This is a genomic window from Ruminococcus sp. RTP21484sp1_RTP21277st1_D2_RTP21277_210401 (genome assembly GCF_040924225.1).
In the GTDB taxonomy this organism is placed as follows: domain Bacteria; phylum Bacillota; class Clostridia; order Lachnospirales; family Lachnospiraceae; genus Blautia_A; species Blautia_A faecis.
Map to the genome: position 1 here is coordinate 1 of NZ_JBCOMJ010000024.1, position 57671 is coordinate 57671.

Annotated in this window: 59 protein-coding genes and 1 pseudogene (1 of these 60 running past the window's edge); 10 read left to right on the forward strand and 50 right to left on the reverse strand. The window is 43.9% G+C overall.

Going from position 1 to position 57671, the window contains the following annotated elements:
• Positions 1-11: 11 nt before the first annotated feature.
• From AB5706_RS15320 to infC, 10 genes are all read right to left on the reverse strand, one after another.
• Positions 12-242 carry a hypothetical protein gene (locus tag AB5706_RS15320; RefSeq protein WP_368366183.1) on the reverse strand — a complete coding sequence of 77 codons (231 nt, stop codon included), beginning with the start codon at positions 240-242 and terminating at the stop codon, positions 12-14.
• A gap of 53 nt (positions 243-295) precedes the next feature.
• A complete protein-coding gene (locus AB5706_RS15325; RefSeq protein ID WP_237925662.1) occupies positions 296-916 on the reverse strand; it encodes a cytidylate kinase-like family protein in 621 nt (206 codons plus the stop codon).
• Between the two features lie 218 nt (positions 917-1134).
• The gene (locus AB5706_RS15330) at positions 1135-1845 is read right to left on the reverse strand and encodes an ABC transporter ATP-binding protein (RefSeq protein ID WP_118578210.1); all 711 of its coding nucleotides are present in this window, start codon (positions 1843-1845) and stop codon (positions 1135-1137) included.
• 13 nt (positions 1846-1858) lie between these two features.
• Positions 1859-2617, reverse strand: a complete 759-nt coding sequence (locus AB5706_RS15335) for an ABC transporter ATP-binding protein (RefSeq protein ID WP_118578209.1) — start codon at positions 2615-2617, stop codon at positions 1859-1861.
• 2 nt (positions 2618-2619) lie between these two features.
• Positions 2620-3693, reverse strand: coding sequence for a branched-chain amino acid ABC transporter permease (locus AB5706_RS15340; protein ID WP_118578244.1), 1074 nt, complete (start codon positions 3691-3693; stop codon positions 2620-2622).
• A 10-nt stretch (positions 3694-3703) separates the two neighbouring features.
• Positions 3704-4588 (reverse strand): branched-chain amino acid ABC transporter permease, encoded by an 885-nt coding sequence (locus AB5706_RS15345; RefSeq protein WP_118578208.1) that lies wholly within the window; start codon positions 4586-4588, stop codon positions 3704-3706.
• A 391-nt stretch (positions 4589-4979) separates the two neighbouring features.
• Complete coding sequence (locus AB5706_RS15350) at positions 4980-6140, reverse strand: ABC transporter substrate-binding protein (RefSeq protein ID WP_118578207.1); 1161 nt, start codon at positions 6138-6140, stop codon at positions 4980-4982.
• 529 nt (positions 6141-6669) lie between these two features.
• Positions 6670-7026: a 50S ribosomal protein L20 gene (gene rplT, locus AB5706_RS15355; protein ID WP_117850812.1), complete on the reverse strand. Its 357-nt coding sequence runs from the start codon at positions 7024-7026 to the stop codon at positions 6670-6672.
• A 40-nt stretch (positions 7027-7066) separates the two neighbouring features.
• Complete coding sequence (gene rpmI / locus AB5706_RS15360) at positions 7067-7264, reverse strand: 50S ribosomal protein L35 (protein ID WP_117850817.1); 198 nt, start codon at positions 7262-7264, stop codon at positions 7067-7069.
• An 88-nt stretch (positions 7265-7352) separates the two neighbouring features.
• Complete coding sequence (gene infC, locus AB5706_RS15365) at positions 7353-7847, reverse strand: translation initiation factor IF-3 (protein ID WP_118578206.1); 495 nt, start codon at positions 7845-7847, stop codon at positions 7353-7355.
• Positions 7848-8306: 459 nt separating this feature from the next.
• Here infC and AB5706_RS15370 point away from each other — a divergent pair, with 459 nt between their 5' ends.
• Positions 8307-8627, forward strand: coding sequence for a DUF1540 domain-containing protein (locus AB5706_RS15370; RefSeq protein WP_173734852.1), 321 nt, complete (start codon positions 8307-8309; stop codon positions 8625-8627).
• A gap of 114 nt (positions 8628-8741) precedes the next feature.
• On the opposite strand, the gene ftsZ is transcribed toward AB5706_RS15370, so the two are convergent.
• The 5 genes from ftsZ to AB5706_RS15395 all read right to left on the reverse strand — a co-directional run bounded on the left by ftsZ (position 8742) and on the right by AB5706_RS15395 (position 13836).
• Positions 8742-9905: a cell division protein FtsZ gene (ftsZ, locus tag AB5706_RS15375; protein WP_330382736.1), complete on the reverse strand. Its 1164-nt coding sequence runs from the start codon at positions 9903-9905 to the stop codon at positions 8742-8744.
• Between the two features lie 229 nt (positions 9906-10134).
• Positions 10135-11241 (reverse strand): cell division protein FtsQ/DivIB, encoded by a 1107-nt coding sequence (locus AB5706_RS15380; protein ID WP_368366184.1) that lies wholly within the window; start codon positions 11239-11241, stop codon positions 10135-10137.
• A gap of 6 nt (positions 11242-11247) precedes the next feature.
• The gene (gene murA, locus AB5706_RS15385; protein ID WP_179962525.1) at positions 11248-12507 is read right to left on the reverse strand and encodes a UDP-N-acetylglucosamine 1-carboxyvinyltransferase; all 1260 of its coding nucleotides are present in this window, start codon (positions 12505-12507) and stop codon (positions 11248-11250) included.
• 67 nt (positions 12508-12574) lie between these two features.
• The gene (locus AB5706_RS15390) at positions 12575-13657 is read right to left on the reverse strand and encodes an FtsW/RodA/SpoVE family cell cycle protein (RefSeq protein WP_118578202.1); all 1083 of its coding nucleotides are present in this window, start codon (positions 13655-13657) and stop codon (positions 12575-12577) included.
• Positions 13654-13836: a DUF6783 domain-containing protein gene (locus tag AB5706_RS15395; protein WP_368356764.1), complete on the reverse strand. Its 183-nt coding sequence runs from the start codon at positions 13834-13836 to the stop codon at positions 13654-13656. Before AB5706_RS15395 ends, AB5706_RS15390 begins: the two co-directional genes overlap by 4 nt.
• On the opposite strand from AB5706_RS15395, the gene AB5706_RS15400 reads away from it, so the two are divergent.
• Positions 13753-13986, forward strand: a complete 234-nt coding sequence (locus AB5706_RS15400; protein WP_347708922.1) for a DUF6783 domain-containing protein — start codon at positions 13753-13755, stop codon at positions 13984-13986. The genes AB5706_RS15395 and AB5706_RS15400 overlap by 84 nt on opposite strands.
• Here AB5706_RS15400 and murD read toward each other — a convergent pair.
• The 3 genes and pseudogenes from murD to AB5706_RS15415 all read right to left on the reverse strand — a co-directional run.
• Positions 13900-15255, reverse strand: coding sequence for a UDP-N-acetylmuramoyl-L-alanine--D-glutamate ligase (gene murD / locus AB5706_RS15405; RefSeq protein ID WP_173770967.1), 1356 nt, complete (start codon positions 15253-15255; stop codon positions 13900-13902). The genes AB5706_RS15400 and murD overlap by 87 nt on opposite strands.
• 63 nt (positions 15256-15318) lie before the next feature.
• Positions 15319-16275 carry a phospho-N-acetylmuramoyl-pentapeptide-transferase gene (mraY, locus tag AB5706_RS15410; RefSeq protein WP_148461137.1) on the reverse strand — a complete coding sequence of 319 codons (957 nt, stop codon included), beginning with the start codon at positions 16273-16275 and terminating at the stop codon, positions 15319-15321.
• Positions 16276-16483: 208 nt separating this feature from the next.
• Positions 16484-16663: pseudogene (locus AB5706_RS15415) on the reverse strand (DUF6783 domain-containing protein); the annotation flags it as partial.
• On the opposite strand from AB5706_RS15415, the gene AB5706_RS15420 reads away from it, so the two are divergent.
• Entirely contained in the window at positions 16601-16786 is a 186-nt protein-coding gene (locus AB5706_RS15420; protein WP_313719214.1) for a DUF6783 domain-containing protein, read from the forward strand. The pseudogene AB5706_RS15415 and the gene AB5706_RS15420 overlap by 63 nt on opposite strands.
• Here the strand turns inward: AB5706_RS15420 and AB5706_RS15425 are convergent.
• From AB5706_RS15425 to AB5706_RS15520, 20 genes are all read right to left on the reverse strand, one after another.
• Positions 16720-18432, reverse strand: coding sequence for a peptidoglycan D,D-transpeptidase FtsI family protein (locus AB5706_RS15425; RefSeq protein ID WP_173770968.1), 1713 nt, complete (start codon positions 18430-18432; stop codon positions 16720-16722). The genes AB5706_RS15420 and AB5706_RS15425 overlap by 67 nt on opposite strands.
• A 128-nt stretch (positions 18433-18560) precedes the next feature.
• Positions 18561-20696, reverse strand: a complete 2136-nt coding sequence (locus AB5706_RS15430) for a peptidoglycan D,D-transpeptidase FtsI family protein (protein WP_243881924.1) — start codon at positions 20694-20696, stop codon at positions 18561-18563.
• Between the two features lie 137 nt (positions 20697-20833).
• A complete protein-coding gene (locus AB5706_RS15435; RefSeq protein WP_118578198.1) occupies positions 20834-21394 on the reverse strand; it encodes a septum formation initiator family protein in 561 nt (186 codons plus the stop codon).
• Positions 21395-21408: 14 nt separating this feature from the next.
• A complete protein-coding gene (rsmH, locus tag AB5706_RS15440; protein ID WP_148461134.1) occupies positions 21409-22344 on the reverse strand; it encodes a 16S rRNA (cytosine(1402)-N(4))-methyltransferase RsmH in 936 nt (311 codons plus the stop codon).
• Positions 22345-22380: 36 nt separating this feature from the next.
• Positions 22381-22812, reverse strand: coding sequence for a division/cell wall cluster transcriptional repressor MraZ (gene mraZ, locus AB5706_RS15445; protein WP_118578197.1), 432 nt, complete (start codon positions 22810-22812; stop codon positions 22381-22383).
• Between the two features lie 393 nt (positions 22813-23205).
• Positions 23206-24564 (reverse strand): prolipoprotein diacylglyceryl transferase, encoded by a 1359-nt coding sequence (gene lgt / locus AB5706_RS15450; RefSeq protein WP_173770970.1) that lies wholly within the window; start codon positions 24562-24564, stop codon positions 23206-23208.
• A 29-nt stretch (positions 24565-24593) separates the two neighbouring features.
• A complete protein-coding gene (gene ychF / locus AB5706_RS15455; protein WP_021926448.1) occupies positions 24594-25691 on the reverse strand; it encodes a redox-regulated ATPase YchF in 1098 nt (365 codons plus the stop codon).
• Between the two features lie 247 nt (positions 25692-25938).
• Positions 25939-26616, reverse strand: a complete 678-nt coding sequence (locus AB5706_RS15460; RefSeq protein ID WP_148461132.1) for a thiamine diphosphokinase — start codon at positions 26614-26616, stop codon at positions 25939-25941.
• A gap of 8 nt (positions 26617-26624) precedes the next feature.
• The gene (gene rpe / locus AB5706_RS15465) at positions 26625-27296 is read right to left on the reverse strand and encodes a ribulose-phosphate 3-epimerase (RefSeq protein WP_118578194.1); all 672 of its coding nucleotides are present in this window, start codon (positions 27294-27296) and stop codon (positions 26625-26627) included.
• 4 nt (positions 27297-27300) lie between these two features.
• Positions 27301-28179, reverse strand: coding sequence for a ribosome small subunit-dependent GTPase A (gene rsgA, locus AB5706_RS15470; RefSeq protein ID WP_173770971.1), 879 nt, complete (start codon positions 28177-28179; stop codon positions 27301-27303).
• A 3-nt stretch (positions 28180-28182) separates the two neighbouring features.
• Positions 28183-30426, reverse strand: coding sequence for a Stk1 family PASTA domain-containing Ser/Thr kinase (gene pknB / locus AB5706_RS15475; protein ID WP_173770972.1), 2244 nt, complete (start codon positions 30424-30426; stop codon positions 28183-28185).
• Positions 30420-31166: a Stp1/IreP family PP2C-type Ser/Thr phosphatase gene (locus tag AB5706_RS15480; RefSeq protein WP_118578191.1), complete on the reverse strand. Its 747-nt coding sequence runs from the start codon at positions 31164-31166 to the stop codon at positions 30420-30422. Before AB5706_RS15480 ends, pknB begins: the two co-directional genes overlap by 7 nt.
• A 61-nt stretch (positions 31167-31227) precedes the next feature.
• Positions 31228-32268 carry a dual-specificity RNA methyltransferase RlmN gene (rlmN, locus tag AB5706_RS15485; protein WP_173770973.1) on the reverse strand — a complete coding sequence of 347 codons (1041 nt, stop codon included), beginning with the start codon at positions 32266-32268 and terminating at the stop codon, positions 31228-31230.
• A 10-nt stretch (positions 32269-32278) separates the two neighbouring features.
• Positions 32279-33628 carry a 16S rRNA (cytosine(967)-C(5))-methyltransferase RsmB gene (gene rsmB / locus AB5706_RS15490; RefSeq protein ID WP_173770974.1) on the reverse strand — a complete coding sequence of 450 codons (1350 nt, stop codon included), beginning with the start codon at positions 33626-33628 and terminating at the stop codon, positions 32279-32281.
• Entirely contained in the window at positions 33621-34334 is a 714-nt protein-coding gene (locus AB5706_RS15495; protein ID WP_148461127.1) for a zinc metallopeptidase, read from the reverse strand. Before AB5706_RS15495 ends, rsmB begins: the two co-directional genes overlap by 8 nt.
• A 4-nt stretch (positions 34335-34338) precedes the next feature.
• Positions 34339-35295, reverse strand: coding sequence for a methionyl-tRNA formyltransferase (gene fmt, locus AB5706_RS15500; protein WP_148461126.1), 957 nt, complete (start codon positions 35293-35295; stop codon positions 34339-34341).
• Positions 35296-35778 (reverse strand): peptide deformylase, encoded by a 483-nt coding sequence (def, locus tag AB5706_RS15505; protein ID WP_118578240.1) that lies wholly within the window; start codon positions 35776-35778, stop codon positions 35296-35298. It lies immediately after the preceding gene.
• 93 nt (positions 35779-35871) lie between these two features.
• Positions 35872-38100 (reverse strand): replication restart helicase PriA, encoded by a 2229-nt coding sequence (gene priA, locus AB5706_RS15510; protein ID WP_173716053.1) that lies wholly within the window; start codon positions 38098-38100, stop codon positions 35872-35874.
• Between the two features lie 3 nt (positions 38101-38103).
• A complete protein-coding gene (locus AB5706_RS15515) occupies positions 38104-39561 on the reverse strand; it encodes a UDP-N-acetylmuramoyl-L-alanyl-D-glutamate--2,6-diaminopimelate ligase (protein ID WP_148461124.1) in 1458 nt (485 codons plus the stop codon).
• A gap of 239 nt (positions 39562-39800) precedes the next feature.
• Entirely contained in the window at positions 39801-41462 is a 1662-nt protein-coding gene (locus tag AB5706_RS15520; protein ID WP_148461123.1) for a DUF7507 domain-containing protein, read from the reverse strand.
• 691 nt (positions 41463-42153) lie between these two features.
• Between AB5706_RS15520 and arcC the strand changes: the two genes are divergently transcribed.
• Both arcC and AB5706_RS15535 read left to right on the forward strand, forming a co-directional pair.
• Entirely contained in the window at positions 42154-43086 is a 933-nt protein-coding gene (gene arcC / locus AB5706_RS15525; protein ID WP_148461122.1) for a carbamate kinase, read from the forward strand.
• Positions 43055-43348 carry a DUF6783 domain-containing protein gene (locus AB5706_RS15535; RefSeq protein ID WP_472515488.1) on the forward strand — a complete coding sequence of 98 codons (294 nt, stop codon included), beginning with the start codon at positions 43055-43057 and terminating at the stop codon, positions 43346-43348. The genes arcC and AB5706_RS15535 overlap by 32 nt, the downstream gene beginning before the upstream one ends.
• Here the strand turns inward: AB5706_RS15535 and AB5706_RS15540 are convergent.
• On the reverse strand, positions 43335-44231 hold the full coding sequence (locus AB5706_RS15540; protein ID WP_173734846.1) for a hypothetical protein: 897 nt from the start codon (positions 44229-44231) through the stop codon (positions 43335-43337). The genes AB5706_RS15535 and AB5706_RS15540 overlap by 14 nt on opposite strands.
• Positions 44232-44487: 256 nt before the next feature.
• Between AB5706_RS15540 and asnA the strand changes: the two genes are divergently transcribed.
• Together asnA and AB5706_RS15550 are read left to right on the forward strand one after the other, a co-directional pair.
• Positions 44488-45495, forward strand: coding sequence for an aspartate--ammonia ligase (gene asnA / locus AB5706_RS15545; RefSeq protein WP_118578181.1), 1008 nt, complete (start codon positions 44488-44490; stop codon positions 45493-45495).
• Between the two features lie 20 nt (positions 45496-45515).
• Complete coding sequence (locus AB5706_RS15550) at positions 45516-45926, forward strand: CBS domain-containing protein (RefSeq protein ID WP_148461119.1); 411 nt, start codon at positions 45516-45518, stop codon at positions 45924-45926.
• An 86-nt stretch (positions 45927-46012) separates the two neighbouring features.
• Here AB5706_RS15550 and AB5706_RS15555 read toward each other — a convergent pair whose 3' ends face one another.
• The 3 genes from AB5706_RS15555 to AB5706_RS15565 form a co-directional block, all read right to left on the reverse strand.
• On the reverse strand, positions 46013-46735 hold the full coding sequence (locus AB5706_RS15555) for an amino acid ABC transporter ATP-binding protein (RefSeq protein ID WP_148461325.1): 723 nt from the start codon (positions 46733-46735) through the stop codon (positions 46013-46015).
• Between the two features lie 13 nt (positions 46736-46748).
• A complete protein-coding gene (locus AB5706_RS15560) occupies positions 46749-47441 on the reverse strand; it encodes an amino acid ABC transporter permease (protein ID WP_118578179.1) in 693 nt (230 codons plus the stop codon).
• Between the two features lie 241 nt (positions 47442-47682).
• The gene (locus AB5706_RS15565) at positions 47683-48462 is read right to left on the reverse strand and encodes a transporter substrate-binding domain-containing protein (protein ID WP_148461118.1); all 780 of its coding nucleotides are present in this window, start codon (positions 48460-48462) and stop codon (positions 47683-47685) included.
• 336 nt (positions 48463-48798) lie between these two features.
• On the opposite strand from AB5706_RS15565, the gene dapF reads away from it, so the two are divergent.
• Positions 48799-49653, forward strand: coding sequence for a diaminopimelate epimerase (dapF, locus tag AB5706_RS15570; RefSeq protein WP_368366185.1), 855 nt, complete (start codon positions 48799-48801; stop codon positions 49651-49653).
• 43 nt (positions 49654-49696) lie between these two features.
• Here dapF and AB5706_RS15575 read toward each other — a convergent pair whose 3' ends face one another.
• The 8 genes from AB5706_RS15575 to yedE form a co-directional block, all read right to left on the reverse strand.
• Entirely contained in the window at positions 49697-50014 is a 318-nt protein-coding gene (locus AB5706_RS15575) for an AzlD domain-containing protein (RefSeq protein WP_118578176.1), read from the reverse strand.
• A complete protein-coding gene (locus AB5706_RS15580) occupies positions 50004-50729 on the reverse strand; it encodes an AzlC family ABC transporter permease (RefSeq protein WP_173716050.1) in 726 nt (241 codons plus the stop codon). Before AB5706_RS15580 ends, AB5706_RS15575 begins: the two co-directional genes overlap by 11 nt.
• A 121-nt stretch (positions 50730-50850) precedes the next feature.
• Positions 50851-52872 (reverse strand): FtsX-like permease family protein, encoded by a 2022-nt coding sequence (locus tag AB5706_RS15585; protein WP_368366186.1) that lies wholly within the window; start codon positions 52870-52872, stop codon positions 50851-50853.
• Complete coding sequence (locus AB5706_RS15590) at positions 52865-53632, reverse strand: ABC transporter ATP-binding protein (RefSeq protein ID WP_173734844.1); 768 nt, start codon at positions 53630-53632, stop codon at positions 52865-52867. Before AB5706_RS15590 ends, AB5706_RS15585 begins: the two co-directional genes overlap by 8 nt.
• Positions 53633-53893: 261 nt before the next feature.
• The gene (locus AB5706_RS15595) at positions 53894-54532 is read right to left on the reverse strand and encodes a DUF3786 domain-containing protein (protein WP_148461114.1); all 639 of its coding nucleotides are present in this window, start codon (positions 54530-54532) and stop codon (positions 53894-53896) included.
• Between the two features lie 31 nt (positions 54533-54563).
• Positions 54564-54806 carry a putative Se/S carrier protein gene (locus tag AB5706_RS15600; protein ID WP_148461113.1) on the reverse strand — a complete coding sequence of 81 codons (243 nt, stop codon included), beginning with the start codon at positions 54804-54806 and terminating at the stop codon, positions 54564-54566.
• A complete protein-coding gene (locus AB5706_RS15605) occupies positions 54806-55012 on the reverse strand; it encodes a sulfurtransferase TusA family protein (RefSeq protein ID WP_148461112.1) in 207 nt (68 codons plus the stop codon). The genes AB5706_RS15600 and AB5706_RS15605 overlap by 1 nt, the downstream gene beginning before the upstream one ends.
• A 91-nt stretch (positions 55013-55103) precedes the next feature.
• Positions 55104-56183 carry a YedE family putative selenium transporter gene (gene yedE / locus AB5706_RS15610; RefSeq protein ID WP_368366187.1) on the reverse strand — a complete coding sequence of 360 codons (1080 nt, stop codon included), beginning with the start codon at positions 56181-56183 and terminating at the stop codon, positions 55104-55106.
• A gap of 169 nt (positions 56184-56352) precedes the next feature.
• On the opposite strand from yedE, the gene AB5706_RS15615 reads away from it, so the two are divergent.
• Both AB5706_RS15615 and AB5706_RS15620 read left to right on the forward strand, forming a co-directional pair.
• Positions 56353-57516, forward strand: a complete 1164-nt coding sequence (locus tag AB5706_RS15615) for an aminotransferase class V-fold PLP-dependent enzyme (RefSeq protein ID WP_118578169.1) — start codon at positions 56353-56355, stop codon at positions 57514-57516.
• 57 nt (positions 57517-57573) lie between these two features.
• Positions 57574-57671: the 5' portion of a selenium metabolism-associated LysR family transcriptional regulator gene (locus AB5706_RS15620; RefSeq protein WP_118578168.1), read on the forward strand. The gene runs 802 nt beyond the window's last position; the window shows 98 of its 900 coding nt (coding positions 1-98); its start codon is at positions 57574-57576; its stop codon lies beyond the right edge, outside the window.

Below are 57671 nucleotides of genomic sequence, written 5' to 3' on the forward strand. Positions count from 1 at the left end.
TCTGATATTTATTATATCAGAAAAGCGGTTCCAATAATAGCAAAACCCTGCAAAAGCAGGGCTTTGTCTACAGTCTGAAGAATCCTGCTTGCAGGATTCTCCGCCTGCGGCGGGTCGCCTCGAGCGACAACTACCTTTCCGCCGCAGTGCGATCCTGCCCGGTAGGGCTTTTTATGTAACAGGAAATTCCAACGGAATTTCCTGTTACATAAAAAAACACTGGCAATCTCTTTCAAAATCACCAGTGCTCTTCCTTTTTGTTTTCACATCATATGCTGCTATGTGTCACAGCCTGTTATTTTTTCAGCAGTTTCAGCTGATTTTCAATTTCTTCGATGCATTTCTCATATCCAAGCTTGCTGCTATCCAGACACAGGTCATACTGAGTGGCATCCTTCCATTCCTCACCTGTAAATCTGCGGTAATACTCATCCTTACGTTTGTCATCCTTCTGAAGGAATTTTTCGATCTCTTTCTGGCTCATGCTCAGCTTCTCGGCAGCCTTTTCCATTCGGAAATCCCAATCAGCGTGGATAAATACACGAAGCACATTTGGATAATCCTTCAAAATATAGTTGGAGCATCTTCCGATGATCACGCAGGATTCCTTCCCAGCCAGTTCACGGATGATCTTTGCCTGATAATTAAACAGGTTCTCATCAGAGGTGAAATCCTTACTCTGAGGCGAGATCAGCTCACCGCTGTAAATTCCATTCTTCCCGAAAAGCGGTTTTTTTGCGCTGGAATACTCATCTACTCTTCCAAAAAGAGTTTCATGAATTCCACTGTCCTCAGATGCCATGCGGATAATATCCTTGTCGTAATATCCAATCCCTAATTTCTTCGCAAGCATTTCACCAACGGTACGTCCACCGCTTCCGTACTGTCTTGCAATTGTAATTACGAAATTGTCCATTTCTCTCCTCCTTATTACACTGGCCAGCTTCCTAAAGCGTTGTTTTTTCCATTCTTTCCGACAACAACAAAAATCACCTGACCAGATTATTTTCCCAAAGACCTTACTGTTCACGACCTGTCCAGTAACCGCTTCGTGATGCACCAGATTCCCGAAAGTTCTGTGAACTTTGTTCACAAAACGGACATGTCGCCTATCAGCTGTCAGATCTACAAATTTTATTCACCCAGATAAGCCTTCTGTACCGCTTCATCGTTCAGCAGGTCGCTTGCATTTCCACTCATTGTGATCTTACCAGTCTCAAGAACGTATGCACGATCTGCGATAGAGAGGGCTTTCTTCGCATTCTGCTCTACAAGAAGTACCGTGGTACCGCTTTCACTTACCACACGGATAATATCGAAGATCTCATTTACAAAGATTGGGGAAAGTCCCATGGATGGCTCATCCATTACGATCAGTCTGGGTTTACTCATAAGGGCACGACCCATGGCAAGCATCTGCTGCTCACCACCAGAAAGTGTACCGGCACGCTGTCCTTTACGCTCTTCCAGACGCGGAAACCTTTTATAGACTCCTGCAAGGCTTTCCTGGATCTCAGCTTTATCTTTTCTCGTATAAGCACCCATGATCAGGTTCTCATATACACTTAAATCTGAAAAAACACGACGTCCCTCCGGAACATGTGCAATTCCCATTTCAACAATCTTATGGGCCGGAACCCTGGTAATATCTTTTCCTTCAAAAACAACGGAACCTTCTTTTGCTGAAAGAAGACCTGTAAGTGTCTGCAGTGTAGTGGTTTTTCCTGCACCATTGGCACCGATCAAAGCAATAACCTCGCCCTGGTTTACCTCAAAGGAGATTCCTTTTAATGCCTGGATTACACCATAATATACGTGTAAATCTTTTACTTCCAACATTGCCATTTCTTTTTCCTCCTTATTCGCCCAGATATGCAGTAACAACAGCAGGATCTTTCAGAACCTTTGCTGTCTCACCCTGACAAAGAACCTGTCCGAAGTTTAATACAGTCAGTTCCTCACAGATACCGCCAACCAGCTTCATATCGTGCTCAATCAGAAGGATCGTCATATTAAAATGATCTCTTACAAACCGAATGGTATCCATCAGCTCCTGTGTCTCATTTGGGTTCATACCGGCGGCCGGCTCATCCAGAAGAAGAAGCTTGGGATCTGTGGCAAGCGCTCTGGCAATTTCCAGCTTACGCTGTTTACCATAAGGAAGGTTTCCCGCAAGAAGACCAGCCTCCTGATCCAGATTAAACACCTTCAGGATCTCCATAGCACGCGCGTTCATCTCTTTTTCTACTTTAAAATACTTGGGAAGTCTTAAGATTCCGGTTAAAGTAGAATATTTATAATGATTATGCAGACCAGCCTTTACATTGTCCAGTACGGTCATATCTTTAAAGAGTCGAATATTCTGGAATGTTCGTGCGATTCCTGCTTTATTAATATCGATAATACTTTTTCCGGTGATATCCTGACCATCCAGCTTGATAATTCCCTCTGTTGGCTTATAAACACCTGTAAGAAGATTAAATACGGTTGTTTTTCCGGCACCGTTTGGTCCGATCAGACCATAAAGCTCGCCTTTTTCGATTTTCAGTTGAAAATTATCTACAGCATGAAGGCCGCCAAACTGTATGGAAAGATTATTTACCTCTAACATTGCCATAATTAAGCTGCCTCCTTTTCTTTCACGTGACCTTTGATTTTTTCAATAATACGGCTTCTGAAATCTCTAGCTGCAGGAGCCCAGTTGAAAAGCATCATTGTGATCATTACGATTGCATAAATCAGCATACGGTAGGTGGAGAATCCACGAAGCAGCTCGGGAAGTGCATAAAGCACAATCGTTGCCAGAATACTTCCGCGAAGATTTCCCATACCACCAAGAATTACATATACCAGAATGGTGATGGACATGTTGTAGTCAAAAATAGAAACCTTCAGCATGGAAAGGTTGTGGGCATAAAGTACACCTGCTACACCGGCAATTGCAGCGGAAATAGTAAATGCAAGCAGCTTATTCTTTGTTACGTTGATACCGATGGACTCAGCTGCAATACGGTTATCACGGGTAGATGTAATGGCACGTCCGCTTCTGGAGTTTACCAGATTCTGGATAATAAACAGAACGACCAGAACCAGAATCACACCGATCAGGAAGAAATAATCCTTAATATCTTTATATAAGGTTGCAGTACCGGAAACACCGAGAGCACCCTTGATGATCTGTTTTCCGCCTGGATCCAGTTTCAGGTTGGCTGCGCTTGTTGCAACGTGAAGCCCTTTATCATCCACACCAACATACAGAATATTGATCAGGTTCTTAATAATCTCACCAAATGCCAGGGTTACGATTGCCAGATAGTCTCCCCGAAGTCTCAGTACCGGGATACCGATCAGCACACCGAAGACAGCAGCCACGGCAGCACCTACCAGCAATGCAAGAATCAATCTTGGAACAGACGGAAGCACATCACTGGTAACATGGGAAAACAGAGCACTGGAATAGGCTCCAACGCACATAAATCCTGCGTGTCCAAGACTCAGCTCTCCGGAATAACCGACTACCAGATTCAGGGAAAGAGATGCGATAATGTACACACAGATGGGTACCAGAAGGCCGGTAAGCAGTCTGGACAGGTTTCCTGTAGAGGAAAGGATCTGTACCACAACGAAGATTGCGATTACCATGCCATATGTAATAAAATTGTTTTTTGTTGTTTTGTTCATATTTTTTTTCATATCGGCCACCTCATACTTTCTCCTGGATGTTCTTGCCGAACAGACCAGATGGTTTTACAAGCAGCACGATGATCAAAACTGCAAATACAATTGCATCTGCAACCTGAGAGGAAATATAGGCCTTACTGAAAATCTCAATAACACCAAGGAGAATTCCTCCAACCATTGCTCCTGGGATAGAACCTATTCCACCGAATACTGCCGCTACGAAAGCCTTGATACCAGGCATTGCGCCTGTATAAGGAGTCAGTGTAGGATATGCGGAGCAAAGAAGAAGTCCTGCAATTGCAGCAAGTCCGGAACCGATTGCAAAGGTAAGGGAAATGGTTGCATTTACGTTGACACCCATCAGCTGTGCGGCGTCACGGTCCTCGGAAACAGCCTGCATGGCACGCCCCGGTTTTGTTTTCTTTACAAAAAGCTGAAGACCAACCATAATCACAATACAGGCAAGGATTGTTACGATCGTAACACCTTTAATCGTAAGCTGTCCGCCAAACAGCTCCAGAGACGGAACATTGATAACCGGAACAAAGCTCTTTGCATCTGCGCCAAAAATTAAAAGCGCCAGGTTCTGAAGCAGATAGCTGACACCGATTGCAGTGATCAGAACTGCCAGATTCGATGAAGCCTTACGAAGAGGTCTGTATGCAACTGCCTCAATGACAACACCGGCAACAGTACAGATCACAACAGAAAGAATGATTGCCAGGATTGGTGACATACTGGCTTTGGTAACTGCGGTAAGAATTACAAATGCTCCAACCATGATAACATCACCATGTGCAAAGTTCAGCATTTTTGCAATACCATATACCATTGTATAGCCGAGAGCGATGATCGCATAAATACTGCCCAGGCTGATACCATCTTTTAAATAGGATATAAAACTCATAATGCACCTCTTAACTGGATTTATTACTGTAGATAGTAACTGATTTTTCTTTTTCACGAGCGTGTTTGAAAATTCATTCCCGGCTTTTCCCACTGTAAAGCTTCCTGTCACTTTCTGACACGAAAAAGCGGAAGTAAATTTTCAGACACGCTCCAGTTATTTACTATGAATGTCCCGGACGGCAGCTGACTTTCCTATATCATGATGTCGCCGACAGGCCACCTGTCCGTTTGTTGTCTCAGACTGAAACAACAATCATTTCTGTAATTGCAAAGAAGGAGACGGACCCACAGGTAACCGTCTCCCCCTTGCTAACGGCCATCCCCTGCGCAATCAGGGAAATGGTTAAAGCCTCTGCCGTATGACCGGCACAATGGCTCTATTCTTATAATTACTCCATAGAAGCGTAAACGCCATCTTTGATCACATAAGCCTTAGGTGCTTTATCGCACTCACCGTCTTCTGTCCATTTAGCTTCTCCTGTAAGACCATCAAGAGTAATATTCAGCATGGAAGCAGACATTGCTGCACTGATGTCTTCATTTGACATATCTGGTGTGATGCCAGCATCATTTGCTGCTGCCTGCATAGCGTAAAGTACATCATATGTATCTGCAGCAAACTGATTTGGTGTCTCACCATTGTTTGCATCGCCATATGCTTTAACAAATTTTACAGTTGCCTCATCATCGCCTGTAGCAGAGAATGGTGTCAGAAGCATAACGCCTTCTGCAAGAGATTTATCAAAGTTCTCAACATTCAGGATTCCATCCATACCATCAACACCAAAAATCTTCATGTCAAGACCAAGGTCATGAGCCTGCTGAAGAATCAGAGCGTTGTCAGAATAGTAGTTCGGAAGGAACAGGAGCTCAGCGCCACTGTCTTTGATCTTTCCAAGCTGTACGGAAAAGTCTGTGTTGTTATCTGTTGTGTATGCTTCATCAGCTACAACCTCAAGGCCGTAATCAGCGCAGGCTGCAACGAATGCATCATGTACACCTGAGTTGTAATCAGCCATGGAATCGTAGAGAGTAGCTACCTTCGTAGCAAGACCTTTCTCAGAAATATACTCAGCAGATTTCGTTCCCTGCATTGGGTCTGTAAAGCACATACGGAACTCATTGTCACCAGCGGTAATGCTGTCTACTGCTGTTGCAGACGGTGTGAAGAGGAATGTACTATCAGCTGCCTCTGCACCTACTGCGATACAAGCACCGGAGGTAACGGTACCGCAAAGCATCTGCATTCCTTTGTCAAGAAGGTCATTATAAGCGTTAACTGCTTTCTCCGGATCTCCCTGATCGTCGCCAGCGTCAAGGATCTCTACCTGATATCCATTGAATCCGCCGTTTGCATTGATCTCATCTGCTGCGATCTTAGCTGCATTATATACACCATTACCATACTGTGCATAATCTCCTGTCATAGGTCCGATGACACCAATCTTGAAGGTTTCCTCGCTCTCTGCAAATACAGATACAGGTGTTACTGTGGATACTGCCATTGCTGCGGCTGCAGTAATGCTGAGTACTTTTTTCAGATTTCTCATAATAAATCTCCTCCTTAATTTATGTAAGAGCTTCTGTCATCTCGCCTTTCATCGTGTCCAGGGCATGTCCGAAAAACATAGCATGCAGATTGCAGGAATGATTTTGAGAACAGGTTCTGCAACACTGGGATAGTATAAAAGCCCACTGGTGGTTTCCCAGCCGGCTTTGGCTTCCATAACTTCTTCTCTTTACTACTTTAATGTTATGATTATAGCATTCTGTTTTTTTGATTGCAATAGAAAATTTTATAGTTTTTTTAGAATTGCAAAAGAAATTTCCGTTACAATGACCAATTTTTTCTGTTTTTGTTATTTCTGCGACGTACAAACGTACGTTGCCTGGCATACTTTTATACTCATTTCATATTTTATATTATAGTCATATTGGAATGTGTTTGAAAAATCAATTCGGACAAAGCTTGCCGCAAAGTGAGGCGTTCAGATAGCAGGAATGATTTTTTTGCAGCTTTTAGGATAAAAAAAAGGAGATGGTCACCCATCTCCCGTTCAAATATCCTATTTATTTCAATTAAGCAATTGCTTTCTTAGCGATCTCAGCAAGTGCTGCGAATCCCTGAGCATCATTTACAGCCATCTCAGCAAGCATCTTTCTGTTAATGTCGATGTTTGCAACTTTAAGGCCGTGCATCATTTTGCTGTAGGATAATCCGTTCATTCTTGCAGCAGCGTTGATACGTGCGATCCAGAGCTGTCTGAACTGACGTTTCTTCTGCTTTCTTCCAGCGTAGGAGCTGGTAAGTGCACGCATAACAGACTGTTTTGCTACTCTATACTGTTTGGAACGAGCTCCTCTGTAGCCCTTTGCCAGTTTTAATACACGATTATGTTTCTTCTTTGCGTTTAATCCGCCTTTAATTCTTGCCATTTCTTATTTTCCTCCTGTTCGTCTTCTTCTATGCTATATCTTATAAATACGGTAATGCTTTCTTCATGCTCTTAACATTAGTAGAATCAACAACAGTAGCTTTTCTGAGATTTCTCTTTCTCTTCTGAGATTTCTTTGTTAAGATATGGCTCTTGTAAGCTTTATTTCTTACTAATTTTCCTGTTCCTGTTTTTTTGAAGCGCTTTGCTGCTGCTCTACAAGTTTTAATTTTTGGCATTGTAATTTCCTCCTTAATATCGTATCTATTTAATGTCCCTCATCCAGCCTGCCACCCTTAGGGTGTCTCTCCAAATGAATGCAACATCCTAGTGTTTCTGTGCTAAAAACATTGTCATGCTTCTGCCTTCTACCTTAGGTGCCTTCTCAACTACAGCAATGTCCTTCAGCATATCGGCAAAATCATCCAGAACGTGCTTGCTGCTTGACATGTGTGCCATCTCTCTTCCGCGGAAACGAAGAGTAACCTTCACTCTGTCGCCCTTGGTAAGGAATTTGCGCGCTGCCCCAGCCTTTGTGTTCAGGTCATTGGTATCAATATTTGGTGAAAGACGCACTTCTTTGACATCGATGGTCTTCTGCTTTTTCTTGGCTTCTTTCTCTTTTCTGGCAAGTTCGTAGCGATATTTACCATAATCAATGATCTTACATACCGGCGGCTTTGCCTGTGGGGCAATCTTTACTAAATCAAGCTCTGCCTCCTGAGCTTTGGCCATTGCTTCTCTTGCGGACATAATTCCAAGCTGCTCTCCGTCCGGTCCGATTAAGCGTACCTCTTTGTCTCTGATTTGTTCGTTAATCATTAAATTGCTAATTGTCGTGCACCTCCATACCTGATAGATGATCTGTTCTGATCCAGTTTCTAACTTCTGGACTCTCTTTCCCCTTCGCAGGAAGAAATTCCTGCCTTATACCTGACGCCGCAAATATAAAAAAAGTGCGGACAGAATCCACACTTCTCCTATTACACCCGCGAACTAAGTCACGCGCTGCTGTGCAATATGAACCCGAGCCGCATCTAAGTATGCGCTGAGGTGAGAGTGAACTCTGCTTTCTTTTCATCACGTACTGTCGTATGATATCATGCCTTATTATGAAAGTCAAGATGTTTTTTTATTTTTTCTTATAAATTTGTGCATATTTTTGCCGGCACAGGAGAAACTAAGACTGCTGCAGCAGTTTAGTGTCCTCATAAAATACGGTCTGCTGAACAACTGCAAATGTTTGCAAAATCAAGCATACAAAATCAGGAGGTAAAAAACATGACAATCTTAAAATGTTCCGCAACAACCTGTGCTTACAACGAAGATATGCTTTGTTCCAGAGGGGAAATCAACGTCATGGGTGACAGTGCAAAAAGTTCTGAAGAAACATCCTGCGGAAGCTTCCGGGAAAAAAGCCAGGGTGCCATGAACAGTGCCAAAAACAGCTGTGGATGTGAGACCATCCAGATTGACTGCAAAGCCCACAACTGTACCTATAACGAAAAGTGTAAATGTACCGCAGCTGCTATTGATGTAGCCGGAAGCGGTGCAAAAGTATGTTCTGAAACAAAATGCGATACCTTTGAATGCCAGTGCTAGAGCGTGTTTGAAAGAGGCTTTCTGCAAAAATTTTTCAAACAGGTTCCAGAAAATAGCCGCAAATTCAAAAACAGCCCCCGCACAAATGTGCGAGGGCCTTTTAATTTCCATTCATTATCTGTTTCTTAAGAAATCCGGGATCTGGATATCTTTCTTCTGAACCGTGCTGGATGGTGTCTTCGCTGTGAATGGTGTAGCATTCATAGTCGGCATGCTGAAAGACGGCATGTTCAGATTCACACCAGCAGACGCTGTAGTGGAAGCAGGTCTCTTATTGGCAAATACAGAGTTACTTGCCTTATTTCCAAATGGATTGGATGCCTGTGCATTATCAGAAAGGCCTGTAGCAATAACAGTGATTCTCGCATAATCAGCAACAGAGTCATCATACATAGCACCAAAGATGATATTTGCATCTTCACCTGTAAGCTCCTGTACATAGCTTGCAGCATCATTTGCGTCCATAAGGGAAATATCACCGGAAATGTTGATGATAACGTGTGTAGCACCCTTGATGGTAGTCTCAAGAAGCGGAGAGGATACAGCCTGCTGTACAGCCTCCATAGCCTTGTCATCGCCTCTTGCCTCACCGATACCAATGTGTGCAATACCTTTATCTGTCATAACAGTCTGAACATCAGCAAAGTCAAGGTTGATAAGAGCCGGCAGATTAATCAGATCTGTGATGCCCTGAACTGCCTGCTGCAGAACCTCGTCTGCTTTACGAAGTGCTTCCGGCATAGTTGTGCGGCGATCTACAATCTCCAGTAATTTGTCATTAGGAATTACAATTAATGTATCAACAGCCTTCTTCAGGTTCTCAATACCTGCAAGTGCGTTGTTCATACGTGTCTTAGCTTCAAAACGGAAAGGTTTGGTCACAACACCTACAGTGAGGATCCCCATTTCCTTAGCTGCTGCTGCGATAACCGGTGCAGCACCTGTACCAGTTCCACCGCCCATACCGCAGGTAACGAATACCATGTCAGCACCTTCGATGATCTGTTTTACTTCCTCAATGCTCTCTTCTGCTGCTTTCTGTCCAACCTCAGGCTGTGCTCCTGCACCAAGACCTTTGGTAATTTTCTCACCGATCTGAAGTACAGTTGGAGCTTTACACAGAGTCAGAGCCTGCTTATCTGTATTCACTCCTACAAACTCTACCCCGCCGATGGCTTCTTCAACCATTCTGTTAACTGCGTTATTTCCGGCGCCGCCTACTCCGATTACAATAATCTTAGCAGAGGATTCCGCCTCATTTGACATTATCTCTAACAATGTACTTCCTCCTTTATTTCTACCTTATATCCTTTATCTTTAATTTCAGCAAATATATATACCAAGCTGCATATAGCTATATCATATATTTTTTTTGTGAATTTATCAACCACTAATTTTGTTTTTTTATACTTTTTTCGCGAAATACGCGATATTTTCCTCAGAGTGTGTTTGAAAAAGACTTTCTGCAAAATGTGCATCACCTTTACAGGAGATTTTCAGACACTCTCTAATATTCTTCATCGTACCCGTCATAACCGCTGTCATTATAGTCTTCGCTGTAGTCCTCACTGTAATCTTCAAGCTCCTCTTCGCTTCCATCTTCACTGGTTTCATTGGGATTGGGGCCTACGTAATTTCCATCTTTATCCAGCTGCCCATAACCAGTATAGCTTCCATCTTCCATATATCCGCCAAGCCAGCTGCCATTTGCAGCAATACTCTCCTCAGTAGGTCTGGAGCCTACATAGTTTCCGTTCTGGTCATATTCCCCTTCACCGGTATAGTCACCCTCCAGGTCATATCCTCCATGCCAGTTAGCCACTGCATTCTCGTAAGCAGCCGCAGTATCCACATCCTCAATCACGCCATCCTCGCCCAGATCCTGCTCGAAGGTAATCGTCTTGGAATTGTCATTTACATTTTCCAGATGAAGGATTCCCTTTTTGCCGGAAAGCTTGGGCAAAATTGCGCTGACACGTGTCATCTTGTCCTCAAGATACTCGTCCTTTCCCAGCATCACCCGGATATCTCCATAAGTCAAGGTAATCTGATAACTAGTGTCAAATTCAATATGATCCGGTATGGCATCGTTCTTCTGGAAAATAGTTGACAGCGCCACCGCAGTGGTAAGCACCGAGCTTCCCTTAATTGGAAGCTTCTCCCCTTCGATCACATGACTTACTTCAATGCCGTCAAAAAAAGGCACCAGTTCATCCCTTGTATGGGAACTTTCAATAAAAATACCGTTTCTGTCAAAATAAATATAGCTGTCCAGATAAGGAATGCAGCCTACCGCCTTCTTTTCCCGGACACTGATGCAGATACTGTTATAAGAAAGCCTGGTAATATAAAAGCCTTCCACAAAAGGCACACCCTCTACGTCCACCCTGGAATGGAGCAAAACTGCAAGAACGGAATTATCCGTAAAAGCCCCCTGCAAAGCCATCTCCTTCACCTGTTCATCCGTGTAACGGGAGGTTCCCATTACCTCCACCTTTGTCACATGAAAATAGGAAAAGAAAAAGACAAGTCCTGCCAGCAGAACTGCCCCCAGGGTACCCAGAATCGCTTTCTTATGTTTTCTATAGATCAACTTCATTTTCAGTGATTTCATATATTGTTATTCCTGTATCCTTTTTACTGCTGCTCCCAGCGCATTAAGATCCTGGCAAATATGCTCATACCCCCGCTGTACAAAAGAATATCCTTCCAGTACGGTAACTCCCTTAGCCCCAAGTGCTGCCAGGATCAGGGACGCACCGCCTCTTAATTCCTGCGCCTGCACAGCTGCTCCATGTAAAGTCTTTACACCGCAGATTACAGCCTCATTTCCCTGTACGCGGATCCTGGCTCCCATTTTCCGCAACTGGTCAGCTGCTTTATAACGGTCTTCAAAAACCATTTCACGAATGCAGCTTTCCCCCTCTATGGTGGAAAGAACTGCCATTACGGGAGACTGCAGATCTGTTGGAAATCCTGGATAAACACCCGTTTCCAGCAGTTTAACAGGGCTTTGAACATTTTTTCCATTGACTAATAGTTTACCACTGTTACCTTTATATTGTCCACCCATTTTCCTATATACTTCCAGAAAGGCCTTCAGTTCTCCTTCCGGAGGGTTTTCCAGAACGATCTGGCTTCTGGTTATAGCTGCCGCACAGATATAGGTTCCTGACACAATGCGGTCTGGCGGCACCTGAATGCACCCGGCACTCAGGCTTTTAACTCCCTGGATTCTTATTTCAGAAGTTCCATCCCCCTGTATTTTTGCTCCCATGGAACGCATATACCTGCAAAGCCACTGTATTTCCGGCTCACAGGCACAATTTTCCAATACAGTCTCTCCCTCTGCAAGCACGGCTCCTAAAATGCCCTGCTGGGTAGCTCCCACACTTCTTTTTGAAAAAGAAACCAATGCCCCTTGCAGATGAGGTGCTTCTGCCATCAAAACTCCCTGTTCCTCTGTGACCACTGCGCCAAGCTTCCGAAGCACAAAAAGATGCATATCAATAGGTCTTTTCCCGATCACGCACCCACCTGGATAGCCAAGGCTTCCTTTCCCATTTCTTGCGAGAAGCGCTCCAAGAAGAATCACGGAAGACCTCATCCTCCCTGTAAATTCAAAAGGAACTGACCATTTACCGGCATTTTCGCAGTCCATATACAGATCATGGTCTTCCCACCAGGTCACTGCCCCAAGCTTCTGAAGAATTTCCTCCATACAAAAAACATCCGCGATCCGCGGACAGCCTTTGAGCACACTGACTCCCCGATGTAAAAGAGACGCCGCCATCATAGGAAGCGCTGCATTTTTTGAGCCCTGTATCCGAATACTTCCCTTCAGCTGGTGTCCTCCCTCAATGTAAATCCGGTCATTCAAGCCATTCACTCCTAAAGGGCCTCTTACCTTTTATTGTATGCGAATATTTCTGACTGGTGATAAAATTTCATTTTCTGCTTACGCTCAAAGCCAGCCCCATCTCGCCCAGAAGAAACACCACTGAGGTTCCGCCATAGCTGATAAAGGGAAGCGTGATTCCTGTATTTGGAATGGTGTTTGTCACCACCGCAATATTCAGGATCACCTGAATGGCCATATGGCTCATAATGCCAACGCATAAAAGTGTTCCCTGCAGTTCCCGGCAGTGAAGGGCAATCACCATCAGTCTCCACATAAGAAGCCCAAATATGCCAATGAGAAAAAAAGCTCCGGTCAGTCCCAGTTCTTCGCAGATAATGGAAAAGATCATATCATTCTGGGCTTCCGGCACAAATCCCAGTTTCTGCAGGCTGCTGCCAAATCCTCTTCCGAAAAGCCCGCCGCTTCCAATAGCATAAAGTCCCTGAATGGTCTGAAAACCCTTTTCATACTTCTCCGGATTCCGCCATATGGCAAGCCTTTCCAGACGGTAGCTCTCTGCTGCCAGAAACACTGCGATCACTGCTGCACCAGTCACTCCCATTCCAACAAATCTGGCATATCCCGGATCTGATATAAAAATCAGGATTACACCGATTCCAAGGATTATGATTGCCGTACTTAGGTTATTGGAGCCTACCAGTCCTACAATTGGAAGAAGTGTCAGCATTGTCCTGCACATAAACCAGAAGCCAGCTGTAGTCTTTTTGCTTCCCTGGATCTGCCAGGTGAGAAAAAGGATCACTGCTGCTTTTGCAAATTCCGAAGGCTGAAAAGACAACGGTCCAAAATTCAGCCACCTTCTGGAGCCATTGATTTCCTGTCCTACAAATAAAACTGCTGTAGAAAGTCCCATAGATAAGAGATAAGCAGCCGGTGCCAGCCGAACAAAGAATCTGTAATCTGTCTCTGCTACTATGTACATGGTCATAAGGCCCAGAGCTGTTGCAAAAAGCTGCTTTTTAAAATAATAGGCAGAGTCGCCGAAACGTACTCTGCCATTATATTCACTGATGGAAAACAGCATGACCAGTCCGAATACTGCCAGAAGCAGCACAAGGATCAGTAAGACCGTGTCTGTTTTCGTTTCTTTCTTTCGCTCCCGGATCATAGAGATCTGCTCCTGACGTCCCATGCCTTGGTTAAAGCATATGCCAGATCCGGGTATTCTATGAAATAAATCATAAGTTTCTGTACCTGCCGCCAATCACATTCTATGGCTACGACAACCGAGTTCGAGTGAAATATACTGCAAAACGGAACGTGCAGATTACAGGAATGATTTTTCAAACAAGCTCCAGAGCATGCCTCCAAAAGGCTTTCTTCAAGATGTACGCTGCAATTTGCGGTATATTACAGTGCTCTCACATACTCCTTAAACATCTGGCCTCTCTGCTCATAATTGTCAAACTGACCCCAGCTTGCGCATGCAGGAGATAAAAGGACCGCGTCCCCGGCGTTTGCCTTATCCGCACACACCTGCACAGCTTCTTTCAGATCCTCACAGAGAATAACATCATGAAAGCCATTCTTCTCAGCCGCAGCCTTAATTTTCTCTTTCGTCTGACCAATAAGTACCAGATACCTTACTTTGCCGTCAAATGCCTGGATCCACTCATCATATCTGGATTCCTTATCATATCCGCCGCCGATCAGAAGAGTCGGACGGTTCATTGCCTGGATTCCCTTAATAGCCGCATCCGGGTTGGTTCCCTTTGAATCGTTGTAATATGCTACACCGTTTTTCTCAGTTACATACTCAATTCTGTGCTCCACGGCTGTAAACTCACAGATACTCCTACGGATGCTATCCATATCAACACCTGCGTAGTAAGCCATGGCCACTGCTGCCATTACATTCTCAAAATTGTGTGTACCAAGAAGCTTCAGCTCTCCTGTTCTCACAACCGGAATCTCCTCTTTCTCTGTGCGAAGAATAATCTGGTCTCCTCTCAGGAAAATACCCTGTTCAAGTTCTCTCGCACTGGAAAAATATACAGCCTTTGGCACAATGTTTTTGCCAAATTCACGAAGGATTTCATCCTCATAATTCAGCACACATACATCCTCCGGACCCTGGTTGCTGGTGATCAGCTCTTTCACACGGATATATTCAACCATTGTATGATGGCGGTTCAAATGATCCTCTGTGATATTCAAAATGGCGCTTACCCTTGGAGCAAATTTCCAGATAGTCTCAAGCTGGAAGCTACTGATCTCTGCAACAGTAACAGTCTCATCTGTCATCTCCAGTGACTTAGAAGTATACGGAGTTCCAATATTTCCAACAACAAATACAGATGGGCGTGCATCTGACATGATTTTTCCAAGAAGGGCTGTTGTTGTAGTTTTTCCGTTTGTTCCGGTAATTGCAAGAACTTCACCCTTTCCAGTCTGATAAGCCAGTTCAACCTCACCCCACACAGGAAGTCCCTGATCATAAAAACCTTTTACAATTGGAAGATCTGTGGGAACTCCAGGACTTAATACCACAAGGTCCAGGCTTTCCTGAACTTCTTTCGGCAGCTCTCCTGCATAGATGGGAAGTTCATAATTCCCACTGATTTTATGTAATACGCTTTCTTTATCCAGATCTGCGTTTCCATCGTAGAGAACCGGGCAGGCACCAACTGCATTCAGAAGATCAGCTGCGCCGATACCGCTTTTTCCAGCTCCGAAAACCAGAACTTTTTTTCCTTTTAATTCCATAATTTATTTCCTCCTTAATGCCTTGCAATGGATGCCCCGGAATTCTCCCTTTTCAGGCAGCTCTTACAGGGCTAAAAGTCCGATCAGGCACATAATTGCAGTCACAATAGTAAACACTGCAACTACTCTGGCTTCTGACCATCCGCAAAGCTCAAAATGATGATGGATAGGCGCCATTTTGAAAATACGTTTGCCATGTGTTGCTTTGAAATAGGTTACCTGAATCATAACGGACAGTACCTCAACCAGATAGATCAGTCCCACGATCAGTATAAACAGAGGCATCTGCAGCATATAAGCCACACCTGCCACAAATCCACCAAGCGCCAGAGATCCTGTATCTCCCATGAACACACTTGCCGGGTATACATTGTAAAGTAAAAATCCCATCAGTCCGCCGATAACAGCACAGGTGACAGGCTCAATACCTGACTGGGTTCCAATGGATACAACCGTGAAAAATACGGCTACGATCAGGGTAACGCTGGTAGCAAGACCATCTACACCGTCAGTAAAGTTTACGCCATTTACCGTTCCGATCACTGCAAAGAACAGCACCGGTACAGCCAGCCAGCCAAGATTCAGATAATGCCCACCCCAGAATGGAATACGCATGGTCAGAGACACATCTGTATACCGCAGCAGGTAGAAAGTAAAAATACCTGTTACCACTACCTGAAGCAGAAATTTCTGCCATGGAAGAAGTCCGTCAGATCTTCTAAGGACTACCTTCAGATAATCATCCAGAAAACCGATCAGTCCGAATCCCAGAGTCAGGAACAGAACCGGGATAATCTTGGGATAATCTTTTACATAAAACAATGAAGTAATAATCGTGGATATCAGAAAGATCACGCCGCCCATAGTCGGGGTTCCGGCCTTTTTCAGATGCGACTGTACGCCCTCTGTTCTCTCTGTCTGTCCCATTTTCAGCTTACGCAGAAAAGGAATAATAACAGGTCCTAATACTGCACTGATTGCGAAGGAAATCAGTACCGGGATCACAATATGAAATTCCATCCTCACACCTCTTTAATTCTTTCGTTTTTTTCGTTCCAGAGTCTGTTTAAAAAAGCATTCCGCAATCTTCCTCAAATTGTGACACACATCTTGCAGAAACCATTTTCAAACACGCTCTAAACTTTTTAAAGCATCTTATAGTATAAAGCTTTTCCCCTTATTTATCAACCCATAGCTTGGTTTTTGCAAGATAATATCCCCACATTGTTTACTGCTTACTTCGTGACCGGTAACATACTTCTCCTTGCTCACAGCCTGACCAATCACCGAAGCTTATCTTTCTTTTTTCTGATTTAGAGCGTGTTTGAAAAAGGTTTTCTGCAAGATGTGCGTCACAATTTGTGGGAGATTTTGCCCGGATGAGGGCGCCGTAGCGGGCTACGGCAACCGAATTCGGGTGAAATCTCCCACAAAGTGGGGCGTGCAGATTGCGGGAATGATTTTTCAAACACGCTCTAGCACCGCCTCAAAAATATTCTTTATCACAGGTGCCGCAATGGTTCCTCCGTAATACACGCCCTGCGGGTCATGTATAATGCAAAGTCCCAGGATCTGTGGATCTTCCGCAGGCATAAAACCAAGAAAGGAAGAAATATACCGGTTGGCACTTCTTGGCAAAGTCTGGGAAGTAGCCGTCTTGCCCCCTACTGTGCATCCCTCGATCCGGGCATTTCTTCCGGAACCTTCTGACACTACTTTCTCCAGAATTCCTCTTACTGTCTCTGATGTTTTTTCCGAAATAATCCCCGTTTCCACCGGATATTCCAGCTTTCTTCCGCTGGTGCCATCTGAGCTCAGAACGGATACCCCAAAATGAGGTGTGATCCGCCTCCCCCCATTGATCAGAGAACTGACTGTGGTCGCCAGCTGAATTGGCGTAATCTGAAAAGACTGGCCAAAAGCAACTGTTGCCAGCTCCACATTCCCCATATTTTCCATTTTATGCATGATTGTTCCAGCCTCTCCCGGCAGATCTACACCTGTCTTCTTCAAAAGTCCAAACTCCTTGAAATAATGATAATAGTTTTCCACCCCAAGTCTCAGACCCACTTCAATAAAAACCGGATTGCAGGAATTCTGGGCACCTTCCACAAAGCTCTGAGAACCGTGTCCTGTTCTCCTTGCACAGTGAATCCGCCTGTCATCCACCAGCTTATACCCCGGACAGAAAAATCTGTCATTTACGGAAACCACGCCAGCCTCCAGACCTGCAGACATGGTAATGATCTTAAAGGTAGAACCGGGCTCATATGTATCGTTCAGGCAGGGATTTCTCCACATCTGGTTCAGAAGATCCTGTTTTTCCTGTTCATTCAGTCCTGAAGTATCCACGTCCGCATTCAATGTAAAAGGATCGTTCAGGTCAAATTCCGGCACATTAACACATACATAAATTTCTCCGTTCTGCGGATTCATAAGAAGTATGGAAACACGCGCAGCCTGTTTTTCTTCCATTACTTTCAGGGCCGCCTGCTGCGCATACTGCTGCAGATCCACATCCAGACTGATTTTCAGATTTTCCCCTGCCACCGGATCTTCCCTGCTTTCTCCGATCTGGTCGATTTCCACGCCTCTGGCATCTGTTGTGGTCAGGATTTTTCCCGCCTGTCCCTTTAAAACTTCCTCATATTTCACTTCCAGACCAATTATCCCCTGATTGTCACTGCCTGTAAATCCCAGAACCTTGGAAGCCAAAGATCCGTAAGGATAATACCGCTTATAATCCTCATCCACCTTCACACCATCCAGTTCATACCCACGTATCACATCTCCCACAGATTTTTCCACATTTGTCTTAATTCGTTCAATTGAAGATATTTTTTCAACTTTTTTACGCACTGTGTCAGTATCTATTTCCAACTCTTTTGACAAGACCTCAATAACCTTCTGTGGTTCCTTAATCTGACTGTGAATAACGGAAATAGTACATACAGTTTTATTATCTGCCAGAATCCTCCCTTTTGCATCCAGTATCTGTCCTCTTGCAGCCTTAATGACTCGTTCTCTTTCATGAAGTTCTTCTGCTTTCTGGTAATAGTAATCCGACCGAACCCCCATCAGGTAAACAAGCCTTCCCACAAGTCCCAGAAGCATAAGTGCACATACAAGAAAAACCATCCATATTTTTTTCCTGTGAAAGGTCATAGTTTTTTTCATAAAAAAATCCCCATCTGAAATCATCATAACTAATATATGATAATTTCAGATGGAGGTATGTGTTGTATTATGGTGAACAGTCTGTTTTTTATTTCCTGCCAATACTATGCCACCTATGGACAGTATTTCTAATCCAGTCCGGCTTCCTCGTTAGTCAGGCCTTCACTCTCCATATTGTTATCCTCAATGGGATCCGTGTTATCTTCCGGAGGTCCCGGAACATTGGTATCAGAAACAGCCTCCGGCAGAGTTTCCCCGGCTGAACCAGTGTAGGAATCGCTGATTCCATCAAGGTTAGCAGATTTTATATACTCTCCATTTGCATTGATCTGATAACTTCCGTCACTATTCAGCAGGTAACCATTTTCGTCAATCCGATTGCCATCCCAGTCAATGAGGTTGCCCTCTTCATCCACCAGATTTCCATTTTCATCAATCTGACTGTCAGATATAGTATTTACATGACCATTAAATTTCTCCCAAAGCTCTGTCTCCGGAACAGTTCCGTCTGTAGACTGATCGGGCTGAATATTCATGTATGGCAGAAGCTCGGAAAGAATTGCCTGTGCCACATACTGTGGATAAATACTGCTGGCCTGATCCTCTACATTTGGCTCGTCAATTACCACATAGATCAGAACCTGCGGGTCATCAACCGGGGCAAATCCGATAAAGGAAACCACGTATTTACCATTTCCACGGGGGAATTTCTCCGCAGTTCCTGTTTTACCGCCTGAGCTGTAACCCTGTACCTTTGACGTCATACTGGTACCCTGCTCTACACTGGCCTGCATATAGCTTCTGATATCAGCGGAAATGCTGGAAGAAATGGTCTGCTTCTGAAGAAGCGGGCTGATTGTCTTCACAGTTGCACCGCTGGCGTCTTTGACCTTTGTCACAAGATGTGGCTGATAATAGTAGCCGCCATTGATAACCGAACACATTGCATTGATTTCCTGGATCATAGTACAGCTGAATCCCTGACCAAATGCAGAACACGCAAGCTCTGTCTCATGCATGGTATCAACAGTATGCATAATACCATATCCCTCATTTGGAAGATCGATTCCTGTCCGGCTTCCGAAATTGAAAGTACTCTGTGCTTTCAGAAAATTTTCAACTCCCATCTTTGCACCAATCTGCATCATGGCATCGTTACAGGAATTTGCGATTACTTCCGCAAGGGTTTCCATTCCGTGTCCGTAAATATTTGCACATTTGATGGTGGTCATATTTCCTGGCACACCAAAATTCTGGTAACCATCACAATAGAAGGTATCACTGGTGGATATTTTTCCCTGTTCCAGAGCAGCTGCCATAACAATGGGCTTCACAACGGAACCAGGTTCGTAAATGTCGGTTACACAAAAGTTATTCCACATGGCGCTTAGAGCATCCATGGTCTCACTGTCGTTCATAGCAGCAATCTCATCTGCTGAATATAAGGAAGACAGATTACGTGGATCATTAAGATCATATCGGTCGCCCCCATCCATGGCAAGGATTTCACCACTTGAAGGGTCTTCCACGATCACTCCTATATTTTTGGCGCCAGTAGATTCCTTAAAGGCATTTACCCATTTTTCCACAATCTGCTGTGTTCCAAGATCAAGGCTAAGCTCCAGACTGTTTCCGTCAGAAGCTTCGATAATGGTTTGCTCCACGTTAGAATCATCACTGAAATATCCGTACTGTCGGCCATCAATTCCTGTCAGGCTGCTATTGTAGTAGCCCTCAATTCCATAGTCCGCAGTATCTCGGGAAAAAGTAAATCCCAGCGTATCACAGGCCAGCTCATTATATGGATAGACTCTCAGATAATCTTCTTCAAACCATACACCCTGGATATTGTTTTTCTCCTGAATTTCTTCCCTGGTCATTTCCGTATCATCTGGTATGCTGCAGTAATCCTCGAATGCTTTCTTATCATCCATGGATACCTGCTTTTTCACGATCTGATACTGACTCTCCTTGGTCTTATCAGAAGTAAGCCTGGTACGGAGTTCGCCTTCATCAAGACCAAATATGGTAACCAGAGCATTCACGGTAGGATCCAGATAATCCTCATCTGAATTCACAGCTTTACAGTCCAGTACAACATTATACACCTTGTTGCTCGTTGCCAGAATGTTGCCATTTCGATCATAGATTGTCCCTCGTTTCGCTGGCATTGTACGATTCTGGTATTTTTGCTGAGCCTGACTCAGCACCTGTTTCTTATACTTGTCACCACTTTGAAAATTAATATAAGTGATAACTCCCAATAAAACGATTAAAGCTCCCAATACGCAAAAGAGCAGTATTGACAGCTTTTTTTTCATACTGTGATTTATTTTTTTTATAGGTTTTCTTTTTGTTTTTCTTCTCAGAGTAGTCAATCAAACACCTGCCTTCATTCCCATTACTTCCCGGTCACGTCCTGATACTGTCTTACGTAGCTGCCGCCTTCAGTCGCATAGGTTTCTGTCTGCTGGTTGCTTGGATATTTCATGCCCAGACGTCCGATGGCGATTTTCCGGATTCTTTCAAGGTCAACACTTGAAGTCACCTGGCTCTCATATGCATCGTTGTCTTCTTTCAGCTCGGCCAGTTGGGATTCAAGAGTGGCCAGCTGGCTTCTTTTACTGGTGCATTCTGTTTTCAGTTTCAGATAATTAATACTGCAAAACACAATAAGGATACCAAGTGCAGCCAGAAATATGGCAAAATTACGGTTCATATTATTGGCTTTCGCACGGTTTCTCCTGGCTGCCTTACTAAGCGGCTTGTTCCCCCGGACCTGCTGCTCTGGTGTGGTCAGCTCTGGTTTTGCCTTATTTTTACGAACAGAATGCTCTGGCTGACGGTACTCTCTCCGCTCAGGAACTTCCTGGACTTTTCGGACAGTGTTGCCATCAACATACACATTTTGTGGACGTCTTTTACCTGACACAGTATTCGTATGTCTGCCTGTCTCCGCCATTTTTTACCCTTCTTTTAAACTTTTTTTTCAAAAATTCTAAGCTTAGCACTCTTAGAACGCGGGTTTTCTTCCATTTCTTCATCACTTGGAAGAATTGGCTTCCTTGTGATAACTCTCCCCTTGGATTTCTTTCCGCACACACATACCGGAAAATCCGGTGGACAGGTACACGGGTTCTCATTTTTTCGAAAAATTGTTTTTACAATTCTGTCTTCCAGTGAATGGAACGTAATAATGCAAAGCCTTCCGCCATCATCCAGAAGATCAATCATCCCATCAAGTGAATCACGAAGAACATCCAGTTCCTTATTCAGCTCAATTCTGATTGCCTGGAACGTACGCTTAGCCGGATGACCTCCTGCTGCCTGTATCTTCATAGGTATGGATTCCCGGATGATCTGTGTAAGCTGACCCGTTGTCATAATGGGGCTCTGCTGTCTTGCTGCTACTATATGTTTCGCGATATTTTTCGCAAATTTATCTTCACCGTAATCGCGGATAATGCGATACAGTTCTCTTTCTTCATAACCGTTAACAATGTCACTGGCAGTCTGTGTCTGTCTCTGATCCATGCGCATGTCAAGAGGTGCATCTACCCGATAGGTAAATCCACGTTCCTCATTGTCCAGCTGATAGGAGGATACTCCCAAATCCAGAACAATACCATCAACCTTGTGAATTCCCCTTGCGGCAAGCTCCTGTACCATGTAACAATAATTGCTGCGAATGATTGTCACCTGGTCAAAGGCGGCAAGCCGTTCACTCGCAGCAATTATCGCATCCTGGTCTTGATCTATACCAATAAATCTCCCCTTGGCAGAAAGTTTCCTGCATACCTCAATGGCATGTCCTGCGCCGCCCAAAGTGCCATCCACATAGATTCCATCCGGCTTAATATTCAGCCCGCCAACGGTCTCGTCCAGTAATACAGATTTGTGTTTAAATTCCATTTCCGTCTCCTGTTGGATTTCTCGCTTATTTTATGCTCAGATGACGATTCCCATGTTCTCCATGTCGGCAGCAATGCTGTCCATATCGTCATAATTGCAATTCTCGCTCCATTTCTCCTTGCTCCAGACTTCTACTCTGCTTAAGTTTCCAGCCAGAATAACATCTTTCTCCAGACCAGCGAACTCACGTAACGTCTGTGGTACGAGAATTCTCCCCTGCTTGTCCAGTTCACATGTTGTTGCACCTGCAACAAAGAAGCGCGAAAAGGCTCTAGCGTCTTTATTTGTAAGTGGTAATGCACGGAGTTTCTCTTCAAAGGCTTCCCATTCATCCATAGGATAAATATAAAGACAACCATCAAGTCCTCTGGTAAGAACAAATTCCTCACCTAAAGGTTCCCGAAATTTCGCCGGGATGATCAAACGCCCCTTCGCGTCGATTGTGTGATTGTACTCGCCCATGAACATAAAAACTCACCTACTCTCGTGAAATACGAGTCTCCCCCTCGTATCTCATGACGGGAAACAAATGGAAGTTCTGCCACTTCGTCCCCATTTGTCACCACTTTTCTCCACTTCCTACCACTTATGAACCCATTCTAACCCATTTGCCCCTAAATTACAAGTGGGAAATTATGAAATCTATTACATAATTCTGTTACAAAGTCCTTACAAACAGTGAAAATGCAGTCAAAAAATTTTTTTATACAAATAAATCCTGCCCTGCAGGACTTTTTATATTGCCGGAAATTCCAGCGAAATTACCTATTACACACAAAAAAAACGCCACTTCAGTGGGATTCGCTCCCACCAAAATAACGTTTTGTTTAGTCCAGATTCAGGTATCTGACAATCATATGATCAATCTTCCTGCTCATGGGCAGGTTTTTTCGCAAATCTGCGCGGCTGGCTATACAACCATTCATCTTCTTCTGAAGCTGTCGGACCCTTCGCAGCAACAGTTTCTTCTTCAGAAATCCTGGCATTTTCTTCCACATGATTTTCTGTACCGGAAGCTTCTGGAAAGGCTTCCTCCTCAGAAACTTCTTCTGTATCTTTCTCTGAGTCCTCCTCATAGAAATCCTCAGCAGCTGAATTTTCCTCTTCCACGATTTTCTCTGTGTTCTCTTCATCCTGAAGATTTTCTTCCGGATGCTCTTTCTCCACAGACGAAGTTTCTTCTGATTCTTCGGAATCATGTTCATAAGCAGATGCTGTTCCGTTATAGACTTCCCGAACACCTGCGGCATCTCCATCTGCAAAAGCTCTCTCCAGTCTGAGCCGGTCTCTGTATTCTTCTGCTTCAGCTTCTCTGGCTGCTCTTTCCTGCGCTTCATAGTCCTGTTCTCTCCTGCGTCTGCGCCTTGCCGCCCTCTTTTTCGCCATGGTTTCTTCCACAACTGCGATCATAGCACAGATTACAAACATTGCTGCTGAGATCAGCTGGGAAATTCCAACAGAAGTTCCCGGAATCATAAGCTTGTCTGTTCGAAGAAGTTCTATGCAAAATCGTCCGAGACCATATCCTGCCAGATATTTCAGAAATACTTCTCCGTGGAAATGTTTTTTGCGCTTCCACACAAGCATCAGGAGAAACAAAAGCAGACACCAAAGACTCTCGTATAAGAAAACCGGATGTACTTGAATATAAGAAGTTCCACCTATTGTCTCCAGGTTTTCCCTCATTGCAGATGTCACTTCGCTGGAACGCACAGCAGATAAAGGGAGCTGCATTGCAAATATGCTGTTGGTATACTCACCGAAAGATTCCCTGTTAAAGAAATCTCCCCACCTTCCTATTATCTGCGCAATAACGATTCCCATGCTGGCAGTATCTGCCATCTGCATAAAAGATTTTCTGCGCGCGCCGCAGTAAATGGCTGCTCCCAGCATTCCTCCAAACAGACCGCCGTAGAATGTAAGTCCGCCATTTCTCACATTAAAGATCTCAATAATATTGCCCTTATAAAGATTCCAGGAACATAAAACATAAAGCATTCTGGATCCGACCACCCCCAGAAGCAGGGATATGATCATCATTTCCAGATAATCGTCTTTATTCTCGCCGCAGCGCTTCGCTTCCAGAATCACAAATCCCATTCCCAGAAGCATTCCCAGAGCTATTACAAGGCCAAAAAATGTAATCTCAAATCCAAATATTTGAATGGATTTCCCCACATAACCCAGGTTTATTCCCAGATTCGGAAACTGAATTGACATTTATGCTATCCCTCTGTTTCTATTACTTATCAGACATTGAAACGGAATAAGATCACATCGCCATCCTGTACTACGTAATCCTTACCTTCCATTCTTACAAGACCTTTTTCTCTTGCGCCTGCATAGGAGCCACAGTCAAGAAGATCCTGATAGTTTACCACCTCAGCCTTAATGAATCCACGCTCAAAATCAGAATGAATCTTACCTGCTGCCTGCGGAGCCTTGGTTCCAATCTTGATGGTCCATGCTCTGGTCTCATCTTCTCCGGAGGTCAGGAAGCTCATAAGTCCAAGGAGATGATAACTTGCCTTAACCAGCTTCTCAAGTCCTGATTCCTTGAGTCCAAGATCCTCCAGGAACATTTTTCTCTCATCCTCATCCAGTTCGGAAATCTCTTCCTCGATCTGAGCACAGATTACGAAAATCTCACTGTTCTGCTCTGCAGCATATTTTCTTACAGCCTGTACATGCGCATTGTCAGCACCATCATTTGCAAGATCGTCTTCTGCAACATTTGCAGCGTAAATAACCGGTTTCTGAGTGAGCAGATTGTATGTTCCCATCCATGCTTCCTCATCCTCATTCTCCAGTTCCATAGTGATGGCCATTTTGCCGTCTTCCAGCCATTTCTTGATCTTCTGAAGGAAATCAAGCTCTTTAGCAGCTTCTTTGTCCATACGGGCAGTCTTGGTAACCTTTGCAATTCTTCTCTCCAGGATCTCAAGATCAGAGAAAATAAGCTCCAGGTTGATAGTCTCAATATCACGGATCGGGTCAATGCTTCCATCTACGTGAATTACATTGGTATCCTCAAAACAGCGTACTACATGAACGATTGCATCAACTTCACGGATGTTTGCAAGGAACTGGTTTCCAAGACCTTCTCCCTTAGAAGCGCCCTTTACAAGTCCTGCAATGTCAACAAATTCTATAACGGCCGGTGTCACTTTCTTGGAATGATAAAAATCACCAAGCAGTGCAAGTCTTTCATCCGGCACAGTAACAACTCCCACATTCGGGTCAATGGTACAGAAGGGATAGTTCGCAGATTCTGCACCAGCCTTTGTCAGGGAATTAAAAAGTGTACTTTTTCCTACATTTGGAAGTCCAACGATACCTAATTTCATTTTATCCTATTTCTCCTTATTTTTAGAGGCGTTTGACATTTCTTTACGCCATTCTTTTGCTATTATACCACAAACAATAAAAATATGATATATTTCCGGCCCCATATTGTCTTCTCTATACATCTTTTTATTTTAGCATACCCAACTCTTTCCATCAAGACAAAAGCTCTGGACAATCTGATAAATTTGAAAAAACACCTCATATTTCCAATTGAATATGAAGTGTTTCTCTTTTGTAATACATCATTTATTTCAAATCTCTGGACATGATCATAAGAAGACTGCCTTTTTCGTAGAGTACCTTGGCCTTTTCTTCCTGGATCTCGTTGCTAACGGTGCGGCCACAGTTATCTGTAGTAAGGCGGTAATGATCCAATGGGTATTTAAACCCCTTCAAAGTAAGACCTTCAACCGTTTCACCGGCTGCGAAAAAAGAAATATATTTTCCGAACTGACTGTCTTTTCGAATAATATAGCCATTTTCCACAAGACAGATGTAATTCTGAGCATCTGCCAGGATCACATTGACACCCTTTTGTCTGCCATATCCCAAAAGTCCCATGTTTCCAATAAAATGATCTAGTCTTCCACCAGTTGCGCCAAGAATAAGAATATTCTTTGCCCCTCTTCTTATTGCCAGATTTAAAGTAGACTGGGTATCTGTATCATCCTTTTCAGGATTCAGTCTGACAATTTCTGTATGGTCAAGACTCTCCAGATATGCCTTTCCAGCACCTGATAAACTGTCAAAATCACCGTCCACAATATCCGGGACAAGACCTGTTTCCAGAAAGAAATCCAGTCCTCTGTCAGCCGCCAGCAAAAGCAGCTTCTTGCCTTTTCGCTCTTCTTCTATTTTTCTTATAAAATCGAGGGCAAAATCTTTCTGGATCATGCCCCCGCTTACGATTACTGTATCTATCATTCTATCTCTCACTCAATCCTGTCACCAATCTCTTCGATCTGTTTCTGAATATGGCGGACATTCTGGGCAATATCACCGCCGAATACCCAGGATCCGGCAACAAAGATATTGGCACCAGCTTTCATAACAGTCTCTATGGTACCTTCATTGATTCCACCGTCAACCTCAATATCCACATTCAGATTCTCTTTGTCGATCAGTTCTCTCAGTTCCTGAATCTTCTCTGTACACTCGTCCATATATTTCTGTCCGCCAAAGCCAGGCTGAACAGTCATTACCAAAACCATATCCACATCCTCAAGCATATGGCTGATATCATTTACCGGAGTTGCAGGCTTGATGGAAACACCAACTTTCACTCCTGCATCCTTGATACGCTCTATAGTACGTTCCAGATCCTCACATGCCTCAGCATGAACGGTGATGGAATCCGCACCACAATTTACAAAATCCTGAATGTATCTTTCCGGCTCTGTCACCATAAGATGAACATCAAAAAACATCTTGGATTCTTTACGGATGGATTTGATCACCGGCATACCAAAGGAAATGCTCGGTACAAAATCTCCATCCATAACATCAATATGGAGCCATTCAACTCCTTCGTTTTCAAGAATTTTAATCTGTTCGCCCAGACGGTTAAAATCCGCTGATAAAATGGAAGGGCATAGCTGATACATAGTTTTAGTATCTCCTTTTCTCTTTTAATTCCTCATATAAAGCCAGATAGTTGTCATACCGCTGCTGACTAATTTTACCTTCAGACAGAGCTTTCTTCACTGCACAGCCCGGTTCATGAATGTGCATACACCCCTGAAACCGGCATTGCGGCTCATACATTACAAATTCCGGGAAGTAATCCCGAAGCTCCTCTTCCTTCATATCGGTAAGATACAAAGAAGAAAATCCCGGAGTATCCACCAGGAAAGTATTCTTTTCCACCGGGATTACCTGGGAATGTCTGGTGGTATGCTTGCCGCGCTTCAGTTTTTTGCTGATCTCACCAGTCTCCATCTGCACTTCACCCTGCATACAGTTGGTAATGGAAGATTTCCCCACACCGGAAGGTCCTGCAACTACTGTTGTTTTTCCCTTCAGTATCTCATGGATCTCGTCCATTCCCTCTCCCTCATAGGTACTGGAAAGCACTACACGATATCCACATCCAGTGTAGATTTCGTAAAGCTTTTCCATTTCTTCCTTCTCTCCCACATCTTTCTTATTGAAGCAGATAACTGCAGGAATTTCCTGCTGCTTCATCATAATCAGAAAGCGGTCCAGAAGAAGAAAGTTAGGCTTTGGATTCTCCATGGCAAAAATCAAAAATGCCTGATCTACGTTGGCAACAGCAGGACGGATAAGTGAATTGCGGCGGGGAAGAATGGAAGTTACACTGCCTTCCTTCTCCTCCTCATCCAAAACGGTAATCTCCACATTATCACCTACCAGAGGCTTGAAATTATCCTTTCGAAAAATTCCTTTTGCTTTACATTCGTAAACATTGCCGTCTTCCGCATAGATATAATAGAAGCCTGCAATTCCTTTAATGATCTTTCCCTGCATGGATTACTCAACCTTCTCAAAAGTAAGAGGATAATGGCCAAGTTCCTGATAGCTTCCATCAGATTGCTGCTCAGACAGATATAAAGTACCCTCAGCAACTCCTGGTGCACCTGTAATATCCAGCTGATATGGGAAAGTAAGCTGCTGTCCTTCTACCACAGAGCTTGCTTTTGGAGCGCCGCCTACATTCTGAACAAGCTCCAGTCTGATCAGACCTCCATTATATCCGATAGGCGTCTTCAGTTTCTGTGTACATTTCCATACTTCGCCATTTGCTACTGCTGCAGTAGTATCAGAGGAACTCTGATCCTCAGTATTCTGTGAAGAAGTATCCTGACTTCCACTGCTTACAATAAGAGTGATCGTATCGTTATCCGGATCTGCATATACCGGGTTGTCATCTGTATATCCTATAGGATCCTGAGAGATAACAGTTCCCTCTGCAACGTCTGTGCTCATCTGCATTTCCACATTAATATTAATGAATTTGCCAAGCTTGGCAATTGCATCATTCTTCTCCATTCCGGTTACATCTGGCACCTGTACACTGTCACCATAATTAATACCACGGCTGATGGTAAGAGTAACTGTATCGCCTGCCTTGACAGTAGTTCCTGCTGCAGGCTCAGTATCAAGGACACATCCAATGTCTACCATAGAAGACTGACTTTCATCCGGGTAAATCTTATTGATCTGAACCGTTAAGCCCTGGCTTTCCAGAGTTTCCTGCGCCAAAGCGCCATTCTGACCGAACATATCTGTAAGGGTAACGGACTCAGAACCTTTACTTAAATAATAGTTAACAGTTGAATTTTTAGCTACCTTTGTTCCCTGTACAGGATCCTGTGAAGAAATCTTGCCTTTTTCCTGTGTGGAAGCCTCTTCACCTTTGTAGGTCATTCCGATATTTACAGAAGCGCAAAGTTCCTGTGCCTCAGCCTCTGTCTTACCGATAAGATCAGGTACTGGTACCATACCATCATCTTCGTCAGCAGCCTGGGTAACCTGTGCCTGCTGATTCTGCTGATCCAAAGAAGAATCCTTGCTGTCTCCGATCAGACCTGCTGCCTTTCCCACAACAAGAATTACCGCGATCAGAACTGCGGCACCTATGATCAAAGCAATAATACTTCCAGCTACACTGACGCCTCTTTTCTGCTTTTTGATACGTCTTTCTCTCTCTTCCCGCTCTCTGCTTCGTTCACGATCCCGGTTCTTTCTGGAGCCTTTCGAGCTCTCTTCCTTATCGTCATACCCGAAATCGTCATCATCATCGTAGTTTGTCTCATTCAGTTCTTTTTCCAGAGTTTCTATATCCGGTTTAAGAGTCTGCTTCGGAGTGTGCTTGATTTCTCCAAGCTCTTCATCAGAAATTACAACCGTCTTAGCGTCTGTGTCTACAGATGTAAGCTTCACAAAATCCCCCTGCGGATCAATAAGAGAATGCTTCAGATCCTCGATCACGTCCTCCATCTTATTATATCTGCGGTCCACACTCTTCTGGGTGCATTTCATAATAATCTGTTCCAGACTGTACGGCAGATCCGGGGAATAAACACTTGGCGGTACCATCTCTTCCTGAAGATGTTTGATTGCAATGGCAACTGTAGTATCTCCGTCAAAAGGAACACGTCCTGTTACCATCTCATATAAGGTGATACCAAGTGAGTAGATATCACTCTTCTCATCGCTATAGCCACCTCGTACCTGCTCCGGTGAGCTGTAATGTACAGACCCCATAACATTAGAGCTGATGGTATTGGAAGAAGCAGCTCTTGCAATTCCAAAGTCTGTTACCTTTACTTTGCCGTCTGTGGAAATAATAATATTCTGAGGCTTCACATCACGATGTACAATGCCGTGGCTGTGTGCTGCCTCAAGTCCCATAGATACCTGAATGGCAATACTGGTAGCTTCCTTTACCGAAAGCTTGCCTTTCTTGGAAATATACTCCTTAAGAGTGATTCCCTCGATCAGCTCCATTACGATATAATAAACACCCTCATCATCGCCTACATCAAATACATTTACTATGTTTGGATGGGTAAGACCTGCTGCTGCCTGCGCTTCACTTCTGAATTTCTTTACAAAAGTTGCATCTTCCCTGAATTCCGGCTTCAGAACCTTAACTGCCACAAAACGGTTCAGTTTATGGTCCATTGCCTTATATACGTCCGCCATTCCGCCGGTACCGATTTTACTTACAATTTCATAGCGTTCTGCTATAATCATACCTGTCTTTAACATGTTTCCACCTCATTCGTGAATGGTTCTATCAATATGATTGCAATGTTATCCTTGCCGCCGTTGTTGTTGGCTTCCTGGATAAGAGTATTTCCCTTCCAGGTGATATCCTCATCAGAATTCAATATGATTTCTTCCATTTTTTTGTCTTCCACCATATTGCTGAGACCATCGGAACACATCAGGATCGTACTTCCCGGTTCCAGACGCATATCAAAGAAATCCACGTCTACAGTTTTTTCTGCTCCCAGAGCTCTGGTGATAATGTTTTTATCCGGATGATTTCTTGCCTCCTCAGCAGTGATTTCACCCATTCTTACCATTTCCTGAACCAGTGAATGATCCCTGGTAATCTGCCTCAGCTGTTTATCCACCACATATAGTCTGCTGTCTCCCACATTGGCAACATAAGCATACTGACCTACAATGGTGGCTACTACCATAGTAGTTCCCATTCCACGAAGCTTCTCATCCTTCTGCGCCTGTTCTATAATTTCTGTGTTCGCAGTCTCAATGGCATGACGGATTACCTTTACAGGATTATAATCCGTATCCTCCCTGATTTCATCTACCAGTATCCTGACCGCGTGAGAGGAAGCATAATCACCTGCATTGTGCCCTCCCATTCCATCAGCAACAGCAAAGAGGTTCGGGAGATTTCCAACTGTGTCCTGGGAAGCGAACACATAATCCTGGTTCATCTTCCGCTTCATTCCTATATTCGTAGCTGAATATACCCTCATGTCACTTCTCGCTTTCTGTCCTTTTCGTACTGTTGTTCAACATAGAAACACCAGTTTTTCGTTACTGCGGATCGTAACTTTTTTCCATATAACTTTTTCGTAATTGTCCACAGGCACCGTCTATGTCACTGCCCATTTCCCTTCTAATAGTAACATTAATTCCGCATTTTTCAAGTTTTATTTTAAAATTCTCTACAGCCTGATGCGTAGAACGCCTGTAAGAACGCTCCTTAATAGGGTTTACCGGGATTAGATTTACATGACAGTTAATATCATGGATTCTGCTGCTCAGCTCTCTTGCATCTTCGTCACTGTCATTAACACCAGCCACAAGACTGTATTCAAAAGTAATTCTCCTGCCAGTCTCCTGAAAATAATTGCGGCATGCATCCAGGACTTCATCCATGCTGTACCGCTGTGCAATAGGCATAAGTTCCCGTCTTTTTTCATCATTTGGTGCATGCAGAGACAGGGCAAGGGTAATCTGCAGTTTTTCCTTGGCAAGCTCATAAATTTTCGGAACAATTCCGCAGGTCGATACGGTGATATTCCTCTGGCTGATGTTAAGACCATCTTCATCGGCAAGCAGATGTATAAAGCGTACAATATTATCATAATTATCCATAGGTTCGCCGGTTCCCATTACTACTACATTAGATACCCGTTCTCCCGTTATGCTCTGGATCCTGTAAATCTGATCCAGCATTTCCGAAGGAAGAAGGTTTCTTGTCCAGCCTCCAATAGTGGAAGCACAAAAACGGCACCCCATTTTACAGCCTACCTGTGACGAAATACAAACGGAATTTCCATGCTTATAACGCATAAGAACACTCTCGATCACATTTCCATCAGAAAGGCGGAACAGATATTTTCTTGTGCCGTCAATGGCAGAAACCTGTTCATCCACCATTTCCAATGCCGCTATGGGATAGTCTTTCAGTTTTTCTTTTAGTTTTCCTGGTATGTTTCTCATCTCATCATAAGAGGTTACCAGATGTTCATGTAACCAGCTGTAGATCTGCTTTGCCCGAAAGGGTTTCTCCCCCAGTTCGGTCATCAGATTTTTCAGTTCGTCTTTCGTCATCGACTTAATGTCTGTCATATTTATATTCCTATTTTCTTCTGAATTTCGCAATAAAGAAACCGTCTGTCTTATGTACTCCCGGAAGCAGCTGCAGATATCCAAGTGCAGTTGTCTCTGAGTGCAGCTCCTCTGGAAGATAAGGATCCAGGCTCTCCAGCTTAAATGGATAATTATTCAAAAACCACATCATGTTCTCTTCGTTTTCTTCTTTTGCAATGGTACAGGTACTGAAGATCAGCTCTCCTCTTGGCTTCACATAGTTTGCTGCGCGATCCAGAATGGTTCTCTGCAGAATCACTATTTCATCCTGTTTCTGTGGCGTAACACGGTATTTGATCTCCGGCTTCTTGCCGATCACTCCATACCCGGAACAAGGTACATCTGCAATTACGACATCTGCAAGCAGTTCTGAATCCTGATCAAAAATAGTAGCATCCTGCACTCTTGCCTGTACATTAATAGAATTGGTACGCTGGATGTTTTCCTCGATCAGATTGACTTTATACTGGCTTACATCTCTTGCATCTACCGTTCCATATCCCTCCATCTTGTCTCCCATATGAAGACTCTTTCCACCTGGCGCAGCACACACGTCAATAACGTAATCGCCCTTCTTCGGATCTGCAACCTCCGCAACCAGCATGGAACTTACATCCTGCACGACGATTTTACCCTTGATAAAAGCATCCAGTGCAAGAATATGGTTAAATTCAGAAATGCTGTATGCATAAGGCAGATATGGAGCAGGCGCTACATGAACGCCCTGACTTTCCAGGCTTTTTATAACCTCTTCCTTGGAATTCAGATAAGTCCGGCATCTGATGGTAAGAGGATGTTCCGTAAGAAAATCCGCCAGTATCTTCTCTGTTGTTTCTTCTCCATAGGCTTCCAGCCACCTGGTTACCAGCACCTCTGGCATGGAATACTTTACAGAAAGATATTTCAACAGATCATCTTCTTTTTGAGGGAACCGGACCTGATCCATTTCCCGGGCTATGGTACGAAGAACACCATTTACAAAAGGCTTCAGATTATAAAAACCTTTTCTTTGCGCCAGCTTCACAGCCTCATTGCACACTGCGCTGTCTGGCACACTATCCATGTATTTCAGCTGATATACTGCACTTCTTAAAATTTCCCGGATTGCAGGCTTCATCTTATCAACTGTCACCTTGGAAAAAGAATTGATAATGTAATCAATCTGGATCCGGTATTCCAGCGTTCCTTCACAGACACGGGTAATAAATGCCCGGTCCTGTTTGGGAAGGAACTGATATTTGGAAAGGGCATTCCGAATTGCCACGTGGCTATGCTCGCCCTCTTCGATTTCAAGTAAAATTTCCAGGATCATCTCCCTGGAATTGATTCCGTTAATCATCCCGTCTTCTACCTCCGGAAAGTATGAGCAGTCTCAGAAGCTGTAAAATGGAAGAAGCAAGAGCTGCTACATAAGTAAGGGCTGCCGCTGTAAGAACCTTCTTCGCACCTTTGTTTTCCTCACGGCTTAAAATTCCTGTGCTTTCCAGCATTTTTAAAGCTCTTGAGGAAGCATTGAATTCTACCGGAAGTGTTACAAGCTGAAACAGTACCGCCAGTGAAAACAGCACAATTCCTACAGTTGTAAGTGCCGGTATGGAAAAGATCAGTCCCAGAAGAAAAATCGGCCAGGAAAGGGAAGATCCGATATTTGCCACCGGAACAATAGCTGAACGGATATTCAGCGGTGCATAATTTATATTGTGCTGAATGGCATGACCACACTCATGGGCAGCGACACATACAGCTGCCACAGAAGTTCTTCCATATACGTCCTGTGAAAGTGCCAGCCTCTTTGTTCTCGGATCATAATGATCTGTAAGGCTTCCGGAAATTGGAACAATCGTTACGTCGTAAATTCCGGCTGCATTTAAAATCCTCTGGGCAGTCTGAGCTCCTGTAAGACCTGAATGGCTGCGCACCTGCTGATAACGTGCAAAAGTGCTTTTCATCTTTCCAGATGCAGCCAGTGCCAGCACCATTCCAATGATCAGCAATACATAAGTAGGATCAACATAAAATCCATAAGGATATCCATATCCGTACATAAGATCACTCCTTTTTATCTGTGAATCTGCTTCCGGTTTCTATATGACATCCTCGAAGGAATGCATCCGCATCCATTCTCTTTTTTCCTTCTAACTGTACCTGTGAAAGTACCAGAACATCCTCACCGCAAGCCACGTAAATTCCTTTTTTGTCCGTTTTTACTACTGTTCCAGGTTCTGGCTTTTCTGTGCCAGCTTCTTCACTTTTTACTACAAAGCTTTCCCATACCTTCAAAGTTTTTCCATTCCAGAAGGTAAATGCGCTTGGCCACGGGTTTAAACCTCGCACCAGTCTTTCCAGTTCCGCGGCTGATTTCCCAAAATTGATCAATCCCATCTGTTTGGTGATCATACCGGCATATGGAGTAGGGCTTTCCTCCGGCTGTTTCTCGTAAACAGCTGTGCCATCAAAAATGTGAGGCAATGTCTCAACAAGAAGCTTCGCTCCTGCTTCTGCAAGCTTATCAAACAGAGTTCCGCCCGTCTCATCTTTTGCAATCGGCACTACGATCCTTGAGATCATATCTCCTGTATCAAGACCTGTTCCCATTCTCATGATCGTAACACCTGACTCCTTTTCCCCATCAATAACTGCCTGCTGAATAGGAGCTGCACCGCGGTATTTCGGAAGCAGGGATGCATGGATGTTAATACATCCGTATTTCGGAAGCTCCAGAATGCTTTTGGGAATGATCTGTCCAAAGGCAGCTACCACAATAATATCGGGATCCAGTTTCTCAAGAACCTGTAAAAATTCCGGATCGCGTACCTTCACAGGCTGGTAAACCGGGAACCCATGTTTCAATGCCTCTTCCTTTACAGGAGTGGGAAGCATGCTCTTTCCCCTTCCCTTCGGCTTATCCGGCTGGGTCACAACACCTGTCACCTCATAGCCAGCTTCAGCCAGTGCATGAAGGGGATTAACTGCAAAATCCGGCGTTCCCATATAAACAATTTTCATTTATTCCTCTTCCTCCTCATTGTCATAACTTACATGATGTAATTCACCTTCAACCAGACGTGTGTACATTTTTCCGTCAAGATGATCCAGCTCATGACAAAATGCACGGGCAAGGAGTCCTTCTCCTTCATATATCTGCTCATTCATATCCATATCAAGAGCTTTTACCTTCACATAATTTGGGCGGGTAACCTGACCGGACATTCCCGGAACACTTAAACATCCCTCCTCGCCTGTCTGCTCACCGGATGTCATAAGAATTTCCGGATTGATAAGAATAATTGGACCATCTCCAATATCGATCACTACGATTCTCTTTAATATACCCACCTGGGGAGCTGCAAGGCCAACACCGCATGCGTCATACATGGTTTCCAGCATGTCTCCTACCAGATCCTTTGTACGTTTGTCGATTTTCTCTACTGGTCTGCAGATTTTTTCCAAAACGGAATCTCCCTCTGTTCTGATTGTTCTAAGTGCCATCTCTGTGTTATCTCCTTTATCTTTGAATTTGGAAATACCCGTCGTTCCAAAGCCCTGCACCTTAACGCAGCCCTTTATTTCCGGTATTTCGCCTTATGAAAAATCAAATTGTATATTAACTTTTCTGAAGCCGGAATTGATTTCTATATATTCCTCCAGCCTGTCCTTTATTCGGACAAGCAGATCATAATTCTCATGTTTCAGATAAAGTACTCTTCTGTATACATCCTTTACTTTCCCTACAGACGCAGGGGCGGGACCGATCACATGAAGATCTTTTCCCGCATATATTTTTCCTGTAAACAGACCAAGATAGTGCATGGCTGTCTCAAGAAGCTTCTCATCCTCCGAAGAACCAAGCACTGCCATCATATGGGCAGCCGGGGGATAATCCATAAGAAGACGGTATCCCATCTCTTCCTGGTAAAATTCTTCGTAATCCTGCTTTGCAGCTGTCTGTATGCTGTAATGATCCGGACTATAAGTCTGGATCAAGGCATGGCCTTCTTTCCTTCCTCTTCCTGCTCGTCCCACCGCCTGGGTAAGAAGCTGAAAAGTGCGCTCACCACTGCGATAATCATCAGCATTCAGGGATAAATCTGCAGCAAGGATCCCCACAAGAGTAACATCCGGGAAATCATGTCCCTTGACGATCATCTGGGTTCCAATCAAAATATCGGCCTCATGCCTGGAAAAAGCAGACAGAATTTTTTCATAGCTTCCCTTAGCTCTTGTAGTGTCGTAATCCATTCGAAGAACTCTTGCCTCTGGAAATTCTTTTTCTACCACCTGCTGGATCTGCTGGGTTCCCGCTTTAAAACCGCCTATATATGGGGAAGAACAGACTGGACATTTGTCCGGTTTCACAGTTTCATAACCACAATAATGACAGATCAGCTTTCTGCCATTATGCTCACTTAAGGAAACGTCACAGTGAGGACATTTCATTACATGACCGCAGGAACGGCATGAAACAAACCCTGCGTAGCCACGGCGGTTGAGAAACAACATGGCCTGCTCCCCTTTTTTCAGGCACTGGCTCAGGTCTTCTCTCAGTTCCAGACTGAGGGCAAGGCGGTTTCCTTTTTTTAGTTGTTCCCTCATGTCAATAATTGATACCCTGGGAAGAGGTCTTTCTTCAAATCTGGCTTCCAGCTTTACAAGGACATATTCTCCTTCTTTCGCCCTGTAATACGCTTCCATAGATGGAGTTGCAGAACCAAGAATTACTCTTGCGCCTTCCAGCTTTGCTCTGTGGATAGCCGTTTCCCGGGCGTGATACCTTGGACTGTTTTCACTTTTATAAGAAGATTCATGCTCCTCATCAATAATGATCAGCCTCAGCTTTCCAAAAGGAGTAAAAAGTGCTGAACGGGGTCCCACCATAACCTGCAGTTCTCCCTGTTTGGCTCTTTTAAACTGGTCATAACGCTCTCCCAGGGAAAGTCTGGAGTTAATTACCGACACCTTATCACCAAAACGACCATAAAATCGCCGTACAGTCTGATAAGTCAGCGCAATTTCCGGAATCAGCACGATTGCCTGACCGCCTTCCTTTATCACCTTATCGATCAGCTCCATATATACTTCCGTTTTTCCACTGCCGGTAACTCCGTGAAGAAGAACCGGTCTCGGATCCGGGTGTTCCCATTCTGATAAGATCTGATTCACAGCCATTTGCTGGGATATACTTAATACTGCTGGTGCCACATGCGGAATATTCTCTGCATCTGCAACTGCATTTCTATACACTTCATCTGACTCCACAGAAGCAATCCCCTGTTCTTCAAAATATCTCAGGACAGAAGCCGTAGTGCCAAGCTCCTTTGAAGCCCAGGCAGTCTCAATTTTCCCATTTTCATTCTGCAAGAGTGCTTCCAGAAGGCGGATACGTGCTTTAAATCTGGTCATGCTAAGCTCTTCCAGAAGCTTTTCCCCATCTTCTCTGGAAATCAGAAGGGTTATCCACCTTTTTTCCTGGGCTTTCATCTTTTTCTGAATAGGAAGAACTGTTTTCAGAGCCTGGATCATGGTAGAGCCGTAATTTTCTTTCATCCACCCTGCCAGCGCGATCAGCCTGGATTCTGTGGTTTCCTGATCATTTTCAATACCGGCAACAGATTTGAGCTGGATTCCCTTTACTTTAGGCTCACCAGAAATCCCCACTACATATCCCTTGCGCACATGATTTCCTCTTCCAAATGGAATGGAAACCACCATTCCCACCTGTATCTCTTCCTTCAGTTTCTCCGGAACCAGATATTGAAAGCTTTTATCCAGCTTCTCATGGGAAATGTCTACAATAATATCTGCATATGTCATGTTTTACTTTCCAGCAAGAATATCAGCGATCAACACACGCTCATCCATAGGATATTTTTTGCCTTTGATTTCCTGGTAATCTTCATGACCTTTACCAGCCAGCACCACAATATCCCCTGGTTCTCCGTGATGGATGGCATAAGCGATTGCTTCCTTGCGGTCTGGAATCTCCACATATTTACCTTCTGTCTTCGCCATGCCAACCTTGATGTCATCAATAATAGCCTGAGGCTCCTCATCTCGCGGATTATCAGAAGTAATGATGGTCAGATCTGCCAGACGACCGGAAACTTCTCCCATCTCATAACGGCGAAGCCTGGAGCGGTTTCCGCCACAACCAAACAGGCAGACCAGTCTGTGTGGATGATACTCACGCAATGTAGTAAGAAGACTTTCCAAAGCCATTGCATTATGTGCATAATCAATCATCAGAGTAAATTCATCAGATACTTTCACCATCTCAATACGGCCTTTTACTTTTGCTACCTTCAGAGCCTTCAGGATATTTTCCTGGGAAACCTTAAAATGACGGCAGATTGCAATAGCGGTAAGAGAGTTGTAAATACTGAATTTACCTGGGATGTCGATTTCAACAGGGAAATCCATAAGCCCCTTCAGCTGATAGGAAATTCCAAGATAACCTTTTCCGCCAATCAGTCTGGCATCCTCAGCGCGAAGGTCTGCTTCTTTTGAAAAGCCATAGGTTTCCAGAGTACAGGTATGTCCCTCTACAATTCTGTCAAAATGCTCATCATCACGGTTTACAATTCCTACGCGGCACTGCTTGAGAAGCATAGCTTTACAAGACAGATAATGGTCAAAGTCCTTGTGCTCGTTTGGACCAATATGATCTGGTTCAATATTTGTAAAAATTCCAAAATCAAACACAAATCCCTGAGTACGATGCAGCATCAGCCCCTGTGAGGAAACTTCCATAACCACACAATCACAGCCAGCTTCCACCATTTCGTGAAAATACTCCTGAACTACATAGGATTCTGGTGTGGTATTAGAAGCAGGTATTATCTTATTTCCGATAATTGCCTCAATAGTACCGATCAGACCAACCTTGTATCCAGCATTTTCCAGAATGGATTTTACCATATAGGTAGTGGTAGTTTTTCCCTTAGTTCCGGTAATTCCGATTGTTTTCAGCTTCTCTGCCGGATGTCCGAACCAGGCTGCTGAAATAAATGCCATAGCATATCTGGTGTCTGTCACCTGGATAACCGTAACATCCGACGGTGCAGAAACCTCCTCTTCTACTACCAGAACTTTAGCCCCTTTTGCTGTCACATCCGGGATAAATTTATGTCCATCTACAACAGCACCTCTGATACAGATAAACAGAGAGCCGTCTGTTACCTTTCTGGAATCATAAACAACACCAGTGACTTCCTGCTCTGTGCTCCCCTGCACGCAGGTGTATTCTAACTTCTCTAATAAGGATGATAATTTCATAATATATGCCTCCCTATATTGACGTTGCTTTAAAATCACGCCAGAGCTTGTTTGAAAAAGACTTTCTGCAAGATTTGTGTCACAATTTGCGGGAATGATTTTTCAAACACGCTCTAATCTAATGACATCATACAGCAACGCATACTCTTTTATAGAATATCACACACAGAATTTGTTTTCAATCTTTCCTGTTAAAAAACAGTAACCGTTCACCTCACATTATAGTTTCCATTCACGGGTCATCTGTGAGCATTGTCTCCAAACATTCTTCTGGCGGCTACAGCGGAAAAAAGAAACGAAAGCAGAATCAGTACCTGAAACAGCTCTTTGTGGGAAGTATCCCCTGTTTTTGGAGAGGTGGACGCAGCCATTGTGCTGCCATCATTATTCCCACTGCCTATGCCAGTTCCATCTCCATTTCCACCCCCATTTCCGTTTCCGCTTCCATTTCCATCCTTCTCCTTATCTTCCACACGGATGGTTGCCTGATCCCGCACTGCGCTTTCCTCACCAGTCTCGTCAGTAACTACAATAATCTGATTCATCAGATTCTGGTCTTTCAGATCTTTTGGAAGTACAACTTTTGCCTTTAAATTCACACAGCCACCAGGTGCGATTTCCTGGATTTTCGCCTGAGTCCTGCTTTTATTCAGGGTTATACCTCTCTGTTCCTGAAAAGTAGCTGTTACTCCGGCAAGCCCGAAACGTTCTGTAGTAACTACGGAATGCAGAGTCACCTCCCCGGTATTGTGAATACTGATCTGATAAGTCACAGTCTCCCCAGGGCTGGCGTTGTCGCAGTCAGCTGTTTTCTTTACCGTAAAAGAGGCTTTTCCCTGCTGTAATGTTAACTGTTTTTCTGCTGCTTTCTCCAACGAAACCGGATTTTCTGTTTTTGCAAAAAGCTCCAGCTCCAGATTACTTTTCTGATCCATGTCCGGATCTATATAAAAAGACAGGATTCGTGTTTCCCCTGCGGAAAGGCTTTCCAGCACTGCACCACTTTCCGAAACTTCAAGGCCAGGCTCCTTTTCCCACACAGGTACCAGTTCCTGTTCTTTTACTTTGGCCTGAAGGGAAATTTTATAAAAAGGTACCTGACCATTATTTGTCAGATTCACTGCCATATGAATGCGTTTTCCAGTATAAAGCGCCTTTTCCTTGGCTTCCATCTCCACTGAAAAATCCATGTGTGCAGCTGGTATCTCCAAACTCTTAGATAAGGCTTTACACAAAATGTTTTTTTCATTTTCCACTTTTTTTACAATGTAAACTCCGCCTCCATTTTCTTCTCCGCTTATAGCACCATTTGCATGCAAAATATCCTGACAGGTAGGAACTGTATGTTTTTCTGCTGGAAAACGATATTCATCCCGCAAGGTAACCGGAATTTTCAGCTGTTTGCCCTGTTCTCCCGAATTTATTTTCCAGCGGAATCCGGTTATACTGCTGGATCTTCCGTCAGCAGTCTCGATAGGAAGCTCCTCTTTCAGGCAGCCTTCAGGTGCCATAAACGAAGCATCTGGCTGAAAATATTCAGAAAGCCAGACTACCAGTTCGTAAGATGTTGGATGAGATATTGTTTCATCCGAAAAATCATATTGATCATTTTCCAGGCTCCCGTCCTGATTTCCACTGCTGAATAAATTTTCATCGCCACTTTCATATTCCTGGTTTTCATTTTCCCACGTAAGTGACGCCAGCCCATCTGCCTTTACAGAAATCACCGCCTGAAATTTCTGTAAATCTGTCCATGCCGCATCTTGGACAACAGATAACCCGCCTTCCATTTCTGCTCCATATGCCACTGCCGGCTGCGCCGTGCATCCAACCAGCATCCCAGCTTCTGCAAGCAGACTTACTCCCACTGCCAGTATCTTTTTCCATATTCTGTTTTTCATTATAACTTCTCCTTTTCTACCCCTATTTTTCACTAATCTCTGTTATTAAACTACTATTTTACAAAACGGACTTGCCGCCTACTGGCGACATCACCATATAAATGAGTCACTGACAGCACATGGGAATCACACCTTTCTCACTTAAACAGATCCTATTCACAGCATTCCGAAGCAAATTTGCCTTGCCATTGTATGCATCCATTTTCAAAAAAGCGTATAAAACGCCCAGGTTAACAGGTTTCCTTCAAAAAACGGGTTATCTTGCGCCGAACCGGCGCGGTAGAAATTCTTTTCTGCAGAATGCAGAAACAAGATAGGTTTACTTTACCACACTTGGTCTTTAAATGCAATAAAGGGTCGGATTTTATTTTCATTTCATATTTTTTCGATTTCTTTTAGATTTGAGACACATTTTCCTCACAAATTGCCGATATAATGAATTTCGGATAGATGAAAAACCACTCTCTATCTCCCCCCTCAAAAATATAGGAAATGAGCCATCTGCCTGATGCGGATGGCTTTTCCTGTTTCAAGGACTTTTCTATTGCAATTCCCACCCTTAGCTTTTATAATGGAAGATATTACACAAGGATGTCCGGAGAAATCATTCATGTTGCTGTGAATACTTTCACAGTAATCCACTTAACTCTGATATCCGCATTATATTCTTGACAGAAACGAGGTATCTCCTATGAGTGAAAAAATCGTAGTAGTTGCATTAGGTCACAGAGCTCTCGGCACCACACTTCCAGAGCAGAAAGTAGCCACCAAAGCCGCAGCAAAAGCAATCGCAGATCTTGTTGAAGAGGGTGCCAAGGTGGTAATCTCCCACAGCAATGGCCCACAGATTGGCATGATCCACACTGCAATGAATGAATTTGGAAAGACACACCCGGATTATACATTCGCTCCTATGTCAGTCTGCTCCGCAATGAGCCAGGGCTACATTGGATATGACCTTCAGAATGCGATCCGCTCTGAATTTATCAGCCGCGGAATTTACAAACCTGTTGCTACCATTCTTACCCAGACTGTTATTGATCCATATGACGACGCTTTTGCAGATCCGGAGAAAATTATCGGACGTGTTCTCACTGAGGAAGAAGCTGAAGCAGAGGAAGAAAAAGGAAACTTTGTCACCAGACTTGCTGATGGCGGATACAGACGAATCGTAGCAGCTCCGAAGCCACAGAGAATCGTAGAGCTTGAGACTATACGAGCACTTCTCAATGCAGACCAGGTTGTTATCGCAGCCGGCGGCGGTGGAATTCCAGTGCTTGAGCAGGGCATCAACCTTCACGGTGCCAGTGCCATCATTGAGAAAGATCTTGCCGCAGGACTTCTTGCAGAAGAATTAAATGCCGATACTCTTCTGATTCTCACAAGTGTAGAGAACGTAAGTCTGAACCACGGTCAGGTAAATGAGCAGAAGCTTGGCAGCATCACTGTAGCGGACGCTAAGAAATACATTGAAGAGAACCAGTTTGCTTCCGGTTCCATGCTTCCCAAAATCGAAGCAGGTATTTCCTTTATCGAGAAAGGGGAAGGCCGGAGCACTGTGATTACTGATATGGCTCATGCCAAAGAGGGCTATGAAGGAAAAACAGGAACTACCATCCGCTAGAGCCTGTTTGCAAAAGGCTTTCCACAATATGTGCGTCACAATTTGTGGGAGATTTCACCCGGATAAGGGCGCTGTAGCGGGCTGCGGCAACCGAATTCGGGTGAAATTTCCCGCAAAGTGGGGCGTGCATATTGCGGGAATGATTTTTCAAACACGCTCTAAACATACAAAAAGAAACCTCCGACGAAATAAGTACTCATCTGACGAGGTTCCTTTTTTTACTATTTTTTACTATTATTTCCCCAATCTTAACGAGCAGTAAGCATCAATGCGGAATCTTCTGACTCTGTATTTATGATTCCGATCAGATCTCCCTCTTTCAGGGTAATCTTACGCTCCACGCCATCTGTCACTGTCATGCTTCCGTTTTCACCCTCTTCTCCCATGATCATAAAACTTACAAAACCATTTGAACAGGAAGCAATGTAATATCCTGGGACAATGCCTCCATCCACATTTTCTCCAACCTCCAGCACATCTCCTGCCATCAGTTTATAAGAGGCTGAATCAGCCCCAGAACTGAACATATCTCCAAATTCTTCTTCAAGTATCGGAGCAAGGCTGTCCTTCAGGGAATCCCGGATTTCCGGTAAGCTTGCGCAGATGATCACCAGGACCATGAGCCATCCAAGAAGGGATCCTTTTTTCTTTTTTACCGGTTTCTGGGTGTAAACACTGCTTTTTTTAGCTGCAGCGCTGTAAGTTCCAGCTGTACTTTGTCTGCTCTTGGAATTATAACTCCCAGCAGGGACAGAGACCTTATTTCCATTCTTATCAGCACCAGTGCCTCCTCCATATATACTTCCTGCTTTCACATTTCCCTTATTATAAGAATTCCCTGTGCCTGCACCAGCCAGTGACTTAGAGCTTCGTGTTCCCGTTTTCTGATCATGTTTATTTCCGGCTCCTGCCACGCCTGTTCCGGTCCCGGTCTTATATGCAGCACTTCCAGCCTTCTTATCTCCCAGCGGGATTTCCTCCTGGCGCATGATTGCCCGCGCCCGGCTGGTAGCATGACGGTAATGGTCACTTCTGTTCTCATTCAGATGATACAAAGTCTCATCATTTCTATAAGGCATTCCACACAGCTTACATCTGCCATTTACAACAGGCCCATCGCAGACCTGGCACCTTTTTTTCTCCATAGACATCCTCCCGGTTCTCTGGTTATTCTGTTTCACCACAACCTGTAATTCCTGTTTTTGCTCCAACAGGGAAAAATCATCACATTCTTTGTCTTTTATTGTATCTTTTTTGCATATTTCTTGCAAGGTCTAAATTGCCAAGCGGGAAAATACCTGTTATAATAAACCGAGATTGTTCCTGTTCACGTTTTAGTAACCACAGAACATTATCGTGAACAGAAAACAGAGATTAACACAATCAACAAGGAGGATTCCCATGGAACAATTAAAAATTCCTATGGGCTATCATGCAGACCTTAATCTTCATGATACTCAGGTAGCAATTAAAACTGTGAAAGATTTTTTCCAGCAGACACTTGCACAGAAGCTGAACCTTCTGCGTGTCTCCGCACCTATATTTGTAGATCCAAGTTCCGGCCTCAATGATAACCTGAACGGCGTGGAGCGTCCGGTAAGCTTTGACATCAAAGGCATGGACTGCAACGCTGAAATCGTACATTCTCTTGCAAAATGGAAGCGTTATGCACTGAAGAAATATGGTTTCTCTGTAGGTGAGGGCTTATACACCGATATGGTTGCCATCCGCCGTGATGAGGATGTTGACAACATCCATTCCATCTATGTAGACCAGTGGGACTGGGAGAAGATCATCACCAAAGAAGAGAGAAATGTAGAAACTCTCATTAACACTGTCCGTACTATCTACAGCGTACTCCGCAAGACAGAGAAATACATGGCAGTACAGTATGACTACATAGAAGAAATTCTTCCAAGAGAGATTGCATTTGTCTCCACAGAAGAGCTTGTAGACATGTATCCGGATCTTACCCCTAAGGAAAGAGAATACAAGATCGTCAAAGAAAAAGGCGCTGTTTTCCTTATGCAGGTAGGTAAGAAACTGACAAATGGCGAGCGCCACGACGGACGTGCTCCAGACTATGATGACTGGGAATTAAACGGCGATATTCTGGTATACTATCCTGTACTGGACATTGCCCTTGAACTTTCTTCCATGGGTATCCGTGTAGACGAGACAGCACTTGACAAACAGCTTACAGAAGCCGGCTGTGACGACCGCAGAGAGCTCCCGTTCCAGAAGGCCATTCTGAATAAAGAACTTCCATACACAATCGGCGGCGGTATCGGTCAATCCCGTATCTGTATGTTCTTCCTGCGCAAGGCTCATATTGGAGAAGTACATGTTTCCCTGTGGCCTAAGGAAATGCAGGAAGAAGCTGCTAAAGGCGGTATTCCACTTCTGTAAAATAGAATCGAGGGATCAAATTGAATATACTTTTTTTCTTAACACCGAAAAGTGATATTGCCTACATTTTCGAGAATGAAACTTTGAGGCAGACTCTTGAGAAAATGGAACACCGGAAATTTTCCTGTATTCCTATTCTGAATCCAGATGGAAAATACGTAGGTACTATTTCTGAGGGTGATCTTCTCTGGGGAATGAAAAATCTGAACATCACGGATATGAAAACAGCCGAGGAAGTACCAGTTATGGCTATCTCCAGAAGAGCCACCTACAAACCGGTACACGTTGACTGCGACATGGAGGATCTCCTGGACCGCGCAATCAACCAGAACTTTGTGCCGGTTATAGATGATCAGGATCACTTTATCGGAATTGTCACAAGGAAAGAAATCATCAAATATTGTTATAAAGAAATGAAGAAAAACGCATAGGATTTTAAATCACCGCGTTTTTTCACACAAAAAAAAGACAACCTCAGTCCCATTTAAACCAATGGAAAAGGTTGTCTTTTTTCTTTTTACAGAACCTTAGACAAAAATTCCTTCAATCGCGGATTCTGCGGATTTTCAAAAAACTCCTTCGGCGCATTCTGTTCCTGAATTTTGCCGTCATCAATAAATAAAACTCTTGTTGCAACCTCTCTTGCAAATCCCATCTCGTGAGTAACTACAACCATAGTCATGCCGCTCTTTGCAAGCTCTTTCATCAGCTCCAGAACCTCTCCAACCATCTCCGGATCCAGTGCAGAAGTAGGCTCGTCAAAAAGCATAACATCCGGATTCATGGCAAGGGATCTTGCAATGGCAATACGCTGCTTCTGACCACCGGAAAGCATATCCGGATAAGCATTTGCCTTATCTGGAAGTCCCACACGAGCAAGAAGCTCGTCCGCACGTCTGGAAGCCTCTTCCTTTGTCATCAGTTTCAGGGCAACCGGTGCCATCATAATATTCTGCTTTACCGTCTTGTGTGGAAACAGATTAAACTGCTGGAAAACCATTCCGATCTTCTGACGATGTCGATTTATGTCAACCTTGGGATCTGTGATATCTGTTCCTTCAAACAGGATTTTACCTCCTGTAGGCTCCTCCAGAAGGTTGAGAGAACGAAGGAAAGTGGATTTACCAGAGCCAGATGGTCCAATAATGGCAACAACCTCGCCCTGACAGATATCTGTGGAAATTCCATCCAGAACCTGATTGGATCCAAACGCTTTTTTCAGATCCTGTACCTGGATCAAAACTTTACTCTTATCAACGCTCACTGGTTCTCAGTCTCCTCTCCAGTTTATTCATAAAGAAGGTCAATACCATGACCACGATCAGATAAATTGCAGCTGCTGCCAGAAGAGGCATAAAAGCATTGTAGGTACGGCTCTGGATCAGCATTGCACCCTTGGTCAGGTCCATCATTCCGATGTAACCGATAATAGAAGTTTCCTTGATCAGCACGATAAACTCATTTACCAGTGCAGGAAGCACATTCTTAAACGCCTGTGGAATGATAATAAGACGCATGGTCTGGGTAAAATTAAGTCCCAGGCTACGTCCTGCCTCTGTCTGTCCCTGATCAATTGACATGATTCCGGAACGGACGATCTCCGCAACGTAGGCACCTGAATTGATACCAAATGCCAGACTTCCTACCAGAATCTCATTGACACTTACAGAACCAAAAACTACAAAGTTCATGATCAGAAGCTGGATCACAGTAGGTGTTCCACGGATCACAGTCAGATAAACTCTGCAGATGGAGTTGGCAATTTTAAAATTCCCGGATTTATCGTGGGAAGAACGGATAATTGCCACCAGAAAACCGATACAGATACCGATCAACAGGGCGAAAACAGTGATGATCATGGTATTTTTCAAACCATCCAGCAGCCAGGTGTATCTGTCATCTTTTATAAAATTGATATAAAAATCGTGTCCAAATTTTTCAAACATATTATTTCCCTTTTTATTTGCTTATCTAATGGTGCAGTGCCTGCTTCTCTTTCGGCACCATTCCATATAGGAAAAGCTGCCAGAACTGTATGCTGGCTGTTTTCATTCTTTCAGTCAGTAACATTAGTAGGAGTCACCTTGATCTGCCTGTATCCAAAGCTTATACATTCCAAGCTTTTCCCAAACAGCATTCATCTAGGTGACTCACACTTCTCTGACAGCTTATGCTGTATTATTTCTATCAGTCAGCTTTTACAATGATAACCTGGCTTGCATTTGCATAGGTGTCTGTGAAATCAACGCTCTCCAGACGATCCTCTGTAACGGTCATTCCGGCAGCACCGAAATCAGCTTTTCCAGACTGCACTGCAGCAAGGATTGCATCAAACTCCATATCGTCGATCTCAAGCTCATATCCAAGCTTATCGCAGATTGCCTGTGCAATATCAGCGTCGATACCAACAATCTCATCACCGTCACGGTACTCATATGGCTCGAACTCAGCGTTTGTTGCCATTACAAGAGTTCCGTTGGAACGGTCTACATCTTCCGGAGACTCATATGGTGTCTCGCCAATGTTATCACCGATGTAGTTGTTCATAATATCATCAACAGTTCCGTCCTCTTTCAGTTCTTTTAATGCGCCGTTAATCTTGTCAAGAAGCTCATCATTGCCTTTCTTCAGGCAGATTGCATACTCTTCTTCAACGAATGGCTCGTCCAGGATCTTCAGTCCGTCTGCATTCTCAACAAATTTCTGAGCTGGCTGTGAGTCGATGATCACACAGTCAATCTGACCGGCCATAAGTGCCTGGATTGCTTCGCTTCCTTTGCTGTAACGCTTAACAGTTGCTCCGTCAGCCTCATATTCACTAGCTTCAATATCACCGGTTGTACCAAGCTGTACACCGATTGTTGCATTCTTAAGATCATCCTTTGACTCAACAGTTGCAGCAGATACGCCAGCAGTCATGGAAACTGCCATTACTGTGCCAAGTGCAAGAGCTACTAATTTTTTCATATTCTTTTCCTCCTCTTAATCTCATATACAGAACCAGTTCCTTATATCTTCATCCACATAGTAAGCTGTTGCTATTTATTTCTTCCACAACAACCGACTTCACAAGATGGGGACATAATTATTCATGCTTTCTGCATATTCATTCATCTATCTTTTCCTCATTTTATCAGCTTTTGGGAAAAATGCAAGAGTTTCCATAAATTTCCCCAACTTCTTTGTCATTATTTGGAAAAATTCACTTTTTGATAACAGATCTGTGTTATGATATGATTCGTGTGGAGTAATTAAATAATTGAATGACCAAGGCGTTAACCGCCTAAACAGGAGGTATTTGTTATGAAATTTACAAAAATGCATGGTATCGGCAACGATTATGTATATGTGAACTGTTTTAAAGAAACTGTGAAAGATCCATCAGCAGTTGCCAAATTTGTGAGTGACAGACATTTTGGAATTGGCTCAGACGGACTGATTCTGATTAAGCCGTCTGACATTGCAGACTGTGAGATGGATATGTACAACCTGGATGGTTCCCAGGGTGCTATGTGCGGCAATGGCATCCGCTGTGTAGCCAAGTATGCTTACGATTACGGCATTGTAAACAAGACCAGTATCAGCGTAGCGACCAAAAGCGGCGTGAAATATCTGGATCTTTCTATCCGTGACGGAAAAGTCAGTATGGTAAAGGTCAATATGGGCGCCCCTATTCTTCAGGCTTCTCTGATTCCAGTTGTATCTGAGTCTGAGCAGGTCGTAAATGCCCCTATTGAAGTAGACGGACAGATTTATCACTTTACAGCTGTTTCCATGGGAAATCCTCACACCATCGTATACATGAATGACGTAGACGGGCTGGAAATCGAAAAGATCGGTCCATCTTTTGAAAACCATATAAATTTCCCTGACCGCGTCAATACCGAATTCGTAAAAGTCATCGACCGACACACTGTCCAGATGAGAGTCTGGGAGCGCGGTTCCGGTGAGACTCTGGCTTGTGGAACAGGTGCCTGCGCAGTTGCAGTTGCTTCTATTTTGAACGGGCTGGTTGACCGTGATCAGCCGGTTACCGTGAAGCTTCTTGGTGGCGATCTTAATATTTTCTGGGACGAAAATGACGATCAGGTTTATATGACTGGTCCGGCGACTACTGTATTTGATGGGGAAATTGATCTGGGATTTCTTGGAGAATGACTCAATAAAAAGGCCCTTGCGGACTGTAGGCATTTTGTAATGCTTACACCGCAAAGGCCATTATTCTTTCTACAATAAATACTGCACCACAGGCAAGAAGCGCCACAGTCAGCAGACTCTTCTCTTTGTACGCTGCAATCAGCGCCACTACAAATCCCACTACAGCTGAAATTACACTTGCCGTTGCCGACAAAATCGCCGGAAACGTCATAGCTGCCAGACAGGCATAGGGCACATAAAACAGAAATGATTTTATAAAAGGATTGGTAATCTCCTTCTTCGCCAGTGCCAATGGCAGCATACGGATCAAATATGTAACGCCAGCCATAACCAGGATATAAATATAAACATTAGGCTTCATGAGCTTCCTCCTTGGCATTTTCTTCATCAACCGGGCAAAGCCATGCTGCCAGTCCGGCTACCAGAATTGTAGTAATAATAATCACAAATCCGGATGAGACTTTCGATAATACAGGAACCCAGGCAAATAATGCGCTCACTGCCATTGCTCCAAGAACAACCAGAAGCACTGCTTTGTTTTTCTTGGATGGCGGAATAATGACAGCCAAAAACATTCCATAAATGGCAACTCCAAGTGCACTCATAATAAAATTAGGAAGAATACTTCCTGAAATAGCTCCAAGCAGGGTTCCAATGGTCCATCCCGGGATTGCTACACTCATTACACCATAATTATAAAACGCACTGACTTTCCCCGGTTTACTGGCACTGACTCCGAATATCTCATCTGTTACGCCAAATGCAACTCCGTAACGATGCCCCCAAGTTTCATCACGTCTTAGCTTCTGTGAAAGGGAAAACGACATCAGACAGTATCTCAGATTGATAATCAGCTGAGTAAGTGCCATTTCCCATAAGGAACCTCCTGCTATGATAATATCAAGACCTGCAAATTGTCCCGCTGACGTAAGATTCGTCAAAGAAATCAAGACCGCCTGCCAGATAGACAGTCCGCCCTGCACCGCCATCATACCAAACGTAAAGGAAACAGCCAGATACCCCAGGGCAATGGGGATTCCATCTGTAATTCCTTGTTTAAAGCTCTCTTTTTTCATGAGAGATTTCCTCCGGTTTCTTCTGTAGTCACGCAAAGAGCCTGGGAAACAGTTTTGGCCTCCCAGGCTCTCTCATTGTAGCACTTTACACTAATAAATTCAACTATTATCCCTTGTATTCTCACTTTCTCTCTACAATCTTGTAATAAACCTTCGCTGTCAGCCCATAAATCACGCCATAAACCAAAGCAAATACCAATAATGTCACCACCGTGCATCTGGCAAACAAACCGCTGTTTGTCATGCTAAACAGCGCCAGCAGTCTCTTTACCATAGGAAATGCCATAGCAATATGCAGTGCTGCCATTCCAAGAGGAAGGAAAAATACCATAAGGATCTGTCTGTGAATGGAAGATTTCACCTCTTTATGAGTCATGCCCACCTTCTGCATGATCTCGAACCGTTCCTTATCCTCATAGCCCTCTGAAACCTGCTTGTAGTAAATGATCATAGCCGCCCCCATCAGAAACAGCAGTCCAAGGAAAATTCCAAGGAACAAAATTCCACCGAACATACTGTAAAAACTGTTATACAGTTCCTGTTTTATAGTACTGTAGTTCATTCCCACTTCTATAGTTCCAGCTGCTTTTTCGGAATCCAGAAGCTCCGATGCAAGATCGCTTACTTTGATGGCAGATGCATATTTTTCTTCTTCACTTCCAGACAGATACACATCCGTTTCCAGTTCCATCAGAGACATTGCACTTTGATAAACTTCCTCCTGCTGCAAAAACAAAGCAAAAAAGTCTTCGTCATTTACAACCAGCTTCAAAGAATCCATAGAAGAAAAATTATCTCCCACATACTGATAATTTTTCAGCCATTCTTTCACCTGGTAAACCTTGTTATGAATCTCCAGAGTCTCACCGTCTGTTTTTCCATTGTGGTAAGCAAGAACTTCACCTGGCGCAAGGGAAATCTCTTCTCCCGTAACCCTGGCATACTCTTCCTGTGGAACCACGGTAAGGGTTTCCAATGAGGCTGGCATTGCCATAAGGGAACTCCCATCAACATTTGCAAATTTCCAGCTCCCATCTTCGCTTCCCACAAGCGTAGAGGAAAAAGCAATTTCGGTGTTAATTTTCTCATAAGAAACCTGGTTTTCAATTTTTCCCAGTAATTTCTCTCTCATTTTTTCCAGATCTTCATAAGAATTTCCCCGGTACAGCACATTCACATCCGCCGGACAGCGTTTGTTCATAATATCATCCAGTCCGGAATTCAGGCACACCGTAGAAGAGATCATCAGAAGTACGCCTGTGCTCAGAATGCAGATACTTGCAAGTCCAACTGCATTTTGTTTCATGCGGTACAGCATACCGGAAACAGCAGTAAAATTCTTGGTTTTATAATAAAATTTCTTATTCCAGCGCAGAACTTTGAGCACCACAATGCTTCCTGCTGTAAAAAGAAGATACGTTCCTGCCATTACCAGAACCACTGCCACAAAGAACAGCGCCAGCGCCGAAAGAGGTGACTCTGTGGTAATGGCAATATAATATCCGATAAACAGACAGATAAAACCAGCAACCGCCATCAGCCATTTTGCTTTTGGTTCCTTTTCCCCTGCATTTTGTGCCTGAAGAAGCTGAATCGGGTTTGTTTTGTAAACCTTCCTGATATTTACCAGAAGGATCAAAACAAAAATAGCTCCAAACACTTCCAGGCATATTCTGATTGCCGGAACGCTGACTTCGAACCCAAAGGACGCCGGAACCTTGATCAGTTTCAAGAGCAGCAGAAGCGCCAGCTTGCTTCCCAGAATTCCCACAAGGATTCCGCCAACAAAACTGATCAAGGCACTAAACAGATTCTCCAGCATCATAACCCTGCTGATATGCTTCTTTTCCAAACCGAGAATGTTGTAAAGTCCCAGTTCCTTTTGTCTTCTTTTCATGAGGAAACTGTTGCTGTACAACAGGAAAATAAAGGAGAAAATAACAATAACGCCAACTCCCATAGTCGTGATCATCAACACGTCACCACTGTGACGGATCGTTTTCATTCCTACATTATGATTGATAAAAAGCATCATATACAGCATTGCCACATTGAACAGACACGCCAGAATATAGGGCACATAGATCTGTTTGTTTTTTCGGATGTTTACAACTGCCAGCCTGGCAAAAAATCCCTTACGCATGATACTCACCGCCCGTCATCAAAATAGTTAAGGTATCGGAAATCATCTGATACATCTCCTCTTTTGTTTTCTCGCCGCGATAGATCTGGTGGAAAACTTCACCATCTTTTATGAACAGAACCCTGGATGCCCGGCTAGCTGCCTGGGCGCTGTGAGTAACCATGAGAATGGTCTGTCCCTGTCTGTTTATCTCTCCGAAAACGTCCAGAAGAGCATTTGCAGCCTTGGAATCGAGAGCCCCTGTGGGTTCATCCGCAAGGACCAGGCGCGGCTGTGTAATCAGAGCCCTGGCAACTGCACATCTTTGTTTCTGTCCTCCAGAGACCTCATAAGGATATTTTTCCAGCAGCTCATAAATATGAAGAGCCTGTGCAATAGGGCGGATTTTCTGCCCCATTTCCCGGTAATCTTCACCAGCCAGCACCAGCGGCAGATAAATATTATCCCTCAGGCTGAAGGTATCAAGAAGATTAAAATCCTGGAACACAAAGCCCAGATTTTTTCTTCGAAATGTAGAAATCTCCTTATCAGAAAGGTGTCCCAGGCTTTTTCCATCCAGAAGTACGTCTCCGGAAGTAGGTTTATCCAGTGTTGCAAGAATATTCAGAAGTGTAGTTTTTCCGGAACCGCTTTCTCCCATAATTGCAACAAATTCACCTTTTTCCACAGAAAAATTCACATTGTTCAATGCCTGCACCTTATTTCCGCCAAAACGAGTGGTATATATTTTTTTCAGATTTGTAACTTCAAGTAATGACATTTTTTACTCCTCTCCTTTATCAATGAGCTTTTTCATACGCTTCCTTGCAAAAAACAGTATACTTAAAAAAGTCACTTGCTGCCATCGAATCAGATTACAAAATGCAGGCAGAATCTTACAATGTTGTAAGGTTGTCACATAAAGTTTGCAAGAAAAAAATTTCATCTGGCAAAACTCTTTATGATATAGAAGATTTGGTCAGTATTTTTTGCAATATAAAAAGGCCGCTGACATATACGACCTTTTTTATATTATAATCCCCTATTGGGCATATATCTTCTCTGGCGTCATTCCGGCAGCCAATGTAAGATAATACACCGCGTCCGCCGCCACACACACTACGTTTTCCTCATGCATGAACTCTGTGATTTCCGAATCAAAAAGCATGTTTGCCTGTGCTTCAAATTCCTCATCCTTATCCCAGAACAAAACTGCAATATTCAAAAAAGGAAATACCGGAAGCACATACCCCACATCTCCCTGAGGAAGCAAAGTTCCCCCAAGAACCTCACAGGCTTTTCTTAATTCTTCTGTTTTCCCGGCGAAAAGCTCCTGCAGCCTGGAAATAATCGTCCTTCTGTAAGCAGCCTCAAAAGGATACACTCTCTTCACCTGGCGAAAAGCCACCAGATTGCCCGATGCCACAGGATGAGCTGCTGAATAGTAAAACGTATTATAAATATTCATCACCGTATCAAATCCAGGGCTTTTCCCATCTTCTGTAATGAATCCGTTTTTTCGGTCAATTCGAAATCTTTTTGAAAAGTAGATGATATAAAGAAACTCCTCATCAGCTTCCAGCTGAAATTTGCGAATCAGTTCCTCCTGATCCATTTCCAGGAATTTCAATCTCCAGTTCTCGATTACCTGGTCATAATTAGACTGCCTGTTTTCTGGCATAATACATTCTCCTCTTATCCGCTATTTACCTTTAGCTATGCCATATAACTTGAAAGCTTCCTGTTTCAAGTATTTTTACCAGCTGCTCCACTTCATCGGAGTTCCAGTTTTGCGCAGTCTGTGCTTCCCCTGTGAATTTCACGCAGGTTCCGCAGGAAGAGCTTAAATTCCTTGGCACCGGCATGATCGTAGCCGGATATCCCTCTTTCTCACATTTTTTCTTGAAAGACATAGCTCCAAAATGGGAAAAAAATGTGGCTATGTAATCTCCCATTATTTCTCAAGAGTGAGGACAAAGTCTTCCCCATCCTCTTTTACAGACACCTTATATCCCTGATGCAGGGCGAAACGGGATACGTTTTCTTTGGCTGTTACGTTATCTACCATTACCGTATATGCCTTCTCACCGGATGCCAGCGCATTCTTAGTACGGATCACAGGTTCCGGGCAGGAAAGCCCTCTTGCATCTATTGTTTTCATACACTTAATCTCCTTAGATTTTTCATTATTTCAACTAAACGGAATTGTCTGTTTACACAGATATACTATAAATGAGCGTCCTTAATCAACTTCACGCTTCATTCTTACGCATGGAATTTACTGTCGCAATCACGATCAGAACCACAAAACCGATCACAACAGCGATCTTGCCATTTGCAGTCGGGCCTTCTCCAGAAGATGCCAGTCCGAAATTATGTGCTACAGCTGCACCAGCCATCAGACCAAATACTGTGATGGCGAAGTCTGTGTTTCCTTCACCAGCCAGAACCAGCTGACGAAGCGGGCAGCCTCCAAGAAGGACACAGCCAAATCCTGCAAGCGCCATTCCAAGTGCATTCCAAAGACCATCTGTATGTGCGACAGGTTGTCCTGCAAATCCTGGATTAAAATATCCCAGGATCATGTTTCCGATCAACGCACTTACCAGAATTGCAATAAATCCAAGAAGCAGCTTCCACTCTCCAAACAGTACCACGTCACGGATTCCTCCAACCATACACAGGCGGGTTCTCTGTGCAAGTGCACCTACCAGAAGCCCTGCGATCAGGGAGATTGCAATTGCAGCATGCTTTGCTCCAGGACCACCGTCAGCTTCTGTGAAGTGGATGAATGCAGGTGCTGCAATGAGAAGCAGAAGAATTCCGATTTCCACTACTGGGAAAATGCCGCCTTCAACCGGCTGCATTTTATAGGAACGTTTCAGAGTATAGCCTTTTTTCAGGAAAAATACTCCGGCAAGGATTCCAGCAATAAATCCGATCAAACCAAAGATGGCGTTGAAATCGCCGCCAGCCAGACGAAGGATCATGCGGAATGGGCAGCCAAGGAACATCAGGCAGCCGATCATAACGAACATTCCGATCACAAAACGGGTAACAGGTGCGGAGCCGCCTCTTGGCTTAAATTCTTTGGTCACAAGGGCAAGAATGCAGGAGCCAAGTACCAGCCCTACAATTTCCGGGCGGATGTACTGTACTGCTGCTGCACTGTGAAAACCAAGTGCGCCTGTGGTATCACGCAGAAAACAGGCAATACAAAATCCCATATTTGCAGGGTTTCCGAAATATACCAGGGCAACTGCAATAATTCCAATGATGACACCTGCTCCAATGATCACAGGTGTCTCTTTCTTTGACAATGTTTCTTTCATACTCTTTCCTCCTTAGACAACTGTCAAATCTTTCCTCTATTTTATCATTTTCTGTCAGATAACTCTAATTGATTATGTGGGATTATTTTAAGTATTTATAGATATTGTCGATAAATCGTGGTATTATAGATATATTAAATAACCATTTTCCAAGCGAAAGGATATAATCATGAACCGAATTTACCTCGACCAGGCCAGCACCTCTTTTCCAAAGGCTCCAGGTGTGGCACAAGCTATGATGGATTACCTGACTATGAACGGAGTTAACGTGAACCGCGGCTGCTACTCCAGTGCTTACTCAGCAGAAGAAGTTATTTATGAGACACGCCAGCTGCTGGCAGAACTTTTCCACTTTTCCAAATGCAAAAATGTAATTTTTACACCGAATGTCACCACCAGTCTCAATTTTATTTTAAAAGGATTCTTAAAACCAGGAGACCATATTCTGGTATCCGCCATGGAGCACAATGCAGTTATGAGACCTGTAGTACAGCTGGCTTCCTCAGGGATTTCCTTTGACCGGATTCCTTGCAGAACGGACGGCTCTATGATTCTGGAAAAAGTAGAAGAACTGATCCGCCCTGAGACGAAAGCTATTGTCACTTTACATGCTTCCAATGTATGCGGAACCAGGATGCCCCTTGATGCCCTTGGGGAAATCTGTCAGAGGCACCAGCTTTATTTTGTTGTGGATTCTGCACAGACGGCTGGGATCGTACCAATTAATATGGACAAAATGCATATTGACGCGTTAGCTTTTACCGGACATAAAGGACTTCGGGGACCACAAGGGACAGGTGGTTTCCTGGTTTCCCAGGAATTGGCAGAACAAATGGAACCACTGATTTCCGGCGGTACCGGAAGTGTATCTCATACGGAAGAAATTCCGGATTTTATGCCGGATCGCTTTGAATCCGGGACACCTAATCTGCCTGGAATTTATGGACTGCATGAAGCACTTTTGTACTTGAAAACGCATTCTTTGCAGGCGATAAATGAAAAAGAATTGTCTCTCACTGGTTATTTTCTGGAACAGCTGCAGGCACTGGACGATACTGGCAGACATATCCGTATTATTGGAAAAAAAGATCTCACTGACCGAAATGCAGTTGTTTCGATCCAGACACCAGAAATCGACATGTCACAGGTGGCGTGGCAGCTGGACAATGAGTATGGTGTTATGACCAGAGTCGGACTCCACTGCGCTCCAAACGCCCACAAGACGCTTGGTACTTATCCTGCCGGAACTATCCGGTTCTCCTTTGGACCGGAAAATACAAAGAATGAGCTGGATTTTGCCATCCAGGGATTAAAGAAAATTTTAGACTTATAAATTCAGCATTAGTAACACTTAATTAGTCTTTGAGAAAGGAACCAGTATTTTTATCCTATGGAATTTAAACAATTAGAGGCCTTCGTAGCCGTAGTCGAAAATAAAAGCTTCTCCGAAGCCGCCCGCCAGCTGAACCTGACCCAGCCCACCATCAG

What these genes read in the sequence shown, in the direction of transcription:
- AB5706_RS15390 (WP_118578202.1), bottom strand. Translation starts at nt 13,657, where the DNA reads ATGATCCGGGAGCGAAAGAAAGAAACGAAAACAGACACGGTCTTACTG.
- mraY (WP_148461137.1), bottom strand. Translation starts at nt 16,275, where the DNA reads ATGGAATTTCATATTGTGATCCCGGTACTGATTTCCTTCGCAATCAGT.
- AB5706_RS15335 (WP_118578209.1), bottom strand. Translation starts at nt 2,617, where the DNA reads ATGGCAATGTTAGAGGTAAATAATCTTTCCATACAGTTTGGCGGCCTT.
- AB5706_RS15535 (WP_472515488.1), top strand. Translation starts at nt 43,055, where the DNA reads ATGAAGGAAAAACAGGAACTACCATCCGCTAGAGCCTGTTTGCAAAAG.
- AB5706_RS15435 (WP_118578198.1), bottom strand. Translation starts at nt 21,394, where the DNA reads ATGGCGGAGACAGGCAGACATACGAATACTGTGTCAGGTAAAAGACGT.
- AB5706_RS15425 (WP_173770968.1), bottom strand. Translation starts at nt 18,432, where the DNA reads ATGAAAAAAACTATGACCTTTCACAGGAAAAAAATATGGATGGTTTTT.
- AB5706_RS15560 (WP_118578179.1), bottom strand. Translation starts at nt 47,441, where the DNA reads ATGTTTGAAAAATTTGGACACGATTTTTATATCAATTTTATAAAAGAT.
- AB5706_RS15590 (WP_173734844.1), bottom strand. Translation starts at nt 53,632, where the DNA reads ATGTCATTACTTGAAGTTACAAATCTGAAAAAAATATATACCACTCGT.
- rplT (WP_117850812.1), bottom strand. Translation starts at nt 7,026, where the DNA reads ATGGCAAGAATTAAAGGCGGATTAAACGCAAAGAAGAAACATAATCGT.
- dapF (WP_368366185.1), top strand. Translation starts at nt 48,799, where the DNA reads ATGAAATTTACAAAAATGCATGGTATCGGCAACGATTATGTATATGTG.
- murD (WP_173770967.1), bottom strand. Translation starts at nt 15,255, where the DNA reads ATGGAATTAAAAGGAAAAAAAGTTCTGGTTTTCGGAGCTGGAAAAAGC.
- AB5706_RS15420 (WP_313719214.1), top strand. Translation starts at nt 16,601, where the DNA reads ATGTGCGTCACAATTTGTGGGAGATTTTGCCCGGATGAGGGCGCCGTA.
- AB5706_RS15580 (WP_173716050.1), bottom strand. Translation starts at nt 50,729, where the DNA reads ATGAAAAAAGAGAGCTTTAAACAAGGAATTACAGATGGAATCCCCATT.
- rlmN (WP_173770973.1), bottom strand. Translation starts at nt 32,268, where the DNA reads ATGACAGACATTAAGTCGATGACGAAAGACGAACTGAAAAATCTGATG.
- def (WP_118578240.1), bottom strand. Translation starts at nt 35,778, where the DNA reads ATGGCACTTAGAACAATCAGAACAGAGGGAGATTCCGTTTTGGAAAAA.
- AB5706_RS15600 (WP_148461113.1), bottom strand. Translation starts at nt 54,806, where the DNA reads ATGGGAGATTACATAGCCACATTTTTTTCCCATTTTGGAGCTATGTCT.
- AB5706_RS15340 (WP_118578244.1), bottom strand. Translation starts at nt 3,693, where the DNA reads ATGAAAAAAAATATGAACAAAACAACAAAAAACAATTTTATTACATAT.
- priA (WP_173716053.1), bottom strand. Translation starts at nt 38,100, where the DNA reads ATGACATATGCAGATATTATTGTAGACATTTCCCATGAGAAGCTGGAT.
- arcC (WP_148461122.1), top strand. Translation starts at nt 42,154, where the DNA reads ATGAGTGAAAAAATCGTAGTAGTTGCATTAGGTCACAGAGCTCTCGGC.
- ychF (WP_021926448.1), bottom strand. Translation starts at nt 25,691, where the DNA reads ATGAAATTAGGTATCGTTGGACTTCCAAATGTAGGAAAAAGTACACTT.
- rsmH (WP_148461134.1), bottom strand. Translation starts at nt 22,344, where the DNA reads ATGGAATTTAAACACAAATCTGTATTACTGGACGAGACCGTTGGCGGG.
- pknB (WP_173770972.1), bottom strand. Translation starts at nt 30,426, where the DNA reads ATGTTAAAGACAGGTATGATTATAGCAGAACGCTATGAAATTGTAAGT.
- AB5706_RS15380 (WP_368366184.1), bottom strand. Translation starts at nt 11,241, where the DNA reads ATGAAATCACTGAAAATGAAGTTGATCTATAGAAAACATAAGAAAGCG.
- AB5706_RS15460 (WP_148461132.1), bottom strand. Translation starts at nt 26,616, where the DNA reads ATGATAGATACAGTAATCGTAAGCGGGGGCATGATCCAGAAAGATTTT.
- AB5706_RS15480 (WP_118578191.1), bottom strand. Translation starts at nt 31,166, where the DNA reads ATGAGGGTATATTCAGCTACGAATATAGGAATGAAGCGGAAGATGAAC.
- AB5706_RS15615 (WP_118578169.1), top strand. Translation starts at nt 56,353, where the DNA reads ATGAACCGAATTTACCTCGACCAGGCCAGCACCTCTTTTCCAAAGGCT.
- AB5706_RS15330 (WP_118578210.1), bottom strand. Translation starts at nt 1,845, where the DNA reads ATGGCAATGTTGGAAGTAAAAGATTTACACGTATATTATGGTGTAATC.
- infC (WP_118578206.1), bottom strand. Translation starts at nt 7,847, where the DNA reads ATGATTAACGAACAAATCAGAGACAAAGAGGTACGCTTAATCGGACCG.
- mraZ (WP_118578197.1), bottom strand. Translation starts at nt 22,812, where the DNA reads ATGTTCATGGGCGAGTACAATCACACAATCGACGCGAAGGGGCGTTTG.
- AB5706_RS15370 (WP_173734852.1), top strand. Translation starts at nt 8,307, where the DNA reads ATGACAATCTTAAAATGTTCCGCAACAACCTGTGCTTACAACGAAGAT.
- AB5706_RS15515 (WP_148461124.1), bottom strand. Translation starts at nt 39,561, where the DNA reads ATGAAATTATCATCCTTATTAGAGAAGTTAGAATACACCTGCGTGCAG.
- AB5706_RS15325 (WP_237925662.1), bottom strand. Translation starts at nt 916, where the DNA reads ATGGACAATTTCGTAATTACAATTGCAAGACAGTACGGAAGCGGTGGA.
- AB5706_RS15495 (WP_148461127.1), bottom strand. Translation starts at nt 34,334, where the DNA reads ATGTACGGATATGGATATCCTTATGGATTTTATGTTGATCCTACTTAT.
- AB5706_RS15520 (WP_148461123.1), bottom strand. Translation starts at nt 41,462, where the DNA reads ATGAAAAACAGAATATGGAAAAAGATACTGGCAGTGGGAGTAAGTCTG.
- AB5706_RS15540 (WP_173734846.1), bottom strand. Translation starts at nt 44,231, where the DNA reads ATGGAGAAAAAAAGGTGCCAGGTCTGCGATGGGCCTGTTGTAAATGGC.
- lgt (WP_173770970.1), bottom strand. Translation starts at nt 24,564, where the DNA reads ATGTCAATTCAGTTTCCGAATCTGGGAATAAACCTGGGTTATGTGGGG.
- AB5706_RS15585 (WP_368366186.1), bottom strand. Translation starts at nt 52,872, where the DNA reads ATGCGTAAGGGATTTTTTGCCAGGCTGGCAGTTGTAAACATCCGAAAA.
- AB5706_RS15565 (WP_148461118.1), bottom strand. Translation starts at nt 48,462, where the DNA reads ATGAAAAAATTAGTAGCTCTTGCACTTGGCACAGTAATGGCAGTTTCC.
- AB5706_RS15350 (WP_118578207.1), bottom strand. Translation starts at nt 6,140, where the DNA reads ATGAGAAATCTGAAAAAAGTACTCAGCATTACTGCAGCCGCAGCAATG.
- AB5706_RS15575 (WP_118578176.1), bottom strand. Translation starts at nt 50,014, where the DNA reads ATGAAGCCTAATGTTTATATTTATATCCTGGTTATGGCTGGCGTTACA.
- rsgA (WP_173770971.1), bottom strand. Translation starts at nt 28,179, where the DNA reads ATGCAGGGAAAGATCATTAAAGGAATTGCAGGCTTCTATTATATCTAT.
- yedE (WP_368366187.1), bottom strand. Translation starts at nt 56,183, where the DNA reads ATGAAAGAAACATTGTCAAAGAAAGAGACACCTGTGATCATTGGAGCA.
- rsmB (WP_173770974.1), bottom strand. Translation starts at nt 33,628, where the DNA reads ATGATTAACGGAATCAATTCCAGGGAGATGATCCTGGAAATTTTACTT.
- AB5706_RS15595 (WP_148461114.1), bottom strand. Translation starts at nt 54,532, where the DNA reads ATGCCAGAAAACAGGCAGTCTAATTATGACCAGGTAATCGAGAACTGG.
- asnA (WP_118578181.1), top strand. Translation starts at nt 44,488, where the DNA reads ATGGAACAATTAAAAATTCCTATGGGCTATCATGCAGACCTTAATCTT.
- fmt (WP_148461126.1), bottom strand. Translation starts at nt 35,295, where the DNA reads ATGAAAATTGTTTATATGGGAACGCCGGATTTTGCAGTTAATCCCCTT.
- rpe (WP_118578194.1), bottom strand. Translation starts at nt 27,296, where the DNA reads ATGTATCAGCTATGCCCTTCCATTTTATCAGCGGATTTTAACCGTCTG.
- AB5706_RS15605 (WP_148461112.1), bottom strand. Translation starts at nt 55,012, where the DNA reads ATGAAAACAATAGATGCAAGAGGGCTTTCCTGCCCGGAACCTGTGATC.
- AB5706_RS15345 (WP_118578208.1), bottom strand. Translation starts at nt 4,588, where the DNA reads ATGAGTTTTATATCCTATTTAAAAGATGGTATCAGCCTGGGCAGTATT.
- rpmI (WP_117850817.1), bottom strand. Translation starts at nt 7,264, where the DNA reads ATGCCAAAAATTAAAACTTGTAGAGCAGCAGCAAAGCGCTTCAAAAAA.